Annotated in this window: 49 protein-coding genes and 5 pseudogenes (2 of these 54 cut by a window edge); 26 read left to right on the forward strand and 28 right to left on the reverse strand. The window is 71.3% G+C overall.

What is annotated here, in order from left to right; translation table 11 throughout:
- The 5 genes in view from AB0K67_RS11990 to AB0K67_RS12010 are tightly spaced (at most 13 nt apart) and all read left to right on the forward strand, a layout consistent with a single transcriptional unit that may run on beyond the window.
- Positions 1 to 570, forward strand: partial view of an urease subunit alpha gene (locus AB0K67_RS11990; protein WP_364056988.1) — the 3' end only. The gene continues 1,140 nt to the left of window position 1, outside the view; 570 of the gene's 1,710 nt are visible here — the last part of the coding sequence; its start codon lies beyond the left edge, outside the window; it ends in the stop codon at positions 568 to 570.
- Complete coding sequence (locus AB0K67_RS11995) at positions 570 to 1,373, forward strand: urease accessory UreF family protein (protein WP_364056991.1); 804 nt, start codon at positions 570 to 572, stop codon at positions 1,371 to 1,373. Before AB0K67_RS11990 ends, AB0K67_RS11995 begins: the two co-directional genes overlap by 1 nt.
- Positions 1,374 to 1,386: 13 nt before the next feature.
- Positions 1,387 to 2,061 (forward strand): urease accessory protein UreG, encoded by a 675-nt coding sequence (ureG, locus tag AB0K67_RS12000; RefSeq protein ID WP_364056994.1) that lies wholly within the window; start codon positions 1,387 to 1,389, stop codon positions 2,059 to 2,061.
- On the forward strand, positions 2,058 to 3,032 hold the full coding sequence (locus AB0K67_RS12005) for an urease accessory protein UreD (protein ID WP_364056997.1): 975 nt from the start codon (positions 2,058 to 2,060) through the stop codon (positions 3,030 to 3,032). Before ureG ends, AB0K67_RS12005 begins: the two co-directional genes overlap by 4 nt.
- 4 nt (positions 3,033 to 3,036) lie before the next feature.
- The gene (locus tag AB0K67_RS12010; protein ID WP_364057000.1) at positions 3,037 to 3,504 is read left to right on the forward strand and encodes a hypothetical protein; all 468 of its coding nucleotides are present in this window, start codon (positions 3,037 to 3,039) and stop codon (positions 3,502 to 3,504) included.
- 37 nt (positions 3,505 to 3,541) lie between these two features.
- Here AB0K67_RS12010 and era read toward each other — a convergent pair whose 3' ends face one another.
- From era to AB0K67_RS12060, 10 genes and pseudogenes are all read right to left on the reverse strand, one after another.
- Positions 3,542 to 4,450 (reverse strand): GTPase Era, encoded by a 909-nt coding sequence (gene era, locus AB0K67_RS12015; protein WP_364057003.1) that lies wholly within the window; start codon positions 4,448 to 4,450, stop codon positions 3,542 to 3,544.
- 18 nt (positions 4,451 to 4,468) lie between these two features.
- Positions 4,469 to 4,945 carry an NUDIX domain-containing protein gene (locus tag AB0K67_RS12020; RefSeq protein WP_364057006.1) on the reverse strand — a complete coding sequence of 159 codons (477 nt, stop codon included), beginning with the start codon at positions 4,943 to 4,945 and terminating at the stop codon, positions 4,469 to 4,471.
- A gap of 7 nt (positions 4,946 to 4,952) precedes the next feature.
- Positions 4,953 to 5,270, reverse strand: a complete 318-nt coding sequence (locus tag AB0K67_RS12025) for a cytidine deaminase (protein ID WP_364057009.1) — start codon at positions 5,268 to 5,270, stop codon at positions 4,953 to 4,955.
- A gap of 10 nt (positions 5,271 to 5,280) precedes the next feature.
- Positions 5,281 to 5,928 carry a hypothetical protein gene (locus AB0K67_RS12030; protein ID WP_364057012.1) on the reverse strand — a complete coding sequence of 216 codons (648 nt, stop codon included), beginning with the start codon at positions 5,926 to 5,928 and terminating at the stop codon, positions 5,281 to 5,283.
- A gap of 334 nt (positions 5,929 to 6,262) precedes the next feature.
- Positions 6,263 to 7,624 (reverse strand): hemolysin family protein, encoded by a 1,362-nt coding sequence (locus AB0K67_RS12035; RefSeq protein ID WP_364057015.1) that lies wholly within the window; start codon positions 7,622 to 7,624, stop codon positions 6,263 to 6,265.
- Positions 7,621 to 8,097 carry an rRNA maturation RNase YbeY gene (gene ybeY, locus AB0K67_RS12040; protein ID WP_364057018.1) on the reverse strand — a complete coding sequence of 159 codons (477 nt, stop codon included), beginning with the start codon at positions 8,095 to 8,097 and terminating at the stop codon, positions 7,621 to 7,623. Before ybeY ends, AB0K67_RS12035 begins: the two co-directional genes overlap by 4 nt.
- Positions 8,094 to 8,429: pseudogene (locus AB0K67_RS12045) on the reverse strand (PhoH family protein); the annotation flags it as partial. The pseudogene AB0K67_RS12045 and the gene ybeY, both read right to left, overlap by 4 nt.
- A 222-nt stretch (positions 8,430 to 8,651) precedes the next feature.
- A pseudogene (locus AB0K67_RS12050) lies at positions 8,652 to 9,326 on the reverse strand (phosphate starvation-inducible protein PhoH); the annotation flags it as partial.
- A pseudogene (locus AB0K67_RS12055) lies at positions 9,315 to 10,019 on the reverse strand (PhoH family protein); the annotation flags it as partial. The pseudogenes AB0K67_RS12055 and AB0K67_RS12050, both read right to left, overlap by 12 nt.
- Before the next feature lie 179 nt (positions 10,020 to 10,198).
- A complete protein-coding gene (locus AB0K67_RS12060; protein WP_364057021.1) occupies positions 10,199 to 10,543 on the reverse strand; it encodes a histidine triad nucleotide-binding protein in 345 nt (114 codons plus the stop codon).
- A gap of 280 nt (positions 10,544 to 10,823) precedes the next feature.
- Between AB0K67_RS12060 and AB0K67_RS12065 the strand changes: the two genes are divergently transcribed.
- Both AB0K67_RS12065 and AB0K67_RS12070 read left to right on the forward strand, forming a co-directional pair.
- On the forward strand, positions 10,824 to 11,336 hold the full coding sequence (locus tag AB0K67_RS12065) for a SigE family RNA polymerase sigma factor (protein WP_080047132.1): 513 nt from the start codon (positions 10,824 to 10,826) through the stop codon (positions 11,334 to 11,336).
- Positions 11,333 to 11,995: a hypothetical protein gene (locus AB0K67_RS12070; RefSeq protein WP_364057024.1), complete on the forward strand. Its 663-nt coding sequence runs from the start codon at positions 11,333 to 11,335 to the stop codon at positions 11,993 to 11,995. The genes AB0K67_RS12065 and AB0K67_RS12070 overlap by 4 nt, the downstream gene beginning before the upstream one ends.
- A gap of 79 nt (positions 11,996 to 12,074) precedes the next feature.
- On the opposite strand, the gene AB0K67_RS12075 is transcribed toward AB0K67_RS12070, so the two are convergent.
- From AB0K67_RS12075 to hrcA, 3 genes are read right to left on the reverse strand one after another with little or no spacing between them, the layout of a single operon-like run.
- On the reverse strand, positions 12,075 to 12,806 hold the full coding sequence (locus tag AB0K67_RS12075; RefSeq protein ID WP_364057027.1) for a 16S rRNA (uracil(1498)-N(3))-methyltransferase: 732 nt from the start codon (positions 12,804 to 12,806) through the stop codon (positions 12,075 to 12,077).
- On the reverse strand, positions 12,803 to 13,948 hold the full coding sequence (gene dnaJ / locus AB0K67_RS12080; protein WP_364057030.1) for a molecular chaperone DnaJ: 1,146 nt from the start codon (positions 13,946 to 13,948) through the stop codon (positions 12,803 to 12,805). The genes AB0K67_RS12075 and dnaJ overlap by 4 nt, the downstream gene beginning before the upstream one ends.
- 11 nt (positions 13,949 to 13,959) lie before the next feature.
- Positions 13,960 to 14,973 (reverse strand): heat-inducible transcriptional repressor HrcA, encoded by a 1,014-nt coding sequence (hrcA, locus tag AB0K67_RS12085; RefSeq protein WP_364057033.1) that lies wholly within the window; start codon positions 14,971 to 14,973, stop codon positions 13,960 to 13,962.
- Positions 14,974 to 15,399: 426 nt separating this feature from the next.
- Between hrcA and AB0K67_RS12090 the strand changes: the two genes are divergently transcribed.
- The 3 genes from AB0K67_RS12090 to AB0K67_RS12100 are packed head-to-tail and all read left to right on the forward strand — an operon-like array spanning position 15,400 to position 17,678.
- Positions 15,400 to 15,894, forward strand: coding sequence for a hypothetical protein (locus tag AB0K67_RS12090; RefSeq protein ID WP_364057036.1), 495 nt, complete (start codon positions 15,400 to 15,402; stop codon positions 15,892 to 15,894).
- A gap of 18 nt (positions 15,895 to 15,912) precedes the next feature.
- Entirely contained in the window at positions 15,913 to 16,722 is an 810-nt protein-coding gene (locus AB0K67_RS12095) for a DUF3097 domain-containing protein (protein ID WP_364057039.1), read from the forward strand.
- The gene (locus AB0K67_RS12100; protein WP_364057042.1) at positions 16,719 to 17,678 is read left to right on the forward strand and encodes a DUF4870 domain-containing protein; all 960 of its coding nucleotides are present in this window, start codon (positions 16,719 to 16,721) and stop codon (positions 17,676 to 17,678) included. Before AB0K67_RS12095 ends, AB0K67_RS12100 begins: the two co-directional genes overlap by 4 nt.
- Positions 17,679 to 17,935: 257 nt before the next feature.
- Here AB0K67_RS12100 and hemW read toward each other — a convergent pair whose 3' ends face one another.
- A complete protein-coding gene (gene hemW, locus AB0K67_RS12105; protein ID WP_364057045.1) occupies positions 17,936 to 19,156 on the reverse strand; it encodes a radical SAM family heme chaperone HemW in 1,221 nt (406 codons plus the stop codon).
- Between the two features lie 618 nt (positions 19,157 to 19,774).
- Between hemW and AB0K67_RS12110 the strand changes: the two genes are divergently transcribed.
- Positions 19,775 to 21,025, forward strand: a complete 1,251-nt coding sequence (locus AB0K67_RS12110) for a glycoside hydrolase family 18 protein (RefSeq protein ID WP_364057048.1) — start codon at positions 19,775 to 19,777, stop codon at positions 21,023 to 21,025.
- A 12-nt stretch (positions 21,026 to 21,037) separates the two neighbouring features.
- On the opposite strand, the gene AB0K67_RS12115 is transcribed toward AB0K67_RS12110, so the two are convergent.
- Both AB0K67_RS12115 and AB0K67_RS12120 read right to left on the reverse strand, forming a co-directional pair.
- The gene (locus AB0K67_RS12115; RefSeq protein ID WP_364057051.1) at positions 21,038 to 21,187 is read right to left on the reverse strand and encodes a hypothetical protein; all 150 of its coding nucleotides are present in this window, start codon (positions 21,185 to 21,187) and stop codon (positions 21,038 to 21,040) included.
- 67 nt (positions 21,188 to 21,254) lie between these two features.
- Entirely contained in the window at positions 21,255 to 21,590 is a 336-nt protein-coding gene (locus AB0K67_RS12120) for a sigma-70 family RNA polymerase sigma factor (RefSeq protein ID WP_364057555.1), read from the reverse strand.
- A gap of 1,219 nt (positions 21,591 to 22,809) precedes the next feature.
- Here AB0K67_RS12120 and AB0K67_RS12125 point away from each other — a divergent pair.
- The 4 genes and pseudogenes from AB0K67_RS12125 to AB0K67_RS12140 form a co-directional block, all read left to right on the forward strand.
- Positions 22,810 to 23,298 carry a hypothetical protein gene (locus tag AB0K67_RS12125; RefSeq protein ID WP_364057054.1) on the forward strand — a complete coding sequence of 163 codons (489 nt, stop codon included), beginning with the start codon at positions 22,810 to 22,812 and terminating at the stop codon, positions 23,296 to 23,298.
- Positions 23,298 to 24,692, forward strand: a complete 1,395-nt coding sequence (locus AB0K67_RS12130; RefSeq protein WP_364057558.1) for a histidine kinase — start codon at positions 23,298 to 23,300, stop codon at positions 24,690 to 24,692. Before AB0K67_RS12125 ends, AB0K67_RS12130 begins: the two co-directional genes overlap by 1 nt.
- A gap of 109 nt (positions 24,693 to 24,801) precedes the next feature.
- Positions 24,802 to 25,134 (forward strand): annotated as a pseudogene (locus AB0K67_RS12135) (response regulator transcription factor); the annotation flags it as partial.
- 657 nt (positions 25,135 to 25,791) lie between these two features.
- Positions 25,792 to 25,998 (forward strand): annotated as a pseudogene (locus AB0K67_RS12140) (response regulator transcription factor); the annotation flags it as partial.
- On the opposite strand, the gene AB0K67_RS12145 reads toward AB0K67_RS12140, so the two are convergent.
- Positions 25,985 to 26,275, reverse strand: a complete 291-nt coding sequence (locus AB0K67_RS12145; protein WP_364057057.1) for a hypothetical protein — start codon at positions 26,273 to 26,275, stop codon at positions 25,985 to 25,987. The pseudogene AB0K67_RS12140 and the gene AB0K67_RS12145 overlap by 14 nt on opposite strands.
- Before the next feature lie 702 nt (positions 26,276 to 26,977).
- On the opposite strand from AB0K67_RS12145, the gene ccmA reads away from it, so the two are divergent.
- Both ccmA and AB0K67_RS12155 read left to right on the forward strand, forming a co-directional pair.
- On the forward strand, positions 26,978 to 27,601 hold the full coding sequence (ccmA, locus tag AB0K67_RS12150; protein WP_364057060.1) for a heme ABC exporter ATP-binding protein CcmA: 624 nt from the start codon (positions 26,978 to 26,980) through the stop codon (positions 27,599 to 27,601).
- Positions 27,602 to 28,056: 455 nt separating this feature from the next.
- The gene (locus tag AB0K67_RS12155) at positions 28,057 to 29,844 is read left to right on the forward strand and encodes a DUF6297 family protein (RefSeq protein ID WP_364057063.1); all 1,788 of its coding nucleotides are present in this window, start codon (positions 28,057 to 28,059) and stop codon (positions 29,842 to 29,844) included.
- 33 nt (positions 29,845 to 29,877) lie between these two features.
- Here AB0K67_RS12155 and AB0K67_RS12160 read toward each other — a convergent pair whose 3' ends face one another.
- Together AB0K67_RS12160 and lepA are read right to left on the reverse strand one after the other, a co-directional pair.
- Positions 29,878 to 30,369 carry a GNAT family N-acetyltransferase gene (locus AB0K67_RS12160; protein ID WP_364057066.1) on the reverse strand — a complete coding sequence of 164 codons (492 nt, stop codon included), beginning with the start codon at positions 30,367 to 30,369 and terminating at the stop codon, positions 29,878 to 29,880.
- A gap of 197 nt (positions 30,370 to 30,566) precedes the next feature.
- On the reverse strand, positions 30,567 to 32,396 hold the full coding sequence (gene lepA / locus AB0K67_RS12165) for a translation elongation factor 4 (protein ID WP_364057069.1): 1,830 nt from the start codon (positions 32,394 to 32,396) through the stop codon (positions 30,567 to 30,569).
- Between the two features lie 56 nt (positions 32,397 to 32,452).
- Here lepA and AB0K67_RS12170 point away from each other — a divergent pair, with 56 nt between their 5' ends.
- The 6 genes from AB0K67_RS12170 to AB0K67_RS12195 all read left to right on the forward strand — a co-directional run bounded on the left by AB0K67_RS12170 (position 32,453) and on the right by AB0K67_RS12195 (position 41,270).
- Positions 32,453 to 33,439 carry a hypothetical protein gene (locus AB0K67_RS12170; RefSeq protein ID WP_364057072.1) on the forward strand — a complete coding sequence of 329 codons (987 nt, stop codon included), beginning with the start codon at positions 32,453 to 32,455 and terminating at the stop codon, positions 33,437 to 33,439.
- A gap of 108 nt (positions 33,440 to 33,547) precedes the next feature.
- Entirely contained in the window at positions 33,548 to 33,820 is a 273-nt protein-coding gene (rpsT, locus tag AB0K67_RS12175) for a 30S ribosomal protein S20 (RefSeq protein WP_364057075.1), read from the forward strand.
- Positions 33,821 to 34,028: 208 nt separating this feature from the next.
- The gene (locus AB0K67_RS12180; protein ID WP_364057078.1) at positions 34,029 to 37,085 is read left to right on the forward strand and encodes an ABC transporter permease; all 3,057 of its coding nucleotides are present in this window, start codon (positions 34,029 to 34,031) and stop codon (positions 37,083 to 37,085) included.
- Positions 37,082 to 39,664 carry an FtsX-like permease family protein gene (locus tag AB0K67_RS12185; RefSeq protein WP_364057081.1) on the forward strand — a complete coding sequence of 861 codons (2,583 nt, stop codon included), beginning with the start codon at positions 37,082 to 37,084 and terminating at the stop codon, positions 39,662 to 39,664. The genes AB0K67_RS12180 and AB0K67_RS12185 overlap by 4 nt, the downstream gene beginning before the upstream one ends.
- Entirely contained in the window at positions 39,661 to 40,581 is a 921-nt protein-coding gene (locus AB0K67_RS12190) for an ABC transporter ATP-binding protein (protein WP_364057084.1), read from the forward strand. Before AB0K67_RS12185 ends, AB0K67_RS12190 begins: the two co-directional genes overlap by 4 nt.
- Positions 40,578 to 41,270 carry an ABC transporter ATP-binding protein gene (locus tag AB0K67_RS12195; RefSeq protein ID WP_364057087.1) on the forward strand — a complete coding sequence of 231 codons (693 nt, stop codon included), beginning with the start codon at positions 40,578 to 40,580 and terminating at the stop codon, positions 41,268 to 41,270. Before AB0K67_RS12190 ends, AB0K67_RS12195 begins: the two co-directional genes overlap by 4 nt.
- A 105-nt stretch (positions 41,271 to 41,375) precedes the next feature.
- On the opposite strand, the gene AB0K67_RS12200 is transcribed toward AB0K67_RS12195, so the two are convergent.
- Complete coding sequence (locus tag AB0K67_RS12200; RefSeq protein ID WP_364057090.1) at positions 41,376 to 42,809, reverse strand: MFS transporter; 1,434 nt, start codon at positions 42,807 to 42,809, stop codon at positions 41,376 to 41,378.
- Positions 42,810 to 42,877: 68 nt separating this feature from the next.
- On the opposite strand from AB0K67_RS12200, the gene AB0K67_RS12205 reads away from it, so the two are divergent.
- Complete coding sequence (locus AB0K67_RS12205; protein ID WP_364057093.1) at positions 42,878 to 43,363, forward strand: MarR family transcriptional regulator; 486 nt, start codon at positions 42,878 to 42,880, stop codon at positions 43,361 to 43,363.
- 11 nt (positions 43,364 to 43,374) lie between these two features.
- On the opposite strand, the gene AB0K67_RS12210 is transcribed toward AB0K67_RS12205, so the two are convergent.
- The 5 genes from AB0K67_RS12210 to AB0K67_RS12230 all read right to left on the reverse strand — a co-directional run bounded on the left by AB0K67_RS12210 (position 43,375) and on the right by AB0K67_RS12230 (position 51,721).
- Positions 43,375 to 43,779 (reverse strand): hypothetical protein, encoded by a 405-nt coding sequence (locus AB0K67_RS12210; protein ID WP_364057096.1) that lies wholly within the window; start codon positions 43,777 to 43,779, stop codon positions 43,375 to 43,377.
- A gap of 729 nt (positions 43,780 to 44,508) precedes the next feature.
- Positions 44,509 to 45,480 (reverse strand): DNA polymerase III subunit delta, encoded by a 972-nt coding sequence (holA, locus tag AB0K67_RS12215; protein WP_364057099.1) that lies wholly within the window; start codon positions 45,478 to 45,480, stop codon positions 44,509 to 44,511.
- A gap of 203 nt (positions 45,481 to 45,683) precedes the next feature.
- On the reverse strand, positions 45,684 to 48,179 hold the full coding sequence (locus AB0K67_RS12220) for a ComEC/Rec2 family competence protein (protein ID WP_364057102.1): 2,496 nt from the start codon (positions 48,177 to 48,179) through the stop codon (positions 45,684 to 45,686).
- 379 nt (positions 48,180 to 48,558) lie between these two features.
- On the reverse strand, positions 48,559 to 49,854 hold the full coding sequence (locus tag AB0K67_RS12225) for a helix-hairpin-helix domain-containing protein (RefSeq protein ID WP_364057561.1): 1,296 nt from the start codon (positions 49,852 to 49,854) through the stop codon (positions 48,559 to 48,561).
- Positions 49,855 to 51,037: 1,183 nt separating this feature from the next.
- Positions 51,038 to 51,721, reverse strand: coding sequence for a DegV family protein (locus AB0K67_RS12230; protein ID WP_364057564.1), 684 nt, complete (start codon positions 51,719 to 51,721; stop codon positions 51,038 to 51,040).
- Positions 51,722 to 51,779: 58 nt separating this feature from the next.
- Between AB0K67_RS12230 and AB0K67_RS12235 the strand changes: the two genes are divergently transcribed.
- Positions 51,780 to 51,992 (forward strand): hypothetical protein, encoded by a 213-nt coding sequence (locus AB0K67_RS12235; protein WP_364057602.1) that lies wholly within the window; start codon positions 51,780 to 51,782, stop codon positions 51,990 to 51,992.
- A 301-nt stretch (positions 51,993 to 52,293) separates the two neighbouring features.
- On the opposite strand, the gene hutI is transcribed toward AB0K67_RS12235, so the two are convergent.
- The 3 genes from hutI to AB0K67_RS12250 all read right to left on the reverse strand — a co-directional run bounded on the left by hutI (position 52,294) and on the right by AB0K67_RS12250 (position 56,742).
- Positions 52,294 to 53,502, reverse strand: coding sequence for an imidazolonepropionase (hutI, locus tag AB0K67_RS12240; RefSeq protein WP_364057105.1), 1,209 nt, complete (start codon positions 53,500 to 53,502; stop codon positions 52,294 to 52,296).
- 1,026 nt (positions 53,503 to 54,528) lie between these two features.
- Positions 54,529 to 55,950, reverse strand: a complete 1,422-nt coding sequence (hflX, locus tag AB0K67_RS12245; RefSeq protein WP_364057108.1) for a GTPase HflX — start codon at positions 55,948 to 55,950, stop codon at positions 54,529 to 54,531.
- 99 nt (positions 55,951 to 56,049) lie between these two features.
- Positions 56,050 to 56,742 (reverse strand): DUF4097 family beta strand repeat-containing protein, encoded by a 693-nt coding sequence (locus AB0K67_RS12250; protein ID WP_364057111.1) that lies wholly within the window; start codon positions 56,740 to 56,742, stop codon positions 56,050 to 56,052.
- 158 nt (positions 56,743 to 56,900) lie between these two features.
- On the opposite strand from AB0K67_RS12250, the gene aceB reads away from it, so the two are divergent.
- Positions 56,901 to 57,467 carry the 5' end (the start) of a malate synthase A gene (aceB, locus tag AB0K67_RS12255; protein ID WP_364057114.1) on the forward strand. 1,011 nt of this gene lie beyond the right edge of the window, so the window shows 567 of its 1,578 coding nt (coding positions 1-567); it begins with the start codon at positions 56,901 to 56,903; the stop codon falls past the right edge of the window.

The following is a 57,467-nucleotide window of genomic DNA, read 5'->3' on the forward strand; positions in this document are numbered from 1 at the left end:
ACCGCCCACGTCATGAAGGCCCGGCGCGGTCAGCTCGGCGGCGGACCCGCCGACAACCTGCGCGCCCGCCGCTACATCGCCAAATACACGATCTGCCCCGCCGTCGCCCACGGGCTCGACGGCGAGATCGGCTCGGTCGAGCAGGGCAAGCTCGCCGACCTCGTCCTGTGGGACCCCGCGTTCTTCGGGGTCAAGCCCGACCTGGTGATCAAGGGCGGGGTCGTCGCCTGGGCGCAGATGGGCGACGCCAACGCCTCCATCCCCACGCCCCAGCCGGTGCTGCCCCGCCCCATGTTCGGGGCCTCACCCGTCACCGCCGCCGCCACGTCCCTGCACTTCGTCGCCCCGCTCGCCGTCGAATCGGGCCTGGCCGACCGGCTCGCCGTCCGGCGCAGGCTCGCGCCGGTCGCCGACGTGCGGCGGCGCGGCAAGGAGGCGATGCCGCTCAACGACGCGCTCCCCCGGATCGACGTCGCCCCCGACACCTTCGACGTCCGCATCGACGGCGAGCTGATCGAGCCCGCCCCCGCCACGTCCCTGCCCATGGCTCAGCGCTACTTCCTGTTCTGATGAACCCGTCCCTGCTGCTCCTGACCGACTCCCGGCTCCCGGCCGGCGGCCACGCGCACTCGGGCGGCGTCGAGCGCGCCGTCGTCTCGGGTGCCGTGCACGACGCGCCGTCGCTGGCGGCGTTCCTGCGCGGCCGCCTGCACACCGCCGGCGCGGTCACCGCCGCGCTGGCGGCCGCCGCCCGCACCCACGCCGCCGCACCCGGCACGCGCATGTGGGCGGAGCTGGACGCCGAGGTGGACGCCAGGACCGCATCGCCCGCGCAGCGCGACGCCTCCCGCACCCAGGGCAGGCTGCTGCTGCGGGTCGCGCGCCGGGTCTGGCCCGCTCCGGCGCTGGACGAACTGGCCCGCGCCGTGCCCAGCGCGCACCACCCGATCGCGCTCGGCGCAGCCGCCTTCGCCGCGGGGGCGAGCGCCGAGGAGGCGGCGCTGGCGGCCGCCTACCACGCGGTCACCGGGCCGGCCACCGCCGCCGTACGCCTGCTCGGCCTCGATCCCGTGGCCGTGCACGCCCTGCTCGCCGGCCTCACTCCCGACCTGGCCGCCGTCGCCTCCCGCGCCTGCCGCTTTCCTGACTCCGCCCCCGGCTTCGACGCCGCCCCCGACGCCGCCTCCGACGCCGCCTCCGACACTGCTCCTGACACTGCCCCTGACACCGGCCCCGACCCTGCCCCCGGCTCTGACCCCTGGCTCGATGACCTCGCCGGCGGGTGGGAGTCGTTGCCCGCACCCTCCGCACCCGCCCTCGACCTCATCGCCGAACAGCATGCCCAGGCCGAGGTCAGGCTCTTCGTCTCCTAGGAAAGGACCCCACATGGGAGCCAACCACGACGACCACCACCACACGCCCGACGGCCGCGGCCGCGCGCTGCGCCTCGGCGTGGGCGGCCCGGTGGGCAGCGGCAAGACGGCCCTGGTCGCCGCCCTGTGCCGGGCGCTCGGCCCGTCCCTGTCGCTGGGCGTGGTGACCAACGACATCTACACCACCGAGGACGCCGACTTCCTGCGCCGCGCGGGCGTGCTGGACGACGAGCGCATCCTGGCCGTCGAGACCGGATGCTGCCCGCACACGGCGATCCGCGACGACATCGCCGCCAACCTCGACGCCGTCGAGACCCTCGAATACCGCTTCGGGCCGCTCGACCTCGTCATCGTGGAGAGCGGCGGCGACAACCTCACCGCCACCTTCAGCCGGGGGCTCGCCGACCGGCAGATCTTCGTGCTCGACGTATCGGGCGGCGACAAGGTGCCGCGCAAGGGCGGCCCCGGCGTCACCACCGCCGACCTGCTGGTCATCAACAAGACGGACCTCGCGCCCATGGTGGGCGCCGACCTGGGCGTCATGGCCCGCGACGCGGCGGCCGTACGCGGGGAGCGGCCCGTGCTGTTCACCTCGATCCGCCAGGACCCGACCGCCGACGCGGTGGCCGCCTGGGTCAGGGACGAGGTCCGCGCCTGGTCCCACTCCCACGCCACCCCGGTCTCGTGAACCCTCCTCCCACCACCGTCGGGCAGGCCACCCGCTCCCCCGCCCCGCTCGGCACGGCAGCGCACGCGGTCCTGCACGAGGCCACCCCGCCCACCGAGGCACCCGCCTCAGCCGAGCCCGCACCCGTCGCCGGACCGGCCACGGAGACCGCGACAGGCACGGGCGGGCGCACCGCGCACTCTCCCGGTCCGGCAGGGCGGGGGATGCGGGCGGAAGCGGCCGTGGAGACGGCGGCGGGGGCGGGTGGGCGTACGGTCATCGAACGGCTGGCGTCCGCACCACCGTTGACGCTGCGGCAGACGGGCCCGCACACCGTGCACCTGATCTCCACCGCGGCCGGCCCGCTGGGCGGCGACCGGCTCCGGCTCGACCTGCGGGTGGCCCCCGGCACGACGCTGGAGCTGGGTTCGGTGGCGGCCACGCTCGTGCTGCCCGGCGACGGCCCGTCGATGATGCTGATCACCGCGCACGTCGGCGCGGAGGCGACGCTGAGGTACGTCCCCGAGCCGACCGTGCTGGCCGCCCGCAGCGATCACCGCCTGCGCGTCCGCCTCACGCTGGAGCCGGGCGCGACGGTGCTGTGGCGGGAGGAGATCGTCTTCGGCCGCCACGGCGAGCCGTCAGGCCGCTGCCATGCACGCTTCGACGCCACCTGCGACGGCGTGCCGCTGCTCAGGCAGGAGTTCACGGTCGGCGACCCCGGCCTGGACGGTTCACCGGCGGTGTACGGGAGTGCCCGCTGCGTCGGCACGACGTTCCTGACCGAGCGGGCGCCCGCGCCCGCCGTGGCCGAAGGGGTCGCGGTGCTGCCGCTGGCCGCGCCGGGCACGCTGGTCTCGGCCCTGGCCGACGACGCCGTCCAGCTCCGCGCCCGCCTGGAGTGGGGCGAGCGCCAGGCGATGCCGGCACCGCCCACTGGTGACGACTCCGTTGCGTACGGTGGTGAGGCGGCCTCCCCCGGCATAGGCTGATCGTGTGGCCGACGACCTCAAGCCCGCGTCCGCCCGTACCCGCCTGGGCCGTGGCCCCGCGATCGCGGTGCTGGCGGCCGGCGTGCTGCTCACCATCTGCGCGATCCTGCCGTGGGCGGGCATCCAGGCGACGAGCAGCCTGATCGGCGCCGGCGTGGCCAGCGACGTGCGCGGCATCGACGACCCGCTCGGCGTCTACACCCTGCTGGCGGGCCTGGCCGCGCTGGGCTGCGGCGTGGCCGGCCTGATCGCCCATCCCCGCCTCGCCGCCCTGGCGATCGCGCCGGGCGTGGTGGCGGTGTTCGTGCTGGTGTCGTACGTGGCGGGCAGCGACGGCCTGCGCGACCGCGTCTCCATCCACCTCGGCGACCTGCTGTCGATCGAGCCGGTGATCAGGCCAGGCTGGTTCGCCGCGCTGGCCTGCGCGGTCGCGACCGTGCTGCTGTCGGTCGTGGCCCTGGTACGCCGCTGACCGCCCCGCGGCCCTCCAGCCCGGCAGGCGCGGGGGATCAGTCGTAGAAGCCGAGCCGCCGCAGCTGCTTGGGGTCGCGCTGCCAGTCCTTGGCCACGCTGATGCGCAGGTCGAGGTAGACGCGGGTGCCGAGCAGCGCCTCGATCTGCTTGCGGGCCTTGGTGCCGACCTCGCGCAGCCGCTCGCCCTTGTGCCCGATGACGATGGCCTTCTGTGACGGCCGCTCGACGAACATGTGGGCGTAGATGTCGAGCAGGTCGTCGCGCCCCTGCCTGGGCAGCATCTCGTCGACGACGACGGCGATGGAGTGGGGCAGCTCGTCGCGTACGCCCTCCAGCGCCGCCTCCCTGATCAGCTCGCCGACCAGCACCTGCTCGGGCTCGTCGGTGAGCTGCCCGCCCTCGTAGAGCGGCGGCGACTCCGGCAGGTGCTTGATCAGCACGTCGCCGAGCACGTCGAGCTGCTCGCCGGCCTCGGCCGACACGGGCACGATGTCGGCGAAGTCGGCCACCTGCGACACCGCGAGCAGCTGCTCGGCGATCTTCTCCTTGCTCGCCAGGTCGCACTTGGTGACCACCGCGACGACCGGGGTCTTCTTCACGGCCGAGAGCTTCTCGGCGATGAACCGGTCACCCTTGCCGATGGGCTCGTTGGCCGGCACGCAGAACCCGATGACGTCGACCTCGGTGAGCGTGGACAGCACGAGGCTGTCGAGCCGCTCGCCCAGCAGCGTGCGGGGACGGTGCAGGCCGGGGGTGTCGACGATGATGAGCTGCGCGTCGGGCCGGTGGACGATGCCCCTGATGACGCGCCTGGTCGTCTGCGGCTTGGACGAGGTGATCGCCACTTTCTGGCCGACCAGGGCGTTCATCAGCGTGGACTTGCCGACGTTCGGCCTCCCCACGAAGCAGGCGAATCCGGCGCGATGGTTGTCTGGCGAAGTCACATAGTGCATTGTGGCCTATCAGCGGGCGTGTTCACGCCACCAGGCGTACGCCTGGGGCGCGACGCCCGGCGTCCACGGGGTGGTTTCGAGGCCGGGGAGCTCCTCTTCGGCGACCCAGCGGTAGTCGTGGATCTCCACGCCGTCGGGGCGCGGCTCGGGGGATCCGGGGGCGAGCCGGCAGCCGTAGGCGGCGATGACGTAGCCGACCTCGTGGCCGTTGGGATAGACCGTGCGGAACTCGGGGCCGCCGTACACGCCGATCAGGCCCCGCACCTCGATCTCGACGCCCAGCTCCTCGCGCAGCTCCCGCACGACGGCGTCCTCGGGCCGCTCGTCGGGATCGACGCCGCCGCCCGGGGCCGCCCACCGCCGGACGTCGCCGTGGTTGGCCAGCAGCAGGCGGCCGTCGTCGTCGAACACGAACGCGGAGACCGAGGGCAGCATGATCAGGTCTGAGCCGACCTTCTCCCGCAGCCTCGCCAGAAAGGGCGACATCGGCATGTCAGCCTCGCAGGGTGCCGTCGGGACCGGCCACGAGCAGCTTGCCCGCACCCAGCTCGGCCGCCACCGCCTCGTCGGCGGGGCTCGGGTCGCCCTCGCTGACCAGCGCGACCGCCTCCAGGGAACGCGCGCCGCTGGAGACCGCCATGGCCACCGCGACCTGCACGGCCGAGAGCGTCAGCGCCGACAGGGCCACGTTCGTCGCCGCGTAGGTGCGGCCCGTCTCGTCGCGCACGGCCGCGCCCTCGGCGGAACCGTTGCGCGCCCGGGCGGAACGGGCCAACGTGATGATCTTGCTGTCTTCGGGATCGAGTGTCACGCGCTCTAGGTTAGGCGCTGACCATGGAGAGCGCCGCCTCGACGACCTTCCGGGTACGGCCGGCGTCCACGTCGTTCATCCCCGTGTGCACCACCGAGACCAGCGTGTCGCCGACGCGGGCGAGCACGAGGTCCATCTCGTACGGGTAGCCGTTCAGCCGCCCGCTGAAGCGCGCCCCGACGGCGTCGTCGGCCGCCTCCCGCACCGCCTCGTCGATCGGCAGTTCGTGCGGCCGCAGGTCGGTGCCGCTCGAGCTGCGCACGGCGTGGCACTTGCGCAGCGCCTCGGCCAGCTCGTCCAGGTGGTCCTCCGCCTCGCCGGCCGCGTACCTGGCGAGGCCGACCCCGGCCTGCTCGCCCAGGCCGTCGCCGTGGTAGCTGACCGCGGCCTGCGCGGTGAGCGCCTGTCCCGGCGCCTTGCCTCCGGGCGGTTCCAGCACGGCCCGGCAGTTCTCGTCCGCCTGCCCGAACGGCATCTGCCAGGCCTGCTCCGGTCTGATCGTGAAGCCGTCCGGCAGGCGCGGCTGTTCCTTGCTGACCACTTCGCGCAACTGCGCCATGGCCTGCGCGTCGAGAAAGCTCTCGGCTCCCACGCCGCCGCACCCCGCCAGGAGGCAGGTGAGCAGCGCGCAGGCGCCGATCCCTGGTCTTCGTTTCATGATCCCCCCCTTGAACCGCAGCCTCCCCGCACGAGTAATGCGGCAATCCACCGGAGTGACCACCAATACGCAAAAAGGGTGCCCCCGCCCTGATCAGGACGAGAACACCCTTTACGCCGACCAGCGTCGCGACCCGGTACCAGGCCGGGACGCCGTCGTTCCCCCCAGGATCCGTCCTCGGGCCGCGAACCCCACCCGGCCTTCGGACGGTCTCCCCTCGTAGACACCCACCGCACTGGATGTCGTTGGTTCGAGAGTGCCGTACCCGGCTTGCAGAAGACTTGTAGAACGCTTGCCGTTTCGCCCGCATTCGCGGCCTTCGCCGGAAGTGGCGTCACTCCCGGCCGGCGGGGCGCTCCCGCTCGCGTTCGCGCTCGCGATCCCGTTCCCGATCGCGTTCACGCTCGCGCTCGGCCGCCACCGGCAGCGCCTCGTCCTCCGGTGGCGTCACCCGCCGCACCACCACGGTGCTGATCCGGTTGCGCCGGCCCGCCAGGCTCTCCGCGGTCAGCGACAGCCCCGCCACCTCGGCGTGGGAGCCCGCGATCGGCACCCGGCCGAGCGCGTGCGCGAGCAGCCCGCCCACGGTCTCGACGTCATCGACGTCGATCTCGGTGTCGAACAGCTCGCCCAGCTCGTCGACCGGCATGCGGGCGGTCACCCGCATGCCGCCGTCCTCCATGGGCTCGACCCTGGGCGCCTCCTGGTCGTACTCGTCGGTGATCTCGCCGACGATCTCCTCCAGGACGTCCTCGATCGTGACCAGGCCGGCCGTGCCGCCGTACTCGTCGATGACGATCGCGATGTGGATCTGGCGCGCCTGCATCTCCCGCATGAGCTGGTCGATGGGCTTGCTCTCGGGCACGTACGCGGCCGGCCGCATGATCGACTCGACCGTCTCCTTGCCCCCGCCCTCGCCCGACTCGTGGATCTTGCGGGCGATGTCCTTGAGGTAGGCGATGCCGATGACGTCGTCTTCGTTCTCGCCGACCACCGGGATGCGGGAGAAGCCGCTGCGCAGCGCCAGCGACAGCGCCTGGCTGATCGTCTTGGCCCGCTCGATGTAGACCATGTCCGTGCGGGGCACCATGACCTCGCGCACGAGCGTGTCGCCGAGCTCGAACACCGAGTGGATCATCTCGCGCTCGTCCGGCTCGATCACCTGGCGCTCCTCGGCCAGATCGACCAGGTCGCGCAGCTCGGCCTCTGAGGTGAACGGGCCGTCGCGGAAGCCCTTGCCGGGCGTCAGCGCGTTGCCCAGCAGGATGAGCAGCTTGGGCAGCGGGCCGAGTATGCGGGTCAGGCCGTAGACGATGGGCGCGCTGGCCAGCGCCACCGGCTCGGCGTGCTGGCGGCCCAGCGTGCGCGGCATCACGCCGACCACGACGTAGCTGATGACGATCATCACGGCGGCGGCCCAGAAGTAGGCCCAGCCCTGGTCGTCCAGCAGGTCGATGAAGAGCAGCGTCGCGATCACGGTCGCGCCCATCTCGCAGCACAGCCGCAGCAGCAGGAGCAGGTTGAGGTAGCGAGGCGGGTCGTTCACGATGTCCCGCAAGCGCGCGGCGCCGCGCCGCGACTCACGGACGTATTCGTCGGCACGCACCCGGGAGATGCGTGTCAGCGCCGTTTCCGCACTGGCGATCAGGCCACCGACGACGACGAGCGCGATGGCCGACAGCAACCAGGCGTTCACCGCGGCTTGCGCACCTCCTGCCACGACTCGAGGAGCCGGGACTGAAGGCCGAACATCTCCCTGTGCTCCTCCGGCTCGGCATGATCGTAACCGAGCAGGTGCAGGATGCCGTGGGTGCACAGCAGCTCGAGCTCGTCGGCCGTGCTGTGCCCGGCCTCCTCCGCCTGCCTGGCGGCCACCTGCGGGCAGAGCACGACGTCGCCGAGCAGCGCGGGGTCGGCGGGCCCTTCGGACTCGCCGCGCGCGCCGCCGCCGGGACGCAGCTCGTCCATCGGGAAGGCCAGCACGTCGGTCGGGCCCGGCTCGCCCATCCACTTCTCGTGGAGCTCCGCCATGGCGTCTTCGTCGACGACCACGATGGACAGCTCGGCCAGCGGGTTGATGCCCATCTCGCCGAGCACGTGGGTGGCCAGGGCGACGATGCTCTCCTCGTCGATGCCGACGCCCGACTCGTTGTTGATCTCGATGCTCACGGTCGCCGCTTCCCTCGCTGCTGAATCGCCTTGGGCTCCTGGGCCGCCTGCGAGGCGTCGTAGCGCCCGTAGGCGTCGACGATCTCGCTGACGAGCTTGTGGCGCACGACGTCGGTGCTGGTCAGCCGGGCGAAGTGGATGTCGGGGATGCCTTCGAGGATCTCCTGCACCACCCGCAGTCCGCTCACCGTGCCCGACGGGAGGTCGACCTGCGTGACGTCACCGGTGACCACGATCTTCGAGTTGAACCCGAGCCGGGTCAGGAACATCTTCATCTGCTCGGCCGAGGAGTTCTGGGCCTCGTCGAGGATGATGAAGGCGTCGTTGAGCGTGTTGTGGGTCAGCAGGAAGCCCTCGGTGACGTAGAGGGAGTCCTCGGCCGCCACCTGGATGCAGACGCACTCGGCCGTGCCGCTGGGCTCGATGCGCTCGATGCGGCGCTCGGGGCGGACGCCGCCGTGAGCGTGGTAGGCCGCCGCCTTGCCGGCCCGCCTGAAGGGCTCGACGCCCTCGGGCAGGTGGACGTCGAGGACGCCCGCCGTCCGCCGCGCCACGCCGCCGAGCGAGCGCACCAGGGTGACGACGTCGTCGCCGAGCCGCTCGGAGGCGGTGGTGAAGCGCAGGCCCTCGGCGGTGACCGTGCCGCCGGCGTCGAGCAGGCCCTGGAGCACCGCGAGCCTGATCTCCGCCGTGTTGCGGAGGTAGACCTCCGGCACGAACGTCGTCTCCGGCCCGAGTTCGGCCAGGCCGAGCTCGGCCGGCGGGTGCGCGAGCGTCGTGGTGCCGCCGGACCGCCCGGCCGCGACCGGCACGCCCAGGCTCTTGGACGCGGTGCCGCGGCCCTCGCCGAGCAGCAGGCCCAGCGCGTACGGGTCCATCGCGACGGCGCGCTCGGGGAAGCAGACCGGCGCGGTCAGCAGCGGCAGCTCCCACCTGCGCTCACCGGCGGGACCGAGGTCGCCTGCCAGCTCCTTGGTCTCCAGCACCCGCCAAGGCCCGCCGCGGCCGTCGCGGACGGTCCACAGGTGGTCTTCGCTGGCCAGGACCGAGGCGCCGTCCTGGCTGGACAGGCGGTAGATCTTCTTCTCACCCTGCGGGTAGACCCCCAGCACGGGCGTCGGCTCGCCATCGGACCCGACGACGAGATCGCCGACCTCCAGCTCGCCGATGGGGCGCCAGCCGTCGGGCGTCAGCACCTTGCTGCCGACCGGCTGGGCCCGCCCGCGCATGTAGGCGAGCGGCGCGACCTCGATGGTGCCCGCGGCCATCAGTTTGGGGATGGAGTCGGGGTCGACCATGTCGTGCAGCGCGTCGTAGAGCGGCCGCAGGTATGGGTCGATCTTCTCGTACAGGGTGCCGGGCAGGAAGCCCAGCCGCTCGCCCGCCTCGACCGCGGGACGGGTCAGGATGATGCGGTTGACCCGCTTCTCCTGCAGCGCGCGCACCGCCTTGGCCATCGCCAGGTACGTCTTGCCGGTGCCGGCGGGGCCGATGCCGAAGACGATGGTGTGCTTGTCGATGGCGTCGACGTAGCGCTTCTGGTTGACGGTCTTGGGACGGATGGTGCGGCCCCGCGACGACAGGATGTCGAGCGAGAGCACCTCTGCCGGCCTGTCGGAGGTCATGCGCAGCATGGCGATGCTGCGCTCGACCGCGTCGGGGCTCAGCTCCCCGCCGCTGCGCAGGACCTCGACGAGCTCCTCGAAGAGGCGTACGACGGTGCCGCTCTCGTCAGGGCTGCCGGTGACGGTGATCTCGTTACCGCGTACGTGGATGTCGGCCCGGAAGGCGCCTTCGATGACGCGCAACAGCTCATCGCCGGAGCCCAGGAGGCTGACCATCGGGTATTCGTCCGGTATCAGCACCTTCGCTTGAGTCCGCGAGGGAGGTGCTGTACGTCGGGATTCATGTAGTTCGGACATGGGCAGGCCAGCGGCCTGATGCCTCCCGGTCTCTTTCGGAGTTCTTCTCCGCCCATCGTATCCGGGGCCAGGCCGATTGCTCGCCCCGATATCGCAGCGTCCGGCCCTGTTCGATCGGAGTCCGATCGGAGTCCGATCGGATCCGATCGGGGCCGATCGGGGCCGGCCGCCTCCGGCCGTCAGCCCGGCGGCCAGGTCAGGTCGCGCCCGCCCAGCACGTGAGCGTGGACGTGGAAGACCGTCTGGCCCGCGCCGGGTCCGGTGTTGAAGACCACGCGGTAGCCGCGCTCGGCGACGCCGCGCATCACGGCCACCTCGTGCGCGGTCTTGAGCACCTCGTCAGCGAGCCCGTCGTCGGCCTGGGCGAGCGCCGCGGCGTTGGCGTGGTGCTCCTTCGGGATGACGAGCACGTGGGTCGGCGCCTGCGGGTTGATGTCCTGGAACGCCAGGGTCCTGCCGGTTTCGTAAACGATCTCGGCGGGAATCTCCTTGGCGACGATTTTGCAGAAGAGGCAATCGCTCACCCGATCAGCCTACCGAGGGCGCCGCCCCCGGCCGAGTCCGTTGCGAATCGGTAATCACCTGTGTCGTGCACAGGAAGATCAACAAGGTTAGGGTGAGTGTGCGAAACTACAGCAGAAAAGACGATTCAGGGTCGGGCGAGCGCCACCTGGCGAGGACACAGACTGGGTAATGCACCCTAAGGAACCGGGGAAACCTCCAGAACCGGAAGAGCGTAAACCCTCTGGGAAGGCCGCGCGTCCCACTGATGTGACCACCGAAACCCTTCTGGCCGACAGGTCGATGGGGGCGGTGCCGGTCGGGTGGGATGCCGACATGGCCGTGACGGCGCTGTACAGCGCTCATTTTCGGTCGTTGGTGCGTCTCGCTGTGTTGCTGGTGCGCGACATAGCAACAGCTGAGGAAGTCGTGCAGGATGCGTTCGTCGCCATCCATGGTGCCTGGCGCAGGCTGCGCGACCCCGACAAAGCACTTGCCTACCTGCGCCAGTCTGTCGTCAACCGGTCCCGGTCAGTGCTGCGCCACCGCGCGGTCGTCGAGAAGTATGCTCCGAAAGGTCTGCCTGACGCGCCGAGTGCCGAAAACGGCGCCATCGGGGAGCTGGAACGTTCTGCTGTGATCGAGGCGTTACGTGCCCTGCCCACCCGACAGAGAGAAGCACTGGTTCTACGCTACTACGGTGATCTGTCCGAAGCTGAGATCGCTCACGCCATGGGCATCAGCAAGGGGGCGGTCAAGAGCCACACGGCACGTGGCATGGCCGCCTTGCGATCGGTCCTGGAGAAGATGTCATGACCCAGCCCCCCGACGAGTACGGCGACCTGCTGCGCCGTGCGCTCCGCGCGGAGGCGGACGCGGTCGTGCCCTCGCCGGACGGACTGGAGATCATCCGTGCTCGCATCGAGCGGCGCAACGTACGAAGGCTGTTCTGGTGGCGAGCGGGGGCGGCCGCGGCCGGCGCGGTCCTGGTGGCCGGCACGATCGTGCTGGCCGTCCCCGGCCTGCGCTCCCAGATCATCGACCGGGCTCCCGTGCAGGTCGTGGACGATGAGACGACCAAGGTGCCGTCCAACTCCTCGACCACCCGCTCCATCGACCCGCCGGTCACCAGTGTCCTGCCCCGCCAGTCCCATCCGGTGGTGCTGCCGCCCGCCACGTCGGAGCCCGCGACCCCCAAGGTGACCCGCAAGGCCGACTCGACCAGCAGGCCGTCACCTACTCCCACGCCCACCCCCACCCCCTGTCCGTCGGCGCTCGCCGATGAAGCCGAGCCGCCGGCCGACTGCCCCACGCTCTCGCCGTCGCCCACGCCGACGCCGAGCCCCACGATGATCGAGACGTCCGCGCCGCCGTCGCCGTGCCCGCCCGAGGAGTGCCCTCCCGAGGACGTGATGACCGAGACGCCGCCCGTCGAGGCGTCCACGCCGCTGCAGGACACGCAGCCCACGCCCTGAACAGGCCCTGAAAAACAGGCCCTGAAAAACAGGCCCCGAAAAACAGGCACTGAAAGACGCCCTGAAGAGCGTCAGAGGCTCACCAGCGCCCCGTACGGCTGAACAGGACGGACGCCGCCGCCACCCCCGCCGTGGACGTGCGCAGGACCGTCGGGCCGAGCAGCACGGGCGCCGCCTTGGCCGCCGTGAACCTGGCCAGCTCCTCCTCCGAGACCCCGCCCTCGGGGCCGACCACCATGACGATGTCGCCCTCGGCGGGCAGCGCCACGCCCGACAGCGGCTCGGTGGCCTCCTCGTGCAGCACCAGGCCCAGCGCGGCCTCCGACAGCAACCGCTCGACCTGGGCGGTGGAGGCGAGGTCGGCCACCTCGGGCAGGTGGAAGCGGCGGGCCTGCTTGCCGGCCTCGCGCGCGGTGGAGCGCCAGCGGCCCAGTGCCTTGGCGACCTTATCGCCCTTCCACTGGGTGATGCTGCGCGCGGCCGCCCACGGCACGATCACGTCGACGCCGGCCTCGGTCATCATCTCCACGGCCAGCTCGCCTCTGTCGCCCTTGGGCAGGCCCTGGACGACCGTCAGCCGGAGCGCCGGCCGTTCGACGTCGTAGCGGCGCAGCACGTCGAGCCGGAGCCTGTCCTTCAGCGTCTCGCGTACGACGCACTCGGCCACCGCGCCCGCGCCGTCGGTGAGGTCGACGCGCTCACCGGGCCGCAGCCGGCGCACGGCGGCCGCGTGCCGCCCCTCGGGGCCCTCCAGCGTCAGCTCGGCCCCGTCGAGGCGCTCGCGCTCGCAGAGGAAGACCGGCGCCGTCACCGGCCGTTGAAGGCGTCACGCAGGCGGGAGAAAAAACCCTGCTGACCCGGTGCGAACTTGCCAGGCGGGCGCTCCTCACCTCGCAGCCTGGCCAGCTCGCGCAGCAACTCCTCCTGAGCGGAGTCGAGGCGGGTCGGCGTCTCGACGTTGACGTGGATGAGCAGGTCGCCCCTGCCGGACTCGTTGAGCCGCTGGACGCCCCTGCCGTACATGGTAATGACCTGGCCGGACTGCGTGCCTGGCCGGACGTCGACCTCTTCGGTGCCGTCGAGGGTGTCCACCGTCAGCACGGTGCCGAGCGCCGCGGCCGTCATCGGGATCTGCACGGTGCAGTGGAGGTCGTCACCGCGCCGTTCGAAGATCTCGTGGGGCCGCTCGGCGATCTCCAGGAACAGGTCTCCGGGCGGGCCGCCGCCGGGGCCGACCTCGCCCTCGCCGGCGAGCTGGATGTGGGTGCCGTCCTCGACGCCCGCGGGGATGCGGACCTTGATCGTACGGCGGGTGCGCACCCGGCCGTCGCCGGAGCACTCCTGGCAGGGGTGGCGGATGATGGTGCCGAAGCCGCCGCACTGCGGGCAGGGACGCGAGGTCATGACCTGGCCCAGGAAGGACCGCGTGACCTGGGAGATCTCGCCGCGCCCGCTGCACATGTCACAGGTGTCGGGGTGGGTGCCGGGTGCGGTGCCGGCCCCGTGGCAGACGTCGCAGAGCACGGCCGTGTCCACGGCGAGCTCGCGGGTCGTGCCGAAGGCCGTCTCGCGCAGGTCGAGCTCGACCCTGATCGTGGCGTTGCGGCCCCTGCGGGCACGCGAGCGCGGCCCCCTGGCACCGGTGGCGGTGCCGAAGAAGGCGTCCATGATGTCGCTGAACGGGAAGCCCGCTCCGAACCCGCCGGCACCGGCGCCCGCTCCCGCACCGCCGCCGCCGAAGGGGTCGCCACCCAGGTCGTACATCTGGCGCTTGTTCGGGTCGGACAGCACCTCGTAGGCCTGCGTGATCTCTTTGAACCGCTCCTGGGTGTCAGGATCGGGGTTCACGTCAGGGTGCAGCTCGCGAGCGAGCCGGCGGTACGCCTTTTTGATCTCGTCCTGACTTGCGTCACGGCGCACCCCGAGGGTGGCGTAGTAGTCGCTGTTTGCCACTTATCGACCTCTTATGATGCAGCCAGGATCTGGCTGACGTAGCGTGCCACCGCGCGTACGGCGCCCATCGTCACGGGGTAGTCCATCCTGGTCGGGCCCAGAACGCCGAGCCGGGCGAGTTGGTTGTCGCCAGAACCGTATCCGGTCGCGACGACGGATGTGCCCCGCAGGTAGGGGTTTTCCGATCCGATGCGCACGGTGAGCGCGGACGGGGTGTCTGAGGATGTCTCGCCGAGCAGCCGCATGAGGACGACCTGCTCCTCAAGCGCCTCCAGCACGTCGCGCAGACCGGTGGCGAAGTCGGCGCCGGCGAGGTTGGCCGCTCCGGCGAACACGACCTTCTCGTCGTGCCGTTCGACCAGCGTCTCGAGCAGCACGGAGAGGATCGTCGCCGCGGCGGGCCGGTCTTCGACGGGAAGCCTTTCCGGCAGGTCGGCGACCAGCTCGGGCACGGCGCTCAAGCCGCAGCCGTCGAGGCAGGCGTTGAGCACGGCGCGCAGGTTGGCGATGCGGTGGTCCTCCACCACTTCCGGCAGCTCCACCACCCGCTGCTCGACGCGGCCGGTGTTGGTGATGAGCACGAGCATGACCCGCCGCTCGGTCAGGGGAACGAGCTCGACGTGCCGGACCGTCGAGCGGGTGAGCGTCGGGTATTGGACGACCGCGACCTGCCGGGTGAGCTGCGCCAGCAGCCGGACCGTACGGGTGACCACGTCGTCGAGGTCGACGGCGCCCGCGAGGAACGTCTCGATGGCCCGCCGCTCGGCCGCCGACAGCGGCTTGACCTGCGAGAGCCGGTCGACGAACAGGCGGTAGCCCTTGTCCGTCGGCACGCGGCCCGCGCTGGTGTGTGGCTGGGTGATGTAGCCTTCCTCCTCCAGCGCGGCCATGTCGTTCCTGACCGTCGCCGGGGAGACCTTCAGATTGTGACGCTCGGCCAGCGCCTTGGAGCCCACCGGTTCGTTGGTGGACACGTAGTCTTCGACAATGGCCCGGAGCACCGCCAGCTTCCGATCGTCGAGCACGTGCTCACCTCCTGCCTCTGTCCCTTACAGGAACGTGGTGTCTAGCACTCTGTGTTCCCGAGTGCCAAGTGTACGGCTCTCGGTCACAAGGTGCGATAACACCGCGTCCCAACTGCTTCTGGCTTCCTGCGAGCAGCAGGCCTCACACTTGCCCTCATGACCGACGATTCCCGGCCCCCGACGTACGGCCCGCCGCCCGGCCACGGACCGGCACCGTACGGACAGCCGCCGTGGCAGCCTCCGCAGGAACCACCCCAACACGGCCGGCAGCCCGTACCTCCACAGGGCCCACCGCCGTACGGTGGCCCGGGTCAGTTCGGCCCGCCATCTCAGTACGGACAATACGGCCAACAGACCCAATTTCCACCACGAATCGACTCCAAAGCCATAAAGCCCAGCCTGTGGTGGATCGCGGCCGCCTGGGGGGTGTTCCTGGCCTGCGCGGCGGCCGGGATCGTGCTGTTCGCGAACGGTATGGGCGCCGCCTCTGACCTGGTGCCCAAACAGACGTTCGCGTCCGGCGAAAAGATCACGGTGACGGTGGACCCGGCCGACAAGCCCGGCGTCTACCTCGCGAGCGACACCCAGGTCACCTATGACTGCTCCATCAGCGGGGACGCCAAGCTGGCCAAGACCCCCGACCGGCGGATGATCGAGGCGGGAGACGCGGTCTGGGAGCAGTTCCTCGTGATCAACGCCCCGGCCAAGGGCGACTACGAGCTGACCTGCGTCAACGAGGAGAAGGCCACCGTTCGCTACGGCGTCGGCCGCGACTCCTACTCCGTCGCGACCGGTCTCGCCGACGGCATGATCACCATCATCGCCGTCTCGGGCGCCGGGCTGCTCGCCGCCGTCGCAGGCACGATCGTCGTCCTCGTCCGCCGCAGCGGCGCCCGCAAGCGCCTTGCGGTCAGCGGGTGATTTGCTACGGTCCCCCCTGTGTACGAGGGCGATGTTCTGGCGGGAAACTGGCGGCGGCCGGGCAAGGGGAAGATCCCCAAGGTGCCCGCCGAGCGGGACCTCGTCGTGGAGGACGCCGACAGCGGCTTCTGCGGCGCCGTGGTGGCGTGCGACAAGGAGGCCGTCACCCTTGAAGACCGGTTCGGCAACCGCCGGCTCTTCCCGCTCGCGCCCGCCGCGTTCCTGCTCGAGGGCAAGCCCGTCACGCTGATACGCCCTGCCGCGCCCGCCCCCGCGGGCCCCAGGCGCAGCGCGTCGGGCTCCATCGCCGTCGAGGGCCTGCGGGCGCGAGTGGCCCGGCAGAGCCGCATCTACGTCGAGGGCGTCCACGACGCCGCGCTCGTCGAGAAGATCTGGGGCCACGACCTGCGGGTCGAAGGCGTGGTCGTCGAATACCTCGAAGGCATCGACCACCTGCCCGCCATCGTCGAAGAGTTCCGCCCCGAGCCGGGGCGGCGGCTCGGCGTGCTCGTCGACCACCTGGTGCCCGGCTCCAAGGAGAGCCGGATCGCCGCCGAGATCACCTCCCCCGATGTGCTCGTGGTCGGCCACCCGTTCGTCGACATCTGGCAGGCGGTCAAACCGTCCGTGCTGCGCATCCCGGCCTGGCCGGAGGTGCCGCGCGGCGTGCCGTGGAAGGAGGGTGTCATCGCCGCGCTGGGCTGGCGCATGGAGCCCGCGGAGGCGTGGCGGCGCATCCTCGGCGCCGTCTCGACGTACACGGACCTGGAGCCGGCGCTGCTCGGCCGGGTCGAGGAGCTGATCGACTTCGTTACGGAGGCACCATGAGCCAAGACCCCCATGCCGGCCAGGACCCGCCCCGACCTTCCCCCGACGACGACGCGACCCGCAAGGTGAGCGCGGCGGACGCCGACGCCACCCGCAAGTTCTCCCCCGCCGACATGCCGCCGCCCGCGCCGGGCTCTGGCCCGCAGCCGGGCCCGCCGCCGTACGGACAGCAGCCCGACTCCGCACCCGGCTACGGCGCACCATCCGATTCCGCACCCGGCTACGGCCCGCCATCCGACTCCCCACCCGGCTACGGCACGCAGCCCGGTTCGACGCCCGGCTCGGCCCCTGGTTACGGCGCGCAACCCGGCTCCGCACCCGGCTACGGCGCACAGCCCGGTTCAACCCCCGGATACGGGCAGCAACCCCCCTCCTACGGCGGGCAGATCCCCTACGGGCAATTGCCCGGCTCGGCGCCCCAGTACCAGCAGCAGCCGCCCACCGACTACGGGCAGCCCGGTTACGGCCAGCCCGATTACGGCCGGCAGGGCCCCTACGGCGCGCCCGGCGGCTACGGCCAGCCAGGCGGCCACCCCGGCGGTTACGGCCGTCCCGGATACCCGCCGCCCCCGCCCGGGTACGGATACGCCCAGCCGCCCGGCCAGCCGTACATCCCCGGTCGCTTCGGCCCCCGCCCTGGCTCCGACGACAACAGCATGGCGATGCTCAGCCACCTGCTGGGCCTGCTGGTCTCCTGGATCGGCCCGCTCATCATCTACCTGGTGCGCAAGGACCAGTCCCCCTACGTCAGGGACCACGCGGCCGGTGCGCTGAACTTCGAGCTCACGATGTTCATCGGCTACATCGCATCGACGTTCCTGATGTTCTTCTTCATCGGCTTCCTGACGCTGCCGGCGATCTACGTGGTGTCGCTGATCTTCCACATCCAGGCGGCGGTGGCGGCCAACAAGGGCAAGCACTACCGCTACCCGATCGCCATCCCCTTCGTCACCTGAACCAGCCGTCACCTGAACCAGCAGATCCCTGACCGGGGCATCGGTCTACGCCAGGAGATCCCCCGGCCAGGGCGTCGATTCAGACCAGGAGATCGATCCTGATCAGGGGCGTCGGCCTGGACCAGCCGGCTCAGGGCAGGCCCCCTGACCGAGCCGTCGGCCTGGACCAGCCGGACTGCGTCAGATCGGTCGGTCAGTCGGCGGCGTCAGGCCACTCGAATCAGACCGGCGAGACCAGTCGGTTAGGACCAGCCGGCTCAGACCAGGAGATCCCTGACCAAGGCATCGGCCAGCAGCCTGCCCTGGAGGGTCAGCACCATGCGGCCCGCCTTGAACGGCTCGGGCTCCAGCAGCCCCCTGGCGAGCGCGCTCGCCACCGCGGGCCGCGCGGCGGGCGCGACCTCGGCCAGCGGGTAGCCGGACGACAGCCGTAGCTCCAGCATGAGGCGTTCGGCGGCGCGGTCGTCGGGCCCGAGCACCTCGCGGGCGTGGGCGGGCGAGGTGCCGGCGGCCAGCCGCTGGGCGTAGGCGGCGGGGTGCTTGACGTTCCACCAGCGGGTGCCGCCGACGTGGCTGTGCGCTCCCGGGCCGGCGGCCCACCAGTCGCCGCCGGTCCAGTAGAGCAGGTTGTGGCGGCAGCGGGCGTCCTGCGACGCCGCCCAGTTGGACACCTCGTACCACTCGAACCCGGCCTGCGACAGCAGCTCGTCGGCGATCAGGTAGCGGTCGGCGGCCACGTCGTCGTCGGGCATCGGCAGCTCGCCGCGCCGGATGCGCGCCGCCAGGCGGGTGCCCTCCTCGACGATCAGCGAGTACGCCGACACGTGGTCGGGACCCGCCTCGATCGCCGCGCTCAGCGACGCCCGCCAGTCGTCGTCGGACTCGCCCGGTGTGCTGTAGATCAGGTCGAGGTTGACGTGCTCGAACCCTGCTTCCCTGGCCTCCCGTACTGCCGCGGCCGCTCTGCCGGGCGTGTGGCGGCGGTCGAGCACCTGCAGGACGTGCTCTCGTACGCTCTGCATGCCGAAGCTGACGCGGTTGAACCCGCCGTGGCGCAGCTTCTCCAGCGACGACGGATCCACCGACTCGGGGTTGGCCTCGGTGGTGACCTCGGCGTCCGGCCGCAGCCCGAACTCCGAGCCGATCGCGGCGAGAATGCGCGCCAGGTCCTCAGGGGGCAGCAGCGTGGGGGTGCCGCCGCCGAAGAACACCGTCTCCACCGGCAGGTCCGTCTCGCCCAGGACGCGCCGCGCCAGCCGGATCTCCTCGATCACCGTGTCGGCGTAGTCGCGCTGCGAGGCCCCGGGGCCCAGCTCGGCGGCGGTGTAGGTGTTGAAGTCGCAGTAGCCGCAGCGGGTCAGGCAGAACGGCACGTGCACGTAGAAGCCGAACGGCCGCTCGCCGAGGCCTTGCAGGGCACTGTCGGGCAATTCGCCGGAGGCGGGCGCGGGATCACCGTCAGGCAGGATGGATGGCACCCCTCCAGTGTGCCCGCCCCTCACAGTGCTCCGCCCCACCCAAGCCCGCCCGGTGCCAGCCCGCAGCAGCCGCGCCCGCCGGGTGGTCACGCCGCGCGAGGGCCGCCCCACCCGCACCCGCCGGTGCTAGCGCCGTTGAGAGCCGCCCCGCCAGGACACGAGCCGCGCCACCGTCCCGCCCCCGCAAGAGCCGCCCTACCGGTGCTCACGCTGGGCAGGAGCCACTCCCGCCCGCACACAAGCCGCACCACCGTCCCCGCGCCCCGCAGGAGGAGCCCCACCGCGTCAGAGCCGCGCACCGCACCAGGCCCGATCCTTACGCCCCTCGCCACGCGGGAGCCGCGCCCGCCGTGCTCGCACCCACGCCGCGCAGGAGTTGCCGCCGCCGTGGCAGCACGCGCCACACCCACCACCCGCTCGTCCCCGCGCCTCACGCGCAAGAGTCGATTGCCCGGATCCGCCACAGGTATCGACGCCTTTCCCACCAGCGAGACACACAAGCAAGCCAGCCCTCGCCGAGGCGGCGACGAGGGTCGTTGACGTCGGCGAGGGGCCGCTCTACGATCGCGTTCAACTTATAGGAAAGTTTCCTATTTGTAGGCGTCCGGGAGCGGCCCCGTGAAGAAGAAGATCCTCATCGCAGTGTCACTCTTACTCGGCCTCACGCTGATCTCCGTACCGGCAGAGGCCCGCGCCGCCGGGTTCAACCGGGTCGCGTACTTCATCCAATGGGGCGTCTACGGGCGCGACTACCACGTCAAAGACGTGCACACCACCGGGGCCGCCGCCAAGCTCACCCACCTCAACTACGCGTTCGGTTTCGTGAGCGCCGACGCCACCTGCTACTCCTCCGACCCGTGGGCCGACTGGCAGCGCCCCGTACCGGCCGAGCAGAGCGTCGACGGCGTCGCCGACGAGCCCGGACAGGCGCTCAACGGCAACCTCAACCAGCTCCGCAAGCTCAAGGCCAAGCACCCCCACCTCAAGGTGATGATCTCGCTGGGCGGCTGGACCGGCTCTGCGTCCTTCTCCGACGCCGTCCTCACCCCCGAGCGGCGCTCCGCACTCGCCCGTTCCTGCATCGACATGTGGCTGCGCGGCAACCTGCCCGGCCTCGAGCCCGGCGCGGCCGCCGGCATCTTCGACGGCATCGACCTCGACTGGGAATGGCCGGGCTCGGCCGGCGCCGAAGGCAACGTGGTCAGGCCCGAGGACAAGCGCAACTTCACGCTGTTCGTGGCCGAGCTGCGCCGCCAGCTCACCGCGTTCGACCGTAAGGCGCAGCTCACCGCGTTCCTCCCGGCCGCCGCCGCCAAGATCGACGCGGGCTTCGAGGTACGCGAGGTCTTCAAGCACCTCGACTTTGCCACCCTCCAGGGCTACGACCTACACGGCACCTGGGAGCAGCAGACCGCGCACCACGCCAACCTGTTCACCGACCGCCGCGACCCGAGCCCGGTCAAGTACAGCGTGGACCAGACCGTACGCGACTACCTCACCCGCGGCGCGCCCGCCCGCAAGCTCGTGGTGGGCGTCCCCGCGTACGGGCAGGGCTGGACCGGGGTCCCCGCCCGCGGCAAGGGCCTCTACCAGCCCGCCACCGGCGCCGCCCCCGGCAGGTGGGCCGACGGTGTCGAGGACTATAAGGATCTGGTGAACAAGCCCGGCAAGCGCCACCGCGACCTGGGCACCGGCGCGCTGTGGCTGTACGACGGCAACGAGTTCTGGTCGTACGACGACCCGGCCGTGATGCTGCAGAAGGCGGCCTACATCCGGCTGAAGGGGCTCGGCGGGGCGATGCTGTGGTCGATCGACCAGGACGACGCCCGCGCCTCGCTCACCTCGGCCCTCTACACCGTGCTCCGCTGACCGCCCCGGCCGTCACGGGTGCGGGCTGTCCAGGTCGAACGCCACATCGGCGAGCCGGATCGTCCGCACCCGCGGGTCCTTGAGCAGTTCGCGCAGATTGCGGACTGAGCTGAGGCCGTCCACGTAAGCGTGGGCGAGCCCGGCTCGCGCCGCCTCGCGCAACCGCTTGAGGCTCAGGTCGAACGAGCGCAGGTTGGCGTCGTCGTGGTCGCGCAGCAGGCCGACCCGGCTACGGAACCGTGAGCAGCCGGCGCTGCTGTTCGGGCAGCCGCTCCAGCGCGTCGCGCACGTCCATCGCCGCGACGTGCAGCGGGGGCACGCCCAGCTCGTCGGGGCTGGGAAGCTCCAGCTCGCGGCGGTTCCTCCGTACGTGGTCGAGCAGGACATTACGGGCGATTGTGAGCAACCACGCGGCCGCGTTCCCGCCGCGCCAGCCGAGCAGCGCCCTGGTCGCCTTGACGAACGTCTCCTGCGCCAGCTCTTCGGCGAGATGCGGGTCGCGGGTCCTGCGCAGTAGAAACCCGCACACGAGCGGCCAGTGCTCGCGGTAGAGCTCCTCGATGATGTCGCCCTCCGAACGGTTTCGATGGTCATGTCACATACAGACGCCATCGACCCCGCAATGGTCACACCCTCCCAAAAGCCAATCCCCAGCACCCCTGCTCGCCAACTGCCCCTGCCCGGCCTAAGAGGCCACACCCCTCCCTCCGCCTTCGAACGGCCGCTCCCTGAAAAGACGCCGCGCCCCACCCTCGATCGACCACCACCCCGGCAAAGACGACGCGCCCTACCCCGAAGGACCGCTATTCCGGACCAAGATGGGGGCACCCCGCCCGCCCCAACGTCCCGCTCCGGCCGAAAGGCGTCCCCCACCCGACCCAACCGTCCACGTTCCGGACTGAGAAGTGGCTCCCCACCGAGCCCGACAGCCCCACTTCAGACACCTCCACCCGGCCGAACCCCGGCTGGTCGGGGAGACACGTCAAGCGGAGCGAAGCACCCCGCACCCACGGAGCACCCCGCACCCAGGAGCGCCACGCCCGGGCTGGGAGCACCGCGCCCTCAGCCCCACCGGCACCGGCACCAGCACCAGCACCAGTCCGCACCATCGTGGACGGCCCCGGCGTGCACGGCCGGGGGCTACGGACGCCGTGGTGGGCGCGGCCCACGGGACGCCACGCCAGCGGGCGCGACTCCCGAGACGCGCTCCTGACAGGTGCGGTGCAGTCCCGGGAGGCGACGTCGGGCGAGCGCAGCCCACCAGGTCCAGCCTCTCGCAGCCACCTCCACCCCGACACCAGCCACCACCACCCACCCCACCGTCCGCCGACCAGCCACTCACCAGCCGCCGACCGCCACCACCGACCGCCGACCAACCACTCACCAGCCGCCAACCGCCACCACCGACCGCCGACCAACCACTCACCAGCCGCCAACCGCCACCACCGACCGCCAACCGCCAAACCTGCCCACAAGAGAGCCCGCCCCGAGCCGGAAGTCCGACCTCGGACCGGAAGCCCGACACCGGACAGGAAGCCCGACCTCGGGCCGGACACCGGACAAAGCCGACACCGGCGAGCCGGACAGAAAGCCGACACCGGCGACACCGAACAGGGAGCCCGACACCGGCGACACCGAGCAGGAAGCCCGACACTGAACCGACACATCAGGATCGTCAGGAAGACCAGGAACGTCGGGAACATCTCCACCCCCGGGTGGAGATGCACGAACCTCAACCCGCAGGTCGATCCGCGTCGCCGACCCCGTCCCTACCGTCACGTGACATGAATTCCGCTGTCACACCCCTGCTGATCGTCCTCGTCCTCGCCTACGCCATCTACCGCCAGTTCAAGACCCGCCCAGCCGACCGCTCGGCCGTCCTCTACATCTCGCTCGCCCTGATCGTGTTCGGCCTCGTCTCGGGCGGCGTCCTCGACTCCGACTACCTCGGCCCCAGCGTCTTCATGCTCGCCATCGAAGTGGTGACCGCCGTAGGGCTCGGGGTCCTGCGCGCGATGACCGTACGCATCTGGGCCGACGCCAAGGGAGTCGCCTGGTCGAAGGGCACCGGCTGGACCCTGCTGGCCTGGCTGGCCTCGATCGCGGTACGCGTGGCCGAGCAGTTCGCCGGCAGCGCCATGGGCCTGACCGTCGCAGCCGGCGGCATCATGGTCTTCGTCGGCCTGACCCTGGCCACGCAGTCGCTGGTGGTGTCGTCTCGGGGACGTGCGCTTTTCGGTTCCGGTACCGGGTCCTATACCGTCGAACGGTGATGCACGTTTCGCCCAGACCCTCCCCCCGCATCCTGCGGCTGGTCGCGATCGTGCTGGTCAGCGCGGCCCAGGCCCGGACCGCGCTCACCGCAGGCCCGCCGGGCATCATCTTGGGCTGCGCCCTGGTGCTCGCCCTCGCCCTGGCCCTGCTCCCCTTCAGAGTCGCCGGCCGGAGCTCGGCGGACACGCCCCTCCCGACGGTCGCCCTCGCCGTCGCCACGGTCATCGCCGCCGTCCTGCACGACATGATCCCGAACGGCGCCGCCGCCCTCGTCGTGCTCGCCTGCGTCGTGGCCGCCACCAGCCGCCTGCCTCTCCAGAAGTCGCTGGTGATCGCCCTGACGGCGATCGTCGCCCTGCTCGTGACGGGCGCGATCACCGGTGACGTCTCGAAGAACCTGACCCTCGCGTTCAGCACCAGCCTGGTCTTCCTGATCACGTACGCCGCCGGGCAGCGCAAGGCCATCAGGCAGGCCGAGGCCAGGGAAGCCGTGCTCGCCGAGCGGGCCAGGATCGCCAGGGAACTCCACGACATCCTCGCCCACTCCCTGTCCGCCCAGCTCGTCCACCTGGAGGGCGCCAAGCTGCTGCTGCGTGCCGAACGTACCGAGGAGGCGCTCGACCGCGTCGTACGCGCCCGCGACCTCGCCAAGTCGGGCCTGGAGGAGGCCAGGCGCGCGGTGGCCGCCCTGCGCGAGGACCCGCCGGAGCTGCCCACCGCCCTGCGGCGGCTCAAGGAGGAGTTCGAGAGCACCACCCACCTGTCCTGCACGCTGCGCATCTCCGGCCCCGAACGCCGCCTCACCCCGGAGGCCGAGCTGGCCCTGACCCGCACCGCGCAGGAAGCCCTCACGAACATCCGCCGCCACGCCCCCGGCGCCCCCGCCACCATCGACCTCACCTTCTCCCCCACCTGGTGCGACCTCCGCATCACCAACCCACCCCCAACCGTCACCCCACCCGAGCGCCCATCGCCAGACCACGCCACTAGCCGGCACTCCTCGCTAGACACCGCACCCGAGCACCAGGCCGCTCGGCAACACCCTCTGCTAGACGCCTCCCCTGAGCGCCCCTCACCGGACACCACCACCCAGCACCCCTCTCCGAACGCCGCATCCGAGCACCCTTCACCGAGCAGCCCCTCCCCCCAGCGCTACTCACCGATCGTGGCCCCAGCCGAGGGCCAATCACCGGACGGCTCCTCAGCGAGGCGCCGCACGCTCAGCGAACCGGCGGAAGCGGCGGAAGCGGCGGAAGCGGCGGCCGAGCATCGGTCGCTGGGCGGCGGTCACGGCCTCATCGGCATGCGTGAACGCGCCGAACTCCTCGGCGGCACCCTCACGGCAGGCGCCGACGACCAAGGATTCACGGTCCACCTCAGGGTTCCGGCATGACCGCACCGACCATCCCTCCCGCCCCTGCCTTGGCACGTGACGCTGACCCCACTCCAGCCAGCGAAGGACGGGGCGTTTGCTCGGCTGCGATGGTTTGGGAGGTGGCCGGATGACCAGGGTGGTCGTCGCCGATGACCAGGCCGTGGTGCGGGAGGGGCTGGTGCTGCTGCTCGGCCTGCTGCCCGGCATCGAGGTGGTCGGCGCGGCGGGCGACGGCGAGGCGGCTCTACGGCTGGTCGAGTCGGAACGGCCGGACGTGGTCCTCATGGATCTGCGCATGCCTCGCATGGACGGCGTGGAGGCAACTCGCCGGATCCGTGCCGCCCATCCCGGCACGCAGGTCGTGGTGCTGACCACGTACTCGGATGACGAGTCGGTCTTCGCCGCACTCCGGGCAGGCGCGCGTGGCTTCCTCACCAAAGACGCCGAGGCCGAGGACATCGCCAAGGCCATCGCCACCGTCATGCGCGGCGACGCCCAGCTCGACCCCACCGTGCAGCGCCGTCTTCTGGACACCATGTCCCAGCCCACCTCATCGCTGTCCACTACGCCTTCTTCCATCGCGTCTCCTCCTGCCGGTTCCTCCCCCGCCGCACCACCGACTCCTGACACCCTTCCTGCCGGCGCGTCGCTTTCCGACGGCTCTGGTCCTGATGTGCTTCCTCCTGGCGTCGCCTCTTCCGACACGTCGGGTCCAGGCGTGGGCCCCGACGAGCCCGTGTCGAACGTGCGTCGCCCGGACATGCGCCGCTGGGACGTGCACGGTTCGGGGGCGCGCCCTGCCGACCCGCACGCCTCACATGCGCGCCCGGCGGAAGCGGGCCCGGCAGATGCGGGCCCGGCAGATGCGGGCTCGGCAGGCGCGGGCTCAGCGGGCACGGGTCCGACGGGCTTCGGGGTCCACCCGTCACCCGCGCCCTCTTCGGGGACGGGCCTTTCAGACGCGCAGATTGCAGGGATACGCCCTCCCGGCCCAGATGTACCGGTCTCTAACTCGGATGCACGGCTCGCCAGCGCGGACGGACGGCCCTCCGACGCGCCTCCGGCCCAGCACCGGCAGCGTTCCGCCGGACGACGGGCCCGGCGGAGCGACGTCTCCCTACCCGACGGCCTGACGCCACGCGAGGGCGAGGTGCTGATGCTCATCGCCGAGGGGCTGTCGAACGCCGAGATCGCCGCCCGGCTCTTCATCACGGAAGCCACCGTGAAGACGCACATCAACAACCTGTTCGCCAAGGCGAGGCTGAGGGATCGCGCCCAGGCAGTCACGTACGCCTACCGCCACAGCCTCGTCACCCCTGGCTGAGGCCCCCTTGCTGCCGCTCGCCGAGCTTCTCGCCGGACCCGCCGTTGAGCTGGGACTCCTCGTCGAACCCGGCGAGCTGTAAGAGGGTCTCAAGGGCCGCCTGCCGGGTCTCCTCGACCGAGCCGCCACGCTCGCCGAAACACTCGGCCGCCACGTCGAGCAACATCGCCACCACCGCCGCATCCGGATAGGGGACATCGACCAGCACAGTGCCGTCGGCCGCCTCTTCGGCCTCACCCACGTGGCGCCTCAGCAGCCGTCGAGTCTCCTCAGCCACGGCAACCCCTAGAACGGCTGCACGCTCGAAACGCTCAGAAGCAATCACGTCACCCTCCAGTCGCACAGGTGTTCGGAGAATGAAAGGTAGACGACGCCACCGACAAAATCGGCCCTGCAGCGGGCACCCAAACAACCGGCGCGGCCGGGTGATCGGGCGGGCAGCCGCACCACCTCACGCCGTCCGGCAACCAAGCAATCGGTACGGCGAAGCAATCGGTATGGCCGAGCAGGCGAGCCGACTTACGGCGCCCACGACGGCGGGACCGTACGCTGGGAGCTCGGCCCGGGCACCGGCCACGGCGCGCGCCTGGTCTTCAGCCACGCGGCCAGACCGGCGCCCGCCCAGGCATCCGGCTGCGCACGGCCGGGCGAGGCCCCTCGCGTGCGGGACAACCGAGCACCAGGCGTGGCCGGGCGGTCAAGCGCCTCACATCGTCCAGCGACCACGCCGCCTCGCTCCGCTCAGCAACGGGCCCAGCGACCAGCAGGACTCGGCGCGGCCGGGCAGCCAAACCGCCTCACATCGATCTGGCCGCCAAGCCATCTCGCGCCGTCAGACGACCACACCGCCTCGCTCCGCTCGGCAACAGGCCGGACGATCAGCAGGCCCCACCGCCGGTCGCACAGCTCTCGTGTCCGCCTCTCTCCAGGCGACACGGGCCGACACGCGATCACATCGCCGACCGGTTAGCCTCGAACCGTGTCAGACCCCCTCATCAGCGTCGATTCCCTCACGGTCGAGCTCGGGGGCAACCCCGTACTGCGTGACCTGTCCTTCACCGTCGCGCCGGGTGAGATCGTGGCGGTGGTGGGGCCGAACGGTTCCGGCAAGTCCACTCTGCTGCGCTGCCTGGCCGGGTTGCAGCCTGCCACCGCCGGTGAGGTACGCGTGTTCGGGGAGGCCCCGGCCGACGATGCACGCTTCTGGGGCCGCGTGGCGCTGTTGAGCGATGAGCCCGCCTGGTATCCGGGGCTCACCGCGCGCGAGCACCTGGAGCTGATGGGCGCCGTGCACACTGCCGCACGCATGACCGTGGACGCGGCGCTGGAGACGTTCGCGCTGGTGGAGCGGGCGGACGCCGCCCCGCTGAACCTTTCGACCGGCCAGCGTCAGCGCCTCGCCCTGGCCGCCGCGCTGCTCAGACCGAGCTCGTTGCTGCTTCTCGACGAGCCGGAACGCGGCCTCGACGCTCAGTTCCGCGCCGCTCTGGCCGACCTGCTCGACGAGTACGCCGCCGAAGGCGGCACCGTGGTCCTGGCCACCCACGACCAGGATCTGGCCGACCACGGCCGTCGCATCCTCCCATCGGGCATCCCCGCATGACCGGCCGCAAGCGCCGCGTTCTCCCGTCGAGCGTCCGCGGCATGACCGGACACGACCGCGTTCCTGCATCGGACGTCCACGCATGACCGGCCCCATCACAGCCACATGTCTCCGCCACCCCGCATCACCTGCGATCTCCTGCCTTCCCGCATCGGCGTCTCGGCCGTCCGCCAACGCACGGGCATCTCGATGAGCCTTCCGACGTGCACGGCAGCCCTCGGGTACCGTCCTGGCGCGGGCAGCTCGGCAGGCCGTCCCCACGGCGTCAGTTCACGACACGGCGAAGGCCGGCTCCACGGCGTCGGTTCACGACACGGCGAAGGCCGGCTCCACGGCGTCGGTTCACGACACGGCGAAGGCCGTCCCACGCCACAACAACGGGGCCGGAGCGTGCCCGTTCCCGCAGCCGTTCCACCTGACGTCCACCCCGCCGCCACCCCACCGAGGACCATCCGATGACCGAGATCGGTGTACGGGCCGTCCGGGCGTATCTGCGCTCCCGCGGCCCCGCGCCCGCCAGCCTGCTCGACCGTTACGTCTCCGGGTTCTGCCTGCTCATGGCCATCGTGGTCCTGGGGCAGCCGCTGGCGGGGGTGCTCGCGGGGCTGGCCGAGCCGGTCGATCCCGACCGCATGGGAGCGGGGGTGGCGCTGCTCACGCTCGCCCTGTGCGGGTTCCTGGCGGGTGCGCGCGCGGCGGGGCCGGTGGCGATGTCGGCCCCTGACGCGTCCTGGCTGCTGCTCTCCCCGCTGAGCCGGCGGCATCTGCTCGCCCGTCCGGTCAGGACGCTGGGCTTGGTGGTGCTGGCGGCGGGTCTGCTGTTCGGGGTGGGGCTGGCAGCGGTGCTGGGCGCGCCCGATCAGCTCGTGTGGCGGGTGCTCGCCGCGCTGGTGCTGGGCGTGGCGGCGACCGTGGGCGGTACGGCGCTGGCGGTGCTCGGCCAGGCCGACCAGCCGGAGCGGTTCGGGCAGGCGGCGGTACAGCCGGGACGGCTTGGGCAGACGGCTCGGTCGTGGCGGCTCGGGCAGGTGCAGGCGTGGCAGCTGTGGCTGACCGGGGTGATGGCCGCGCTGCTGGTGCTGGCAGTGGTGGCGGTGACAGGTCAGTTGCGTACGGTGCTCACCACGGTCGCGCACGCACCCCTTGCGGCGCTGGCCGCCGCCGCGGCCGGGGCGGTCGTGGGGGCGGGGCTACTGGCCCGGCACGCGTGGCGTTCGCTCGACCGCATCCCCGCCCGTACGCTCCTGGCCGCCTCCACCCGCGCCGGGCACGTCGCGAACGCCACCACGTCGCTCGACCCGAGCACGCTCACCTGGATCGCCGAGGACAACCACTGGCGGGCCAGGAAGCTCACCTCCCGCCGCTGGCCCGTGCTGCCGGCGCCGCTCGCGCTCGCCTGGCAGGACTGGCGGCGGCTGGCACGCAGGCCGGGACGGCTCGCGCTGATCGCGGGTACGGCGGTGCCGCCCGCGATCCTGGGTCAGGCGGGCGCTCCTGTGGCGGTGCTCGCGATCGCGGTGCTGATGGGCGGTCTCGCCGTGGCCGCGACCGCCACTTCGGGTGCCCGGCGGGACGCCGACAACCCGGCTCTGGCCAGGCTCATCGGAACGCCGTTCCGCGCGACGCTGGCCGCCCGCGCAGTGCTGCCCGCCCTGCTGAGCGGCGTCTGGACGGCGTTGGCCCTGCTGCTGATGAGCCTGCAGGCGGCGAGCGTCCCGGCGGCGGCCGATGCCGCAGCCGTCTTCGCGGGTGACACAGCCGTCGCCACAGGTGACTCGACCGTCTTCGCAGGTGACACAGCCGTCTTCGCGGGCGACTCGGCCGTCTTCTCGGGTGACGCGGCCGTCTTCGCCGGAGATGCGGTCGGCGTCGCTCTGAGCGGATCCTCGGGCGCGCTCCTAGGCGAAGGCGTGGGCGCCGCAGCGGGTCAGGCCTTGCCGGTCGGTACGGCGTGGTTGTTCGGGCCGCTGGTCGGGCCCGCCCTGGCCGCCGGGGCGCTGCGGATGGCCAGGCGTGAGCCGGTCGATCACACGATGCCGGTCATCGAGACGCCGGGCGGCGCTATCCCCACCGGGCCGCTGAAGTGGGCGGCGACGGGGCCGGATCTGGCCCTGGCCGGCAGCCTGCCCGCCCTGGTCGCGCTGACCTCCCCAGGCGTTCCTCTGGCCACCTGCCTCGCCGTCCAGGCCGTCTGGGGCGCGGTGGTGCTGGCGGCCTACGTCCGGCGCACCCGGTCCCGATGAGCGCCGTCACACATCAAGCGGTGCGGAAATCGGTCAGGCCACGTACAGGTCGCTGGGCACGCCGCCGTACGGGATCGTGCGCTCCCTGCGCATCCCGGCCCGCTCGGCGACCCTGCGGGACGGTTCGTTGATGTCGCGGATGACCGCGACCACCGTCCCCAGTCCCTTGCCCACGTCGAGGGCGGCGCGGACGAGTTCGAGTGCGTAGCCGTGCCCCCACGCGGACGGGCGGAAGCGGTAGTAGAGGTTGAGCACGTGCCGGTCGTCCACCACGGCGTGGCGCAGCCCGCCGAAGCCGAGTACGTGCTGCGAGTCGTGGGGCCGGGCGGCCCAGTAGCCGAGGCCGCGCTCGTCCCAGTCGTCGAGCCACAGGCCGAGCATGGCACGGCTGGACTCGATGTCGGTGATGGGGCCGCTGGGGTGGTAGACGCTGGTGCGCGGGTCGGAGTGGATCTCGTGTACGGCGTCCAGGTCGTCAGCCGTCACCCGGGAAAGGACCATACGCGCCGTCTGCACCACTTCCATGCATTCAGGGTATTTCGCCGGGCTCGGCGGGCGGCACGAACCCCGACAAAGGGCGCCGAGGCCTAGCGAGGCGCCCCAGACCCCGGGCGAAGGGCTCAGGAGCCCAGCAAAGCGCCCCAGACCCCGGCAAAGGGCTCAGGAGCCCAGCAAAGAGCGTCACAGCCCCGACAAAAGGCGACCGAGCCCCGGCGAGTCCCCTACTTCTTGGGCTTGTCGGCGCTGGAGTCGGTGGACAGCGCGGCGACGAAGGCCTCCTGAGGCACCTCGACCCGGCCGACCATCTTCATCCGCTTCTTGCCTTCCTTCTGCTTCTCCAGCAGCTTCCGCTTACGCGAGATGTCACCGCCGTAGCACTTGGCGAGAACGTCCTTGCGGATGGCCCTGATGTTCTCGCGCGCGATGACCCGTGCCCCGATGGCCGCCTGGATGGGCACCTCGAACTGCTGCCGGGGAATCAGCTCGCGGAGCTTCTTGGCCATGTCGACGCCGTACGCGTACGCCTTGTCCTTGTGGACGATGGCGCTGAAGGCGTCGACCGCCTCGCCCTGCAGCAGGATGTCGACCTTGACCAGGTCGGCCTCCTGCTCGCCCGCCGGCTCGTAGTCGAGCGAGGCGTAGCCGCGGGTGCGCGACTTGAGCTGATCGAAGAAGTCGAAGATGATCTCGCCGAGCGGCAGCGTGTAGCGGATCTCGACGCGGTCTTCGGACAGGTAGTCCATGCCGAGGAGCTGGCCGCGCCGCCCCTGGCAGATCTCCATGATCGCGCCGATGAACTCGGCCGGCGCGAGGATCGTGGACTTGGTGACCGGCTCGAAGACCTGCGCGATCTTCCCGCCCGAGGGGAACTCGGAGGGGTTGGTGACCGTGAACTCCTTGCCGTCCTCCATCACCACGCGGTAGATGACGTTGGGCGCGGTGGAGATCAGCGACAGGCCGAACTCGCGCTCCAGCCGTTCGCGCACGATCTCCATGTGCAGCAGCCCGAGGAAGCCGACGCGGAAGCCGAAGCCGAGCGCCGCCGACGTCTCCGGCTCGTAGATCAGCGCGGCGTCGTTGAGCTGAAGCTTGTCGAGCGCCTCGCGCAGCTCCGGGTATTCGTCGCCGTCGATCGGATAGAGGCCGGAGAACACCATCGGCTTGGGGTGCTCGTAGCCGGCCAGCATCTCGTCGGCGGGCCGCGCGGCCGAGGTCACGGTGTCGCCGACCCGCGACTGGCGGACGTCCTTCACGCCGGTGATGAGGTAGCCCACCTCGCCCACGCCGAGCCCGAGCTCGGCGGGCTGGGGCTCGGGCGAGATGACGCCGATCTCCAGCGTCTCGTGGGTGGCGTTGGTGGACATCATGAGGATGCGCTCGCGCTTGCTCAGATGGCCGTCGACGACCCTGACGTACGTCACCACACCCCGGTAGGTGTCGTAGACGGAGTCGAAGATGAGCGCCCTGGCCGCCGCGTCGGCGTCGCCGACGGGTGCGGGCACCGCCTCCACCACGTGGTCGAGCAGCTCGCGCACGCCCTCGCCGGTCTTGCCCGACACCTTGAGCACGTCGGAGGGGTCGCACCCGATGAGGCCGGCCAGTTCTTCGGCGAACTTCTCCGGCTGCGCCGCGGGCAGGTCGATCTTGTTGAGGACCGGGATGATGTGCAGGTCGGCGTTCATGGCCAGGTAGAGGTTGGCCAGCGTCTGCGCCTCGATGCCCTGGGCGGCGTCGACCAGCAGGATCGCGCCCTCGCACGCCTGCAGCGACCGCGAGACCTCGTAGGTGAAGTCGACGTGGCCGGGCGTGTCGATCATGTTGAGCACGTGGCCGTTCCACGGCAGCCGCACGGCCTGCGACTTGATCGTGATGCCGCGTTCGCGCTCGATGTCCATCCTGTCGAGGTATTGGGCCCGCATCGTGCGGTCGTCGACCACGCCGGTGATCTGCAGCATCCGGTCGGCAAGGGTCGACTTGCCGTGGTCGATATGCGCGATGATGCAGAAGTTGCGAATCAACGCGGGGTCGGTCTGGCCAGGCTGAGTGCGCACCGAAGTCCGTTTCGACAGGGTTGAGGTCAAGCAGTCTTCCATGGTGACATGCCCGGGTGATTACCCGAACCGTCATCCGCCGCGGCCTGCGCCTGCTCGCGCTTGCCTTGGCCGTCGTGGTCGCGCTGGCGGGCGTCTTAGCCGCAGCGCTCCGGCTTCAGTTTACCGGTGCACCGGCGGCCTGGGCGAAGAGCACCGGCAACGACGCCCTGTGGCTGGGGCATGCCTGGGTGGACGGCCGCCGTACCGAGCGCGACGTCGAGCAGCTCGCGGCGCGGCTCAAGACGACGGGCATCAAGGACGTGTACGTCCACTCCGGCCCGTTCGAGACGGACGGCCGCTTAGACCCCGCCAAATACCCCAACGCCGGAAATTTCGTGAAGTGGCTGCGTGAGCACGCTCCCGGCATCCGCATCTCCGCCTGGCTCGGCCAGCGGGTGGACGGCTTCCTCGACCTCGACGACCCCCGCGCCCGCGCGAACGTCCTGTCCGGCGTCGCCGCCATCATGAAGCAGGGCTTCGACGGCATCCACTACAACTTCGAGCCCATCGGCGACGGCGACACCGACTTCCTCGACCTGCTGGAGCAGACCAGGCGGCACACCGGCCTGCTGTCGGCCTCGACGCCGCAGATCGAGCCCTATCCCGGCCTGCGCCTGGCCGCCAGGGCCGCGATCGGCCACGACAAGTACTGGTCTCAGGGCTTCTTCGAGCAGGTCGTGGCGCGGGTGGACCAGGTGGCGGTCATGACGTACGACTCGTACCTGCCCGCCCAGTCCCTGTACGGCGGCCACGTCGCCCGCCAGGCCCGGCTGGCGCTCGACCTGGTGCCGGAGGACAAGGCGCTCTACATCGGCGCGCCCGCCTACCATGACCACGGCGCGCCCTGGCTGGACGCCGCCGAGAGCGTGGCGATGGCCGCGGAGGGCGCCGGGCTCGCGCTCACCGACCACGGCAGGCGCGAGCGGTTCGGCCTGGCGCTCTACGTCGACTTCGCCGCGACGGAAGAGGATTGGCGCGAGTACATGACACGATGGCGTTGATTTGAGCAGCCGCCTTGAGTATTGGTAACCTGGCTAACTGCGTGTGGCGCGCCCTCTCTCGAGCCCGCGCGCCCCATCCATCACTCAGACTTTCACCGAGGCTTCTTCGTGGCGAACATCAAGTCCCAGATCAAGCGCAACAAGCAGAACGAGAAGGCTCGCCTGCGCAACAAGGCGGTCAAATCGTCTCTGAAGACGGCCATCCGCAAGTTCCGCGAGGCGGCCGAGCAGGGTGACGTCGAGAAGGCCGTGGCCCTGCAGCGGGCCGCCGCGCGCCAGCTCGACAAAGCCGTCAGCAAGGGTGTCATCCACAAGAACCAGGCGGCCAACCGCAAGTCCGCGATCGCCAAGCAGGCCGCGGCCCTGGCTTCCGCCAAGTAGTAACGGTGCCGTCGCATCGGCGACGGCACCGGCCTCTGAACGCCGTACTCCATTCGCCGGGAGTGCGGCGTTTTTGTCATTTACGCCGTCGTTTTGTCACGGTTTCGATATCACACGGCCGTATCGGGTGCATCACCGTTGCAGAGATCACCTTGCCGCTCACCTGCGATATCCCCGAGGGTGCACTAAACAGTGCAAAGGGGGACGCATGCGGGCGCCGTTGGTCGTCAAGAGGGCGTTCAGCGAGCCGCTGCTTCTCCTGGCCGCGTTCGGCTCGATCCTGCTCGCCACCACCACGCTCGTGGCGCTGACCATGTACGCCTCCTCCATCGCGGAGGCGGGCGTCCGCAGGACGATGGAGACCGCCTCGCACGAGCAGATCGCGGCCACCGTCAGCGCCCCCATCACGGCGGAGACGTTCCCGAAGTTCGACCAGGCCGTACGCACCGAGCTGACCGCCGCCTACGGCCGCGCGCCCGACGTGGCCACCAGCCTGCGCTCCGACTCCTACACGATGCCGGGCCAGGAGGACAGGCAGCGACCCGAGCTGCTGCGCTTCGGCAGCTACGACGGGCTCGACCGGCACGCCAAGCTCGTCAGCGGCGCCTGGCCCCAGGCCGGCGGCGACAACGACACCGTGCAGGCCGCGATCTCGCTGTCGGCGGCATCGGAGACCGGGTTCAAGGTCGGGCAGGAGTTCACCACGCGCGGCCGGCTCGACGAACGCGCGGTACGGGTGCGCGTGGTCGGCGTGTTCCAGCTCGACGACCCCTTCGGGGCCCGCTGGACGGGCGAGCCGCTGCTCAGCAGGGGCGTCGAACGCGGCGAGTTCAGCACGTACGGGCCGCTGATGGTGGCGCGCGAGACGTTCATCGACCGCTTCGCCACCAACGTCAACGCCACCTGGACCGCCGTACCCGACCTGCGCGCGCTCACCCCCGAGCAGCTGCGCCCGATGGCCGCCGCGATCTCCGGCCTTGAGGACCGGCTGAAGGAGAAGGGCTGCGGCAGCTGCGTCGCCGCGAGCCACCTGCCCGAGCTGCTCACCCAGCTCGACACCGCCTCGCTGGTGGCCCGCTCCACCATGCTGATCCCCGTGCTGCAGCTGCTGCTGCTCGCCGCGTACGCGCTGATGCTGACCGCGCGGCTGCTGGCCGACCACCGCCGGATGGAGGTGGCGCTGCTGCGCTCGCGCGGCGCGGGGACCGTGCGGCTCGCGGTGCTGGCGGGCGGCGAGGCGCTGCTGGTGGCGCTGCCGTGCGCGATCGTGGCGCCGTTCCTCGGCCCGCCACTGCTCGCGCTGATCAACCGGCTGCCGTGGATCGAGGCGGCGGGCGTGCGGCTGGCTCCCGAGGCCGACCTGGGGACGTTCCTGGTGTCGTCCGGAGTGGCGCTGGCCGCGGCCGTGCTGCTCATGGCCCCGGCGCTGGCCGGGGCGCGCAGGACGTACGTCGAGGAGCAGGCGGCGCGCGGGCGCGGCGGCGGTCGCGGCCTGATCGAACGGGCGGGCGCCGATCTCGCGCTGCTGGTCGTGGCCGGGCTCGCGATCTGGCAGCTCCAGCGTTACGGCGCCCCCGTGACCGCGACGGCGGCCGGCGGCCTGGGCATCGACCCGCTGATCATCTCCGGTCCCGCGCTGGCCCTGCTCACCGGCGGCATGCTCGGGCTGCGGCTGGTGCCGCGCGTGTCCAGGCTGGCCGAGAAGATCACCTCAAGGTGGCCCTCGCTCGCCCCCGCGCTCGGCGCGTGGCAGGTGAGCAGGCGCCCGCTCAAGTACGCGGGGCCCGCGCTGCTGCTCACCATGGCCATCTCCATCGGCATCGTGTCGCTCGCGACCGCGGCGACCTGGCGTACCTCGCAGCTCGACCAGGCCCGCCACCAGGCCGGTGCCGACCTGCGGCTGTCCGGCCCGCCGGACGGTCCCGAGCTGGGCGCGCTCGGGCGCGGCACCGCGTTCACGACGCTGCCCGGCGTCAGCGCCGCGTCCCCGGGTTTTCGCGGGCAGATCGACGTGGGCGGCGAGAACGCGATGCTGGTCGCGCTCGACGCCGGCAAGCTGGGCGAGCTGTTCCACCTGCGTCCCGACCTGTCGGCGCAGCCGGTGAGCGAGCTGTCGCGGACGCTGATCGGCGGCCGCGCGGACCGGCTCGAGCTGCCGGGACGGCCCGCCAAGGTGACCGTGACCGCCGAGGCGAGCGCCGAGCTGTCGGCCCGGCTGGTGCTGACCGACGCGCTCGGGGTCTGGCGTGACGTGCCGCTCGGCGTGCTCAAGGCCGGTACGAACCGCCTCGAAGTGGACCTGCGGCCACTGGCCGGGCAGAACGGCAGGATCACCTACCCGGTCTCGCTGCTCGGCGTGATCGCCGGAGCGCCGTCCGGCAAGGCGACGCTCACGGTCACCGGGCTGAGCGCCGACGGCCGGCAGGTGAGCGCGCCACGGCTGACGATGGAGGCCGAGCAGGCCACCGCCGCCGCGTTCGTCCAGCGGCCGCAGCCGGGGCCGCTGCCGGTGGTGCTGACCGCCGACCTCGCCGCCTCGCTGAAGCTCGCCGCCGGGCAGGAGGGACGGGTCAGCATCGACCGCCGGGTGCTGCCGGTCAAGGTCGTCGGCGTCGTCGAGACCATGCCCACCACCACGGCCGGGCAGCAGGCCGTGCTCGCCGACTGGGAGACGATGCAGACGTACGAGCTGGCCATGGCGCAGCCGCCGCGGCCCGCGACCGAGTGGTGGCTGGCCACCGCTGACGGCACCGCCGCCACCGCGGAGCTCAAGAGCCACCCCGAGTGGGACGTCACCGTGCTCGACCAGCGCGCGCTGGCCGCGAGCCTCCAGGACGACCCGCTGGCCAGCGGTCTGCAGGGGGCGCTCATGCTGGGCTTTGCGGCCGCGCTGGTGTTCGCCGCGCTCGGCTTCCTGGTGAACGCGGCCGTGGCGGCGCGCGAGCGGATGTCCGAGTTCGCGGTGCTGCGGGCGCTCGGCGTGAGCCCCCGGCAGGTGCTCGGGATGCTGGCCATGGAGCAGGCGTTCGTCGTGGGGCTGTCGCTGCTGGCCGGCACGGGGCTCGCGGTGGTCGTGGGCGTGCTGGTCGTGCCGCACATCGTGCTCACCGGGCAGGCCGCGGCCGTGACGCCCGGCGTGGTGCTCGACATCCCGTGGGGGGCCACCACCGCGATGCTGGCCCTGGTCACGGCGGTGCTGTTCGCGATCGTCGCCGGGCTGGCCCGCACCGTACGCCGGCAGCACAGCCTCCGGGAGGAACAGTGAGAATCGGGCTGCTCTCCCGGGTGCACCTGGGCCCTCTGGCGGTGCTCTTCGCGCTGACGCTGAGCGCCTGCCTGCTCATCTCCGGGCTGCCGCGGGCCACCGAGTCCGCGTACGACGAGGCGCTGCGCCGCGCCCTGGCCGGCGCGCCCGGCGTGCAGACCGACCTGACCGTCACGGTGGGCACCTGGTCACCGGCGGTGGACCTGCGCGAACGCGCCCAGTTCGACTCGCGCATGCGCGTCTGGCAGAAGATCCTGCCCGCCACGCTCCGCCCGCTGGTGACCGGGCCCGGCCACATGAACGCCAAGACCGCCGCCACCCCCATCGCCGGAACCGGCGGCTCCTCCTACCTCAACCTGGGCTGGCTGTCCGACGCCGACCAGCGCGTCGAGTGGGTGCAGGGCAAGGCGCCAGGCGCGCCCTCGACGATGCGGTACGAGGGCGAGACGATCCCCGTGTTCGAGGCCGGGGTCGTCGAGGAGGCCGTGCGCGAGATGAACCTGCGCATCGGCTCCACCACGGTGATCGGCGAGCACGACTACGCCGCCGTCAAGATCGTCGGAGTGTTCCGCGCCAAGCAGGCGGACGACCGCTACTGGTCGCACCACAACGACATCCTGCACGTGCTCAAGCTGCAGCCGCCGGGCAGTCTCGACTTCGAAAGGCACGCCACCGCGCTGCTGTCCGACGCCGGGCTCGCCAAGCTCAGCGGCGAAGGACGCAACCTCGCCTACCGGTGGACGCTGCCGCTCGATCCGCGCGGTGCGAGCGCCCTGGACGTGCCCGGCCTGCAGGCCGCCATCGCCGAGTTCGGCCGGGTGGTGGACATCCAGTCCACCGGCACCGTCGCCCCGTACTCGCTGGAGACCGGGCTGCCGCACCTGCTCGCCGAGTTCCAGGCGCAGCTGTCCACCGCACAGACCGTCATGTACCTGGTGCTGGGCGGGCTGCTCGCGGTCGCGCTCGGCGTGATCGTGCTGGCCGTGCAGCTGCTCTCCGACCGGCTCGACCACACGCTCGCGCTGACCAGGGCGCGCGGCGGGTCTCTGGCGCAGGTGGCGGGCACGGCGGCCGCGCTGACCGCCATGGGCGTGGTGCCGGGAGCGGTGGCCGGGTACGCGCTGTCGTACCTGGTGCCGGGCACCGCGCGGCCCATCGTGCACGCAGGGCCGGTGATCGTGGTGCTGGCCGCCGCCGGGTTCGCCGCCGTGCGGATCGCGCTGGCCCACCGCGCTCCGCTGCACGAGCGGCGCGCGGACGTCGCCACCGCCCGGCCGTCCGCCAAGCGGATCACGCTCGAGGTGCTGATCGTCGTGCTGGCTGTGGCGGGGGCGTACCTGCTGCGGGCGCGCGGGCTGAGCGCGTCGGCGGGGCAGGACCCGTTCCTGCTGATCGTGCCGGTCGCGCTGACCGTGGCGGCGGCGCTGGTCACGCTGCGGCTGTATCCGTACCCGCTGCGGCTGATCGTCCGGCTGGCGGCGCGCGGGCGGGCCGCGGTGCCGTTCTTGGGGCTCACCCGGGCGGCGCGGGCGCGTGCCGCGAGCGTCATGCCGGTGCTGATCCTGCTGCCCGCGCTGGCCGTGTCGGTCTTCGCCGCCGTCGTCTCCGACGGCATCGCCGGCACCCAGCGGCTGGCGTCCTGGCAGCGGGCCGGCGCGCCGATCAAGGTGACGTCCGAGAGCGAGATCCCGGCCGCCGTCATCGACGAGATCCGCAAGGCGCCGGGCGTCGAACGGGTCGTGCTCGCGCAGCGGGGCCAGGTCCAGGTCGGGTACGGCGCGGAGCGGGCCGAGGCGCTCGCCGTGAACGTCGCCGAGTGGCGGTCGATCCTGTCCGGCGCGCCGGTGAGCCTGCCCGCGGTGTCCGGAGGCGCGATCGTCTCGCCGGAGCTGCGCGGGCGCGGGACGCTCGACCTCGGCTGGCAGTCCCGGTTCAAAGTGCCCACCGCCGCCGTCGCCGAGTCGGTGCCCGGCTTCTTCACCACCGGCAAGTTCCTGGTCGTGCCGCTGGAGGTGCTGCTGCGCCCGGCCGTCAACACGCTGCTCATCCAGGGCGACGCCGACGTGGCCGAGCTGGCCGCGCTTGCGCCGTCGGCCACCGTGATCTCCCAGGAAAGCGCGCTGGCCGGCATCCAGGACGATCCGCTGACCGGCACCGTACGGGCCACACTGGTGATCGTGACGATCGCACTGGCCGGCTACGCGCTGCTCGCCGTCGTCCTGCTGCTCATCGTCGGCGCGGCCGACCGCGCCAGGGCGGTCTCCTTCCTGCGCACGCTCGGGCTGTCGGACCGGCAGGCCCAGTGGCTCACCGTGCTGGAGGTGCTGCCCATGATCCTCATGACCGCGCTGGCCGGCCTCTGTCTCGGCCTGGCCCTGCCCACCGCGCTCGGGCCCGGCGTCGATCTGTCGTCGTACGCCGGTGACCTGCCCGTCGGCGACTACTCGCCCGACCCCGTCCTGCCCGGCGCGCTGGCCGCGGGGCTCGCCGTGGTCGCCGTGCTCGGCGCGTACGCGCACACCGCCATCAGCCGCCGCCGCAGCCTCGGCGCCGTCCTTCGAGTGGGGGACCTCACATGAACCCGACACTGTCAGAGCTGGAAGCGAAGGCCAAGCGGGAGAAGGCCGTCTTCGGCGGGGACGCGCACATCGTGTGCGACAACCTCGTCCGCATCTACAAGACCGAAGGCGTCGAGGTCGTCGCGCTGCAGGGCCTCGACCTCGTCATCGACAAGGGCGAGCTGGTGGCCATCGTCGGCGCCTCGGGTTCCGGCAAGTCCACGCTGCTCAACGTGCTGTCCGGGCTCGACGTGCCGACCGCGGGCGTGGCCAGGGTGGCCGGCATGGACCTGCTGTCGATGACCGCCCGCGACCGCCTCCACTACCGGCGCTCCGTCGTCGGCTTCATCTGGCAGCAGACCGCGCGGAACCTGCTGCCGTACCTGACCTCGCGGGAGAACATCGAGCTGCCGATGAAGCTGGCCGGCAAGCGCCGCCGCCGCGAGCGCGCCGACGAGCTGCTCGAACTCCTCGGCGTCGCCGACTGCGCCGGGCGCAAACCGCCCGAGATGTCCGGCGGGCAGCAGCAGCGCGTCGCCATCGGCGTGGCCCTGGCCAACTCCCCGCAGCTCATCCTCGCCGACGAGCCCACGGGCGAGCTCGACAGCGAGACGTCCGAGCAGGTCTTCGAGGCGCTGCGCACCGCCAACAGGGAGCTGGGGGTGACCGTCGTCATCGTCACCCACGACCCCATGGTGGCCGAGCAGGTGGACCGCACCGTCGGCATCCGCGACGGGCGTACCAGCAGCGAGACCGTGCGCCGCGAGGGCGCCGAGGGACAGATCATCGCCGAGGAGTACGCCGTGCTCGACCGCGTCGGACGCCTCCAGCTCCCCCGCGACTTCATGAACGCCCTCGACATGGAACGCCGGGTGCGTCTCGAACTCGAATCCGACCACATCGGCGTGTGGCCCGCCCGAGAGGAGCCGTCCGAATGAGTCAGTCGCCCCTGGTCGAGGTCGAAGGGCTGCGCAAGGTCTACCGCACCGGGCCCAAGGAGGTCGTGGCGCTGCGGGAGGTGTCGTTCGCCGTGTACCCCGGTGAGCTGGTGGCGCTGCGCGGGCGGTCCGGGTCCGGTAAGACCACGCTGCTCAACCAGATCGGCGGCCTGGACAAGCCGGACGCCGGGCGGGTGGTCGTGGACGGGCGCGAGATCACCGCCATGTCCGAGGACGAGCTGCTGCAGGTGCGGCGCGACGTCGTCGGGTTCGTGTTCCAGTCGTTCGGGTTGATCCCCGTCCTGTCTGCGGCCGAGAACGTGGGCGTGCCGATGCGGCTGCTGCGGGTCCCTGCCGCTGAGCGGGAGGAGCGGGTACGCGTGCTGCTCGCGCTCGTCGGGCTTGAGCAGCACGTCAACCAGCGGCCGTACGAGCTGTCCGGCGGTCAGCGGCAGCGGGTCGCCATCGCCCGCGCCCTGGCCAACCGGCCCCGGCTGCTGGTGGCCGACGAGCCCACGGGGCAGCTCGACTCGCAGACCGGGCGGCAGATCATGGAGCTGTTGCGGGCGCTCGTACGCAGTGAAGGCGTGACGGCGCTGGTGGCCACCCATGACCCCAGCCTGATGACGGTGGCGGACCGGGTGCTGGAGATCAGCGACGGTGTGGTGCGCGAGGCCGCCCGTACCTGACCCCGGCAGTTGCGGCACCGGTGGAGAGCCGTTCGGCACCTGTGGAGGATCGTCCGGCACCCGTGGAGAGCCGCGCGCTCGCCCCCACCTCCGATGGGGTTTCCGTCACCTGCCGTGAGCACTGGGGGCGACGGCCCGCCTCGGTTTCGGCGCCCAGACGATGGCGGCGAGGTTGACGACCGCGACCAGCACCCCGCCCACCACCGCCGGCGCCGCGATCCCGGCGAGCCCGGCCAGCGGCGCGGCCACCGCCAGCCCGAACGGCCGCGACGCGAACGAGATGAGCTGGTCGAACGACCGCACCCGCCCGAGCGCGTGCTCCGGTACCTCGTCGGCAACCACCGTCTCCCACAGCGGGCTGAGCAGCCCAAGCCCGAACATCGCCACCGCGTAGGCCGCCGCCATCACCGGCAGCGACGCCCCGGCGGCCAGCGCCGCCATCGGGAACGCGTAACAGGCCGCGCCGAGCTGCACCGCGACCACCGGCCGCCGGATCGGCAGCCTCGGTGCCAGGAACACGCCCAGCACCATGCCCACGGTGCCGCACTGCACGATCACCGCCCAGCCCGCCTCGCCGCCCGCCTCCCGTACGGCGACGACGGGGCCGAGCGTCAGGAACAGGCCCGCCATGAAGTGCCACACGCCGTGCCCCGCCACGCAGGCCAGGAACCACGGGCGTTCGCGGACCTCCCGCCACCCCTCGACCAGATCCCGCCCGAACCCCGAGCCTCTGCCGATCAGCTCCCGCCATGGCCGCTGCCTCGATCCGCCTGCGTTCTGTGCCGGCGCACCGCGTCCAGGCCCGGCCGTCGCCCCTTGCCCGGCAAGGGACTCCTGCTCACCGGCTGCCTCTGCGCTGACCCGGACCGTCTCCTCGCTGCCCCGGACCGTCTCCTCGCTGCCCCGGACCGTCTCCTCGCTGACCTGTAGCGCCTCCTCGCTGACCCGCACCGCCTCCTCGCTGACCCGCACCGCCTCCTCCGGAACCGGCGACGTCTCCCGGATGCCGCCGAGGGTCCATGCCGAGCACGCGAACACCGCGGCCGTGATCCCCGCCGCCCACCCGGGCCCGGCGACCACCGTGACCGTCCCCGCGATCGCCGGCGCGGCCACCGCGGACAGGCTCGTCACCACCCCGATCCGCGCGTTCACCCGCAACCGGTCCGGCCCGGGCACCACCGCCACCACCAGCCGGGGCACCGCCGGGCTGCCGAACGCGATCGCCACCCCCGCCACCGCCGACAACACGGCCAGATCGAGCACCCGGTAGACGCCGAGCAGCAGTTCCACGGCGATGATCGCCTGCGACAGGCACCGGGTCAGGTCGGCGAGCAGCACCACGCGTGCGGGCCTGATCCGGTCGGCGAGCACCCCGCCGACCGGCAGCAGCACCAGCAGTGGAACGAGCTCGGCGGCCAGCACCACACCCAGCTCGCCCTCTCCACCTCCGGCCCGCAGCACCGCCAGCGTCAGGGTGGTCGGGATGAGCGCCGTGGCCAGCGCGGACAGGCAACGCCCGATGAGCAAACGCGTAATCACGCCGCCTGAGGATATTTCGACAGCGAATCTTTCGTCAACTAATTACCTGCTCCCCTATGCTCCCAGGCATGGAGGACTCCGTCGATCGTCACCTGGCCCGCTGGCGCGGAAAGGCGCCCTTCGACGAACGGGTGGAGGCGATCGTGACCCGCCTGCAGTTCCTGGTGAAGCACATCGCCCACACCAAGGAGGCGGCCCTGTCGGAGGTCGGCATGCAGGACTTCGAGTTCGAGACCCTGCACCGCCTCGTCGCCCGCGGCGGCACCGCGACGCCGTCCGAGCTGGCCGCCGACCTCCTGCTGTCGCCGGCGGGCATGACCGGCCGCCTCGACACGCTGGAACGTTCAGCCCTCGTACGCCGCGTACGCAGCACCGAGGACCGCCGCCGGGTGGACGTCGAGATCACCCCCAAGGGCCACGACCTGTGGATGGAGGCCATGACCATCCGCGCCGAGGTCGAAGCCTCCATGATCAACGCCCTGTCCCCCGAGGATCAGGTCCTCCTCGACGGCCTGCTCAAACAACTCCTCATCAACGCCGAGAACCCTCGCTGACGAGCACCTTCTCAGGCGTCGAGCTGGTGATCCGCCCAGACGTAACTCACCGGCAGCAGATCGGCGATCGGCACCATCCGAAGGCCGTCCTGCGTACCGACGATGACCTTGAGCGCCGGGAAGTAGTCGAGAAGGAACTGCCGGCACCGCCCGCACGGCGGCACCACCCCACGGTCACGATCTCCCACCGCGACCATGACATCCAGCTCGTAGATCCCCTGACCGGCGGCCGTACCGACGACGACCATCTCCGCACACGGGCCGCCGGTGAAGTGGTAGGCGTTCACCCCGGTGACGATCCGGCCGTCCCGCGCCCTGGCCGCGGCCGCCATGGTGTGGTTGTCGCCGCGGCAACGCGTGGCCGCCACGCGCGCCGCCGCCCGTACCAGCTCCTCATCGACCCGCTCACCCGGCACAGCCCCACTCCCCGAACCCAGCGCCCATCATCGTGACTCACGGCCCACTGTGCCAGACCCCTTACCCCGCACCGCCTTCCGCCCCGTAAGACACCCCGTACCCCACGCCCTGGCCACCGCCCGAGACGGCGCGCCCGCACACCCACCCACCGGCCACCACCCGAAACGCACACCCACACACCCACCCGCCACCACCCGAAACGGCACACCCACAACCAGGACACCACCCAGCGCGGCGCGCCCACGCACCCACGCACCGGTCACCACCAGGGGCGGCCCGCCCGCACCCTCACCCCCAGGACGCCACCCGACACGAGCCCCCCGCACACCTGCACACCCACCACCCGGCGCGACGTCCCGACCCCGCCAGCGGACACGACGACTTCTCCGCCGACGGGCAGGGGTGGTCGGCGGCGGTGTCGAGGACCCAGCGGGCCACGGCGGCACCGCGACGGCCGGGGCGGGTGCTGCCGACAACGAGAGGCCACGCACCACCCCGCGCAACCCCGAACCGCCGGCACCAGCCACGCACCACCCCGCGCAACCCCGAACCGCCGGCACCAGCCACGCACCACCCCGCGCAACCCCGAACCGCCGGCACCAGCCACGCACCACTCCGCGTATCCGCAAACCCACCAGGCCGCCAAAGCACGGAGCCACGAGGTCACGCGGGCAGGGGGCCGCAGTCAGGCACCGCCCCCACACAGCACCCCGCTACAGCGCCACCACTCAGCGGCCGTTGCGGCACGCCACGATGACCTGCACCGTGTGCTCCAGCGCGTAGGCCGGGTCCGCTCCCCCACCCTTGACCTGCTCGTCAGCATGGGCCACGGCCTGGATCGCCCGGGCCAGCCCTTCCGGCCCCCAGCCGTTCAGCTGCCGCTTGACCCGATCGACCTTCCACGGCGGCATGCCGACATGGCTGGCCAGTTGCCCGCCCCGGAGATTGCGAGGCGCACTGGCGACCTTGGCCAGCGAACGCAACCCGCCGGCCAGCGCGCTGACCAGCAGCACGGGGGCGACGCCGGTGCCGAGCGCCCACCTCAACTGCTCCAGCGCCTCCGCCAGTCGCCCCTCCACCGCCGAGTCGGCGACGTTGAACCCGGTGACCTCCGCCCGCCCCTTGTGGTAGCGAGCCACTGCCGCCGCATTGATCGTCTTGTCCTCGGTGTCGAACATCATCTGGGAACAGGCCGCGGCCAGCTCCCGGAGATCGTTCCCCACGGCGTCCAGCAACGCCTGAGCCGCATCGCCCGAGATGCTGCGCCCGGCCCGCTTGAACTCCCCCTTGATGAACTCCAACCGCTCACCGGACTTGGTGAGCTTGCTCACCGTCACCACCTTGGCGCCGGCCTTCTTCACCCCATCGACCAGCGCCTTGCCCTTCACCCCACCCGGGTGGGCCAGCACCATCACGGTGTCCTCGGACGGCTGCTTCGCGTACGCCACGATCTCGGCGATGACGTCCTTGCCGAGATCCTGCGCTCCGCGGATCACCACGACGGACCGATCCCCGAACAACGACGGCGACGTCAGCTGCGACAGCTCACCCGTCGTGACCTTGCTCCCGACGAGGTCGTGCACCTCGATCTCAGGGTCGGCGCTCCGGGCCGCCGCGACAACCCCGCTCACCGCCCGCTCGGCCAGCAACTCCTCGTCGCCGACGACCAAGGTCACAGGTGCTGGATCGGTTCCCGCCATGTCAGGCAGCATGCCACGCCCCACCGACAACTAGGTACTCGACGACCAACCCCGAGCCGCCTCCGTACCAGCCCACCTGTCTCGCTCTCGACGACCAGGGCCGTCGAAGCGACATAAGGCCAGGCTCCGAAGAGCTGCAACAGCCCCTCGAACGCCGACGAGAGCCCCAAATCACCACGAGACACTGTGCGGGCAACCGCGGACTAGGGGCCGCGCGGGACCACCGCCAGGCCGCCACCCTCCTGCTCGACCACAGCAATATCCCCCGACTTGTCCGTACGGTGAACCGTGAGGCCGAGCCGCCGCAGCAGGTTCAGCGTGGACGCCGCGGGATGTCCGTAGTCGTTGTCCGCCCCCACGCTGATCAACGCCGCCCGCGCCCCCAGCGACGCCACGAACTCGGGCGACTGCCGGTTCGACCCATGATGCGGCGTCTTGAGGATGTCGGCCCGTACGGGCATCCGCCGCACCAGCTCATCTTGCGCCTCGGTCTCCAAGTCTCCGCCCAGCAGGATCGACCCGGACCGCCACCGTACGTGCACCACGACGCTCGAGTTGTTGATCGCGCTGCCCTCGCCTTGCCCAGCCGACTCGCCGGCGGCGGGGTCGGGTGCGAGGACGGTCAGCTCCGACGGGCCGAACCGCCAGCGGGTGCCCGGCCGAACCGTCCACTCAGGGATGCCGCGTTGCCGCAGCATGCCGGCGATGCGCCCCTCGGCCCGCGCACTCGTACGCTGCGGGCTGACCACGACGGCCCCGACGCGACGGTTCCTGAGCACGCCCGGCAGACCGTCCACGTGGTCGGCATGGGGATGCGTGAGCACGAGCAGCGGTACGTCCACGACGCCGAGTCTTCGCAGGCACCGATCCATGACCACCGGGTCCGGCCCTGTGTCCACGACCACGCCCCTGCCGGGACCGGCCGCGACCACCAGGCCATCGCCCTGCCCGACGTCGCACATGACCATCAACCACCCCTTGGGCGGCCAAGGCCCAGCGATGGGGCGGATCACCAGAACCGCCACCAAAGCGGCACCGGCCACCGTCAGCGCCACCGCGCGCCAGGCACGGCGTCTCATGACCGGTACCGCCACCGCCACAGCGAGCAGCAACAGGCCGAGCCCCACGATCCCCGCCGGCCACGGCACCGTCGCGAACGGCACGCCCACCGCCCACCGGGAGACCGTGATGATCCAGCCGACCGCGTACCCGGCGGGGATGGTGAGCATCCGCGCCCCGTCGAGCCACACCGGCGCAATCAGAGCGGCACCGAACCCGAGCAGGGTCGCGGGCGCCACCGCCGGCGCGACAAGCAGGTTGGCGATCACCGCGACGGGCGTCAACTGCCCGGCCATCAGCACCAGCACGGGTGTCACGGCGAGCTGCGCCGCCGCAGGCACGGCCACGGCCTCCGCCAACCACCGCGGCAACCGCAACCTCCGCCGACGTTCAGCGAAAACCCCACCACCAACAGCAGAACCGGACGCACAACCACCCACCCCACCACCAACAGCAGGCGAGAGGGAGACACTCTGCCCAGCGGCTAGGCCAGGGATGGGGGTGGAAGCGCGAAATACGCCGGGATGTTCGAACTCCCCCTGCGACGTCTTTGTGCCCGTCAGCTTGTCTCGCCAGCGTGGGGCGAGGAGGAGTATGCCGGCGGTGGCCGTGACGGAGAGGGCGAAGCCGTACGAGCGGGCGAGTTCAGGCACGAACAACATCAGGAGCAGGACCGTGGCCGACAGGGCCGCGACGCCGTCCTTCGAGCGGCCCGTGCCCATGGCGACCGCGGCGGCCAGCCCCATGAGAAGGGCGCGCAGGACGCTCGGCGACGGGCGGGCGACCACGGTGAACGCCAGCATCGCGACGGCGGCGAAGCCGGCCCGTACCGGAAGCGACAGGCCGACGAGTCGGGACAGCGCGAGTGCCGCGCCTGCCACGATCGCCAGATTGGCACCGGATACGGCGTTCAGATGGCTGAGACCGGCTTCCCTGAAGTCGGCCGTCACCTGCGGGTCCATGCGGGAGACATCGCCCACGACCAGGCCCGGGAGGAGACCCCGCTGGTCGGGCGGCAGAACGTCGGCCGCCGCTCGCAGGCCCGACCGTATCGCTCCCGCCGCCGTCTGAAGGCTGGACGGGGGCGCCAGGGGACGGGGCGGCTCGCGGACGAGCAGGATCGCGGCCACCGATGTGCCCGGCGTCGGCTTGGCCAGGCGTCCAGTGACCTCCACCTCCTGTGTGGGCAGGTAGGAGCGCCAGGCCGAGCCCGTCGCGAAGACCATGATGGGGACATCCACCGCTTGCCGCGACGTGGGCGTCTGGATGACCTTCAGTGTCGCCGGGACGACGTAGCTTTCCTGAGCGAAACGGCCACTTTCGTTGGGTCTGCGCCGAGGGTCGTCGGTCAGGGCGATCTGGGCGGTGATGAAGGCGTTCTTGGCGGCGAGCTCGGCGGCCGGTCCGGTGGTGATCGCGTGAACGCGCAGGGCCACAGAGGCGGCCGTCGCCGCCGTACCGATGAGGGTGGCGATGATGACATTGCGCCATCCAAGGCCGAGCCGGCGGGCCGGCTCTTCCGTGGACTTCCGGGTACGCCAGAGCGTCACCAAAGCGGCGACCGCGGCACCAGCGGCGGCGATGAAGCCGACGAAAGCGGTGCATCCGAGCAGGATCAGTGCAGTGGCCCAGGCGGCCAACGCCGGAAGCGCCAAGGGCCAAGCAGGCTCGGGCTTGGCAACGGCGGGCTCCGACGGTGGCCGAGGCACCGGACGGCGGCTGCGCCGAGCAAGAGCGACATCAAGCCTTCGTACGGAGCCAGGGCCGGAGCTGAGGGAACGGACGCGAGTAGGGCCGTGAGCGCGGGCGGAGTCAGAACCAACGATTCGCGCAGGGTCGGAAATATGGAAACGGACAGGGTCGGGGCTGAAGCCTCGGGCCGCACCGGAACCAAGAGCATGCACAGAACCAGAACCGAAGACCTGCGCAGCATCGGCGCCGAGTGCACGCTCAGGGTCCGGGCCGAGAGTGCGAGCGTCATCAGAGCTGTGGGCGCGGGTGGGGTCGGGGACAGGCATGTCAGACGCGGACCTTCGGCTTGATCTCCTCGAACTTCCTCGGGCCGATGCCTGAGACCTCGCGGAGCTGGTCGACGCTGGTGAAGCCGCCCCGGCTCGTACGGAACTCCACGATGCGCGCGGCCAGGACCTCGCCCACGCCCGGAAGCTGTTCCAACTGGTCGGCGGTGGCCGAGTTCAGGTCGAGGACGGCGGTCGCGGGGTCGATCATCGGGGAGCCGGGTGCCGCCTGGCCAGCTGGGGCGCCCACCACGATCTGCTCGCCGTCGATCAGGCGTCTGGCGAGGTTGAGCTGGCCTGTGGAAGCGCCCTTGGACACGCCTCCGGCCGCTGTGACGGCATCCGTCACTCGGGAGCCTGCGGCAAGCAGGTAGACACCCGGCTTCCTGACCTTGCCGGCCACGTGCACGGTGACTTTGGCGGCAGCCGCTGCCGAGGGGGTGACCGCAGGCGGAGGTGTGATCGGTGCGGGCGGTGGCAAGGGTTGGGGCGTCGGCTGCGCGCGCCAGACGAGGAAGGCCGCCACCGCTGTGGCGAGCACCCCGATGGCGAGGAGTGCCCGTAGACCGGGCTTGCCCGGGTCGAGGGTGGGGCTCTGGGCGGCCAGGAACTTCCGGAGAGCCTGGAGAGAGGCCGATGAGGGGTCAGCGGTCGGGGCGGACTTCTGCGCCCGGTCAGCGGATGCTGAGGGTCGCTGTGATGGTGTGCCAAGGTCAAGTGGCGTCCAGCCGTCCCCCGCCGCGTCGAGGTGCGCTGGTCTCGGGAACTGTCCTGCCGGGCCAGAGCTCAAGGGCACTCCAAGGTCAGTGGCCTGGTCGGCATGCGACGACGCCTCAAGTTCCGTGGAAGGACCGTCATGCGGCCACACGTCGAGATCGTCAGGTGTGTGAACGCGCGGAGATTCTCCACGGTCGACTGACGGGGACATGCGCGGCGACGGCCTGCGCGTAGGTGAAGAGTCATCATGTGGTGGGGCCGTCGGCATCGTGAGTGAATCGCGGTGCGACGGCACCGGAACGTCGGCCGCCGCGCCATGGCGCACGGGCATCATCGAGGGGTCTGCCGACAGGGCGCGCTGCGGTGACTCCGTAGGGTCCGCAGACGAACCGGGGTACAGAGACGGACCGGGGTGTGGGGAGGTGCCAGGGGCCGGCGACGCGGACGGGCCGTGGTTCGGGGAAGGGCTGGGGTTCGGGGGCGCAGACGGGCTGGGGGCCGGGAACGGCCCGGAGTACGGGGACAAGCCGGAGTACGGGGACAGGCTGGAGTACGAGGGCAGGCCGGAGTACGAGGACATCGCCAGGTGGCCGACAGGCAGGGCGCGGTGCGGCGATGTCTCAAGGTCGGCCGGCGGGGCGACGTCTGACGCCTTCGCACGGTTCAGTGGTGAGTTCGGGCATTGCACGTCAACGGCGTCCCGGGGCGGAGCGGAGTCTCCTAGCGGAGCAGGGTGGAGCAGTGATGACAGGTCGCGTGGCGAGCCGGAGCGCGCCGGTCGTGTGTGGTGCGATGATGCGCCGGTGTTCGCCAGGTCCGCCGCCCAGAAGGCAGCGGAGAACACGGCGATGTCTTCCTTCCTGCGTTGTTCCTCGTCGAACGGATGGGAGACGACGGATGCCGGTGAGCCCGCCACAGCCAGGGCGACGCCGGACCATGAGCTCGCGTCTGCGGGCCCAGCAACGGCGGGTGCTTCCTCCTCGATGCGGTGCGGTGTTTGCGACGGGCGTACGTCAGCGAAGACGGTCGTCGTCGGTGAACCCGCCGCAGCGGTGACGACGCCAGACGGCGGGCCCGCGTCAGCGGGAACGACGCCTGGCGGCAGGCTCACGTCAGCGGGAACGACGCCTGACAGCGGGCCCGCGTCAGCGGGAACGACGCCTGACAGCGGGCCCGCGTCAGCGCGGGCGGCAGCCGGCGATCGGCCTGCGCCCGTGGAAGCCGAGGTCCTCGGTGGCACCGGCTCGGTGCGGGTGGAGTTCAGCGGCGGACTCGTGGCAATGGGACGCTCGGTCGTCCGGGGCCCGGCATCGGCGGGCACGGCGCTCGGCTGCCGCTTCGGGATGTCGCCGGCGTCTCGTCGGAACTCTTGATAGGGCGGGCGGTGCTTGGAGACCGGCCCGATGCTCTTCGACCGGGTGGGCCTGGCGAGACGGCGACGGGAACGGCGGGCAGGCGCGGTGATCGCCCGTATCCGGAACTCGGCTATGACGCGCTCTGCCGCTCGATCGGGGGTTCGCACGGCAGCGAAGGTACGGCCAGGCGGCGGGCGGGAAAGGGCCGAGCGGCGTTCTGGGGATAGGTACCGGTCTCGGTGCCAGGCTGTGGATGAGGTGATCGGAAGGACGACCGGCGTCGGCTCGGCCCGCCGATGCGCTCATGCCTGCGTCAGGGTGTCCTCGTCGGGTCTGCTGCAGGGTGTCGCCGGTACGTCTGCTCACGGTGTTGTTGCAGGGGCTTTCGGAGCGGCCGAAGGGCCGGCGTTAGATGTCGCTCGGCGTCACGGTCAGGCCGAGCATTCCCGGACCGACGTGTACGCCGATCACCGCGCCCACCTCGACCACCCGCAGCTCCCCCAGCCCCGGCACCCGCTTCGACAGCCGTTCCGCGAGGCCCTCGGCTCGCTCACGCGCTCCCAGGTGCTGCACCGCCACGTTCACCGGCCTGTCGCCCGCTGCCTCCACGGCCAGGTCCTCCAGGCGGGCGATGGCGCGGGATGCCGTACGGACCTTCTCCAGGAGCGAGATGCGGCCGCTGGTGATGTGCAGCAGCGGCTTGATCATGAGCGCGGAACCCACGAGGGAGGCCGCGGTGCCGATACGGCCGCTGCGGCGGAGGTAGTCGAGGGTGTCCACGTAGAAGAACGATCGTGTTGCGGAGATGCACCGGTTTGCGGCCGAGACCACCTCCTCCATGGGGGCGCCGCCGGCGGCGGCTCGGGCGGCGGCCAGCACCGGGTAACCCAGGCCCATGGCGATCGAACGGCTGTCGATGACGGCCACCGGTACGGGTGCCTCTCTGGCGGCGGCGCGGGCGGACTCGATCGTGCCGGACATCTCGCCGGAAAGGTGGATTGAGACGATCGCCGTGGCTCCGGCGGCGGCCAGGGCCGAGTAGCAAGAGGCGAAGCTGGCAGGCGACGGGCGAGAGGTGGTGGCCGAGGCCAGATCGCCGGTGAAGGAGCCCTCATCGAAAACGTCCGGGGTATCGGAAGGGGCGGCCGTCGTGGTCGAGGAGGCGGCTGAGCTTCCCGAGGGGGCGGCCGTCGTGGTCGAGGGGGCGGCTGAGCTTCCCGAGGGGGCGGCCGTCGCGGTCGAGGAGGCGGCTGAGCTTCCCGAGGGGGCGGCCGTCGCGGTCGAGGAGGCGGCTGAGGATCCGGAGGGGGCGCCCGGAGTGCCTGGGGTGTCAGGAAGCGGGGCGGCCGGACTTTCGCAGTGAACGCTCGGCCTGCCAGGCGACACGGCCGGGCCTTCGGAAGGTGTGCTCGGGGTGTCAGCCGGCGCGGCTGGGCTTTCGAAGAGGGACGAAGCGCTCAAGGAGGACGCGGGAGGTCGTGGCTCCAGGGGCTCAGCGGGGTCTCGCCGCTCTTGCGACGACGGCGGGCTGGCGCCGTCCTCCTTCATACGTGCGCCCTTGGCGATCACCTGTACGGGAACCACGGACACCCCAGGCACAGAACCCAGGTAAGCAGTCGAATCGGTGACAACAGCAACCAAGGGTGGCATACCACCGAGATTAACTACTGAACGGGCGTTCCACCCCGCCACACTCGACGCGGCTTGAGGCCGAAGGACCAGGCGAACGCGCCCTCGTGGTCGGCGTCCCACTGAACGATGTCCGCCAGCCGCCCGGGAGCCAGCACGCCGCGGTCGGGCGCGCCCAGGACCGTGGCGCCGCCGAGGGTGGCCGCGCGCAGGGCGTCGTTGACGCTCATCCCGAACGCCGACACCGCCATCGCGATCACCAGGGACATCGAGGTGATGCCGCAGAAGCCGGGGTTGTGGTCGCTGCCCAGGGCGATCTGCACGCCGTGCTTGATCATCTGGCGGACCGGCGGCAGGTGGCCGCGCTGCAGCGCCGTGGCCGGGCAGACGACCGCCGGGACGCCGTACCGGGACATGATGGCGATGTCCTCGTCGGACAGGTGGTGCAGGCCGTCGGCGGAGGCGCACCCCAGCTCGGCCGCGAGCTGCACGGCGCCCCGGCGGCTGTAGATGCCGGCGTGGATGCGGGGCAGCAGCCCGACGTTACGGCCGGAGGCGAGCACCCAGCGGGACTCCTCCGTCGTGAAGTGGCCCTCGTCGCAGTAGACGTCGACGCTGTCGGCGCCGGCCGCGGCCGCGTCGGCGCACCACGCGCCCACGGCCTCGACATATTCGCGCTGCCTGCCGAAGTACTCGGGCGGCACGACGTGCGCCGCGAGGAACGTGACGTGCACCCGCGGCATCATCGGCTCCTTCTCCAGCTCGCGCAGGAGCCGCACGTCGGCGAGCTCGCCGTCGCGGGTGAGGTGGTAGCCGGTCTTGGCCTCGACCGTGGTGGTGCCGCTCAGCAGCCAGTCGCGCAGGCGCTCGCGTACGCCGTTGCACAGGGTCCAGGGGTCGGTGCCGCGGGTCACGGTGACGGTGGAGCCGACGCCGCCGCCCGCCGCGGTGATCGAGGCGGACGTGGAGCCGCCCGTACGGATCGCCAGCTCGGCGTAGCGGTTGCCGGCGTAGACCGGGTGGGTGTGCGCGTCGATGAGCCCGGGCGTGACGAGGGCGCCGCCCAGGTTTTCCACGTGGTCGACGTCGACGATGTCGTCGACGACGCCCGGCACGCTCTGCGGCAGATCTGGAGCGCGCCCCACCCACGCGATGCGATCGTTGTGCACCAGGATGGCCGCGTTGCTGAGAACCTCGTTGCCGGTCCAAAGGCGGCCGATGTTGGTCAGAAGCCGAACGGTCACCGCATCACCACCCCGCACGACCCCCTGCACGGGTGCAGGACACAGCGCACGGCTACCTGCGCCGCGCCCACTGAGTCCGCTCCGGGTCCGGACGACATGGGGGGTCTCCTGCTCTCATCCGCATCGAGTAGTGCGGTGACCGTATCGCCGGACACATGATCCAGCGATTTCAGTTCAGTTACGTTATTTCACATGTCGGGCTGCTGTACAGGGTTATTCGGAAGAAAGACCATTCATCCCAACCATCCCGCAGCCCTGCCTCGTCCCCACGGCCCCCGCTGACGACTTGAACACGCCCAGTCATCATCCGAAACCTAGAACCTGAACCCAAAAACCAGACCAACGTTAGGTCTGGCCAATCCTAGCAACCCCAAGGGGGCCCGGACCACTGCCGCTTTTGGGGATGTCTGCACGCTTTGTGGAGAGTGTCGCACAACCATAGCGATGGGTACGGCGGCGCGAGTTATCGCAGCGTATGCATAACTCTGGGCGGTCTATCACGGGACCGTTATACGACGTGTGCACGCAGCGCCACCATCACCCGCCGCCCATCCGTGACATGCGAATGAAGTGGCACGTCGATGTGCCGGTCGCATGGTTTGGACGGCATCGCAGGAAGACCCTACGACGGCTCTGGGCGGGCGCCGGAGACGGCCACAGCGGGGACTGGAACGACCACAGGCGGGTGCCGGAGACGACCGCAGGCGGACGCTGGAGACGGCCACAGGCGGACGCTGGAGACGGCCACAGGCGGGCGCTGGACGTGACCGCAGGCGGGCGCTGGAGTGCCCCGTGCGGCCCAGACCTCAGGAGACGGGCGTCGGCAGCCTCTGAACGGTGTGTGCGTGCCGTTGAGGCGTTACCGAAGGGCTCTCTGCGGCGGTGGCCGCCGGGCGGTGGCCGCCGGCCGCGATCCCGAGGCGGCGCCCGGCAACTCTCCGTCTGAGCGTCTTAATCCGGTCGCCGTACGGCGCGCGCGAGCGCCCCTCATTCCCGAGAGGCGCTCACAACGTACGGAACAAAAGATCAGGAGACCCGCTCCACCGGCTTACCGACCCGCAGCAGCTCCTGCGACAGGCTGGGCAGAACCCGGGCGTGCAGGATGGTGCCGTCCTCCACGTGCTCGACGGACAGCACCTCACCCTCCTTGTGCGCACGCGAGATCAGATCGCCCCTGTCGTACGGCACCAGCAGGTGCACCTCGTGATCGAGGCGCGGCAGGCGTTCCTCGATGAGCCGCATCAGCTCGGATATGCCCTGGCCGGTGCGGGCCGAGACGACGATGCTGTCGCGCTCGCGCCGGGTGATGCGGTCGAGCACGTCCTGGTCGGCGGCGTCGGCCTTGTTGATCACCACGATCTCGGGGATGTCGGAGGCGCCGTCGATGTCGCGGAGCACCTCGCGGACGGCCGCGATCTGGCCTTCGGGGTCGGGGTGCGAGCCGTCGACCACGTGCAGGATCAGGTCGGCGTCGCCGACCTCCTCCAGCGTGGAGCGGAACGCCTCGACGAGCTGGTGGGGCAGGTGGCGCACGAAGCCGACGGTGTCGGCGATCGTGAACAGCCGGCCTTCGGGCGTACGGGCCCTGCGCACGGTCGGGTCGAGGGTGGCGAACAGCGCGTCCTCGACCAGCACGCCCGCGCCGGTGACGCGGTTGAGCAGCGAGGACTTGCCGGCGTTGGTGTAGCCGGCGATGGCCACGGCCGGGATCTCGCGGCGCTGGCGCCGGTAGCGCATGGTCTCGCGCGAGGTGGACATGCCGCTGATCTGGCGGCGCAGCTTGGACATGCGCTCGCGGATGCGGCGCCGGTCGAGCTCGATCTTCGTCTCACCGGGGCCGCGGCCGCCGATGCCGACGCCGCCCGCGGCGCGACCGCCGACCTGGCGCGACAGGTTGCCACCCCAGCCGCGCAAGCGCGGCAGCAGGTAGGAGAGCTGGGCCAGCTCGACCTGCGCCTTGCCTTCGCGGCTCTTGGCGTGCTGGGCGAAGATGTCGAGGATGAGCGCGGTGCGGTCGATGACCTTCACCTTGACGACGTCCTCGAGCTGGCGGAGCTGACCGGGGGTCAGCTCGCCGTCGCAGATGACGGTGTCGGCGCCGGTGGCCTCGACCACGTCGCGCAGCTCCAGCGCCTTGCCGGCGCCGATGTAGGTGGCGGGGTCGGGCTTCTGGCGCCGCTGGATGAGCCCGTCGAGCACCTGCGACCCGGCCGTCTCGGCCAGGAGCTTGAGCTCGCGCAGGGAGTTTTCGGCGTCTTCGGCGGTGCCGCTGGTCCAGACGCCGACGAGGACGACCCGCTCGAGCCGCAGCTGCCGGTATTCGACCTCGGTGACGTCCTGAAGTTCTGTGGACAGGCCCGCTACTCGGCGCAGTGCCTGGCGGTCCTCAAGGTCCATGTCGCCGGTCTCGATCGGGTCGAGCGCGGGGTATTCGTGCATAAAAGTCATCTCTATGAGGGAACGTCTGGACACCTCGGTGTCTTCCCACGATGGTGGCACGACACCCTCGGCTCGAGCACCTGGTTATCAGGCGAGTCCCACAGACTGTCAAGACGGCGAGACGGTGATGTCCCCCGAGCCGGCCGTGACAGAGATCTTGTTCGGCGCGGCCGTGTCCTGCTTGACGCCGACGGTGACGTCGCCGGAGCCGACCTGGCTGTCGATCGCGTACGGCTGGTCGGGCACGCGCACCTCGATGTCGCCCGAGCCGGTCTTGAGCCGGATGTCCTCGGGGGCGGCGGTGTATTTGAGCTCGACGTTGCCTGAGCCCAACTCGCCGGAGAGCTTCTTGCCGGCGAGCCCGGCCGCGTCCACGTCGCCGGACCCGGCGCTCAGCGTGATCTCGCCGGTGAGGTCTCTGAGCGTGAGGTTGCCCGAGCCGGACTCCAGGTTCATGCGCAGGCCCTTGGGCACCTCGATCTTGTAGTCGACCCCGCAGGCCCCCCACTCCGACGGGCACTTGTAGGTGACGAACAGCTCCTGACCGTCCACCCTGTGCTCCGGCTGCGGCTTGTCGCCGCCGCGCCAGTGCAGGGTCTCGACGACGCGTACCGCATCGCCTCCCGTCTCCGTGATGACCGCGTCCCCCGCCTTGCTGACCAGCCTCAGCGCGGTGACCTTGTCGGTCACCTCGTACGACACCGTGTCCTCGTGGTTGGGCCCGGCGAGGCTCGCGACCCCGCACCCGGTGAGCAGCACGGTGGAGGCCAGCAGCCCGCCCGCGATCGCAATCCTTCTCATGGGGCAGATCCTTCCCTGAGGGCAGGTGCTCCGGCATCGGGGATCACCCCGGAATCACTCCCGGGTAACCCCGACCTTTGACCCGCGAAGACCGCCAGAGTAGCTTGACTTCCACAATCCAGAATTCATTTTCCACTATATGGAAAAGGGTGAGGCTCATGGAGATCACCGGCCCGAAGCTCGACCGGTTCGACGAGATACTCACGCCGGAGGCGCTCGCGTTCATGGAGACGCTTCAGCGCGAGTTCGGCCCGCGCCGCCTGGAGCTGCTCGACGCCCGCCAGGCCAAGCAGGCGGAGCTGTCGGCGGGCGGCAGGCTCGACTTCCTCCCGGAGACCAAGGAGATCAGGGAGGGCGAGTGGAAGGTCGCGCCGCCCGCGCCGGGCCTTGAGGACCGCCGCGTCGAGATCACCGGGCCGGTGGACAGGAAGATGACCATCAACGCCCTCAACTCGGGCGCGAAGGTGTGGCTCGCCGACTTCGAGGACGCCAACTCACCGCTGTGGGAGAACTGCGTGGCGGGCCAGCTCAACCTGCGCGACGCGCTCGACCGCACGATCGACTTCGAGACCGGCGGCAAGTCGTACACGCTCAAGCCCGACGACGAGCTGGCCACGATCGTCGTGCGCCCGCGCGGCTGGCACCTCGACGAGAAGCACGCGCTGGTGGACGGCGAGCCGGTGTCGGGGTCGCTGTTCGACTTCGGCCTCTACTTCTTCCACTGC

The organism is Nonomuraea sp. NPDC052634 (genome assembly GCF_040678535.1).
Lineage (GTDB): Bacteria > Actinomycetota > Actinomycetes > Streptosporangiales > Streptosporangiaceae > Nonomuraea > Nonomuraea fastidiosa.

What these genes read in the sequence shown, in the direction of transcription:
- AB0K67_RS12180 (WP_364057078.1), top strand. Translation starts at nt 34,029, where the DNA reads ATGCGGGCGCCGTTGGTCGTCAAGAGGGCGTTCAGCGAGCCGCTGCTT.
- AB0K67_RS12205 (WP_364057093.1), top strand. Translation starts at nt 42,878, where the DNA reads ATGGAGGACTCCGTCGATCGTCACCTGGCCCGCTGGCGCGGAAAGGCG.
- AB0K67_RS12130 (WP_364057558.1), top strand. Translation starts at nt 23,298, where the DNA reads ATGCACGTTTCGCCCAGACCCTCCCCCCGCATCCTGCGGCTGGTCGCG.
- AB0K67_RS12020 (WP_364057006.1), bottom strand. Translation starts at nt 4,945, where the DNA reads ATGTCGCCCTTTCTGGCGAGGCTGCGGGAGAAGGTCGGCTCAGACCTG.
- AB0K67_RS12030 (WP_364057012.1), bottom strand. Translation starts at nt 5,928, where the DNA reads ATGAAACGAAGACCAGGGATCGGCGCCTGCGCGCTGCTCACCTGCCTC.
- AB0K67_RS12125 (WP_364057054.1), top strand. Translation starts at nt 22,810, where the DNA reads ATGAATTCCGCTGTCACACCCCTGCTGATCGTCCTCGTCCTCGCCTAC.
- holA (WP_364057099.1), bottom strand. Translation starts at nt 45,480, where the DNA reads ATGGCGGGAACCGATCCAGCACCTGTGACCTTGGTCGTCGGCGACGAG.
- AB0K67_RS12070 (WP_364057024.1), top strand. Translation starts at nt 11,333, where the DNA reads ATGACCCAGCCCCCCGACGAGTACGGCGACCTGCTGCGCCGTGCGCTC.
- AB0K67_RS12225 (WP_364057561.1), bottom strand. Translation starts at nt 49,854, where the DNA reads ATGTCCTCGTACTCCGGCCTGCCCTCGTACTCCAGCCTGTCCCCGTAC.
- AB0K67_RS12195 (WP_364057087.1), top strand. Translation starts at nt 40,578, where the DNA reads ATGAGTCAGTCGCCCCTGGTCGAGGTCGAAGGGCTGCGCAAGGTCTAC.
- AB0K67_RS12250 (WP_364057111.1), bottom strand. Translation starts at nt 56,742, where the DNA reads ATGAGAAGGATTGCGATCGCGGGCGGGCTGCTGGCCTCCACCGTGCTG.
- AB0K67_RS12190 (WP_364057084.1), top strand. Translation starts at nt 39,661, where the DNA reads ATGAACCCGACACTGTCAGAGCTGGAAGCGAAGGCCAAGCGGGAGAAG.
- AB0K67_RS11995 (WP_364056991.1), top strand. Translation starts at nt 570, where the DNA reads ATGAACCCGTCCCTGCTGCTCCTGACCGACTCCCGGCTCCCGGCCGGC.
- ureG (WP_364056994.1), top strand. Translation starts at nt 1,387, where the DNA reads ATGGGAGCCAACCACGACGACCACCACCACACGCCCGACGGCCGCGGC.
- AB0K67_RS12160 (WP_364057066.1), bottom strand. Translation starts at nt 30,369, where the DNA reads ATGGAAGTGGTGCAGACGGCGCGTATGGTCCTTTCCCGGGTGACGGCT.
- AB0K67_RS12065 (WP_080047132.1), top strand. Translation starts at nt 10,824, where the DNA reads ATGGGGGCGGTGCCGGTCGGGTGGGATGCCGACATGGCCGTGACGGCG.
- AB0K67_RS12100 (WP_364057042.1), top strand. Translation starts at nt 16,719, where the DNA reads ATGAGCCAAGACCCCCATGCCGGCCAGGACCCGCCCCGACCTTCCCCC.
- hflX (WP_364057108.1), bottom strand. Translation starts at nt 55,950, where the DNA reads ATGACTTTTATGCACGAATACCCCGCGCTCGACCCGATCGAGACCGGC.
- AB0K67_RS12155 (WP_364057063.1), top strand. Translation starts at nt 28,057, where the DNA reads ATGACCGAGATCGGTGTACGGGCCGTCCGGGCGTATCTGCGCTCCCGC.